We start from the raw sequence: 57,671 nt of genomic DNA on the forward strand, positions 1-57,671 counted from the left end.
GCGTCGACGTCCTCCGGGGTGAGCCCCGCGGCGGCGAGCGCCTTGCGGATCACCCGCTGCTGCGAGGGGCCGTTCGGGGCGGTCAGGCCGTTGGAGGCGCCGTCCTGGTTGACCGCGCTGCCCCGGATCACCGCGAGCACCCGGTGGCCCTTGCGCTGGGCCTCCGAGAGACGCTCCAGGACGACGACGCCCGCGCCCTCGGCCCAGCCCGTGCCGTCGGCCGAGTCCGCGTACGACTTGCAGCGGCCGTCGGCCGCGAGGCCGCGCTGGCGGGAGAAGTCGACGAACGTGTGCGGGGTGGCCATGACGGTGGCGCCGCCCGCCAGGGCCATCGAGCACTCGCCGCGCCGCAGGGCCTGCGCGGCGAGGTGGATGGCGACCAGGGAGGAGGAGCAGGCCGTGTCGACGGTCACGGCCGGGCCCTCGAAGCCGAACACGTAGGAGATGCGGCCGGAGGCGACGCTGCCGGCGCCGCCCGTTCCGGCGTAACCCTCCAGTTCCGGCGGCAGGTTCCCGCCGAAGAAGTAGTCGACGCCCATGATGCCGTTGAAGACGCCGACGTCCGCGCCTTTCAGCGAGAGCGGGTCGATACCGGCCTGTTCCAGTGCTTCCCACGAGGTTTCCAGCAGCAGTCGCTGCTGGGGGTCCATCGCGAGGGCCTCACGGGGTGAGACACCGAAGAACTCGGCGTCGAACAGGCCGGCATCGCGCAGGAATCCGCCCTGGCGGGCATAGGTGGTGCCCGCCTTGTCGGGGTCGTCGTCGAACAGCGCGTCCAGGTCCCAGCCGCGGTCGGCGGGGAAGTCGGACACGGCGTCGCGGCCCTCGGCGACCAGGCGCCACAGCTCCTCCGGCGTCGTCACGCCGCCCGGCAGCCGGCATGCCATACCGACGATCGCGACCGGCTCGTCCGCGTTCCGCCGGACCTGCCGGCGCAGGTCGTGCAGTTCGGTCGTGACACGCTTGAGGTACTTGAGGAGTTCCTGCTCTGTGGCCATCTTCCATTCCTCACCGAGGGTTTGACGGTCCGCGAAAACGTGACGGTCAGACGATTCCGAGTTCGTCGTTGATGAAGTCGAGGACCTCATCGGCGGAGGCGGATTCCAGTTGTTCCGCCACGGCGGACCCCTGTGCTTCCTCGTCCGCTCCGTTGCACTTCGCGACCAGGCCCTGGAGGCGAAGCACGATGTCGGCCTTCTTGGACTCGTCGGAAAGCAGTCCGGCGATCAGTGACTCGATGTCTTCGATCTTTTCGTGCACCAGCGACAGGGCGTCGTGGGATGTGCCCAGTTCCGCGTGGAGGTGGCGGGCCAGAGCGAGCGGGTTCGGGTAGTCGAACACGACCGTGGCGGCGAGCTTGAGGCCGGTGGTCTCCCGGAGCCGGTTGCGCAGTTCCACGGAGGTGAGCGAGTCGAACCCGGCGTCCTTGAACGCCGTCTCGGGGCCGACGTGCTCCGCCCCGGCGTGACCGAGGACGGTGGCGACATGGCCGCGGACGAGGTCCAGGAGCAGGGCCTCCTGCTCGGCCGGGTCGAGCCCGGCGAGCCGGCGGGTGAGTCCGCCGGTGTGGTCGCCGGCCGTGGCGCGGACCGGCTGGCGGCCGGTGCGGACCAGGCCGCGCAGCAGGGGCTGCACGGGGCGGCCCGCCGCCGCGTCGGCACGCAGGGCCCGCAGGTCCAGCTTGATGGGGACGAGGAGGGCTTCGCCGGTGTCCAGGGCGGCGTCGAGGAGACGCATGCCCTCGGCGGGGCCGATGGGCAGGACGCCGCCGCGGCTCATCCGGGCCTGGTCGGCCGCGCCCAGGTGGGCCGTCATGCCGCTGGTCTGCTCCCACAGGCCCCAGGCCAGCGAGGTGGCGGGCAGTCCGGCCGCCCGGCGCTGGTGGGCGACCGCGTCGAGGTAGGCGTTGGCCGCCGCGTAGTTGCCCTGGCCGGCCGAGCCGAACAGGCCGGACGCGGAGGAGAAGACGGCGAAGACCGTCAGGTCCAGGGTGCGGGTCAGCTCGTCCAGGTGCCGTACGGCGCTGACCTTGGGGGCGAACACCCCGGCGAGGCGTTCGGGGGTGAGGGCGCTGATCACGCCGTCGTCCAGGGTTCCGGCCGTGTGCACCACACCGGTGAGCGGATGCTCCGCCGGGACGGACTCCAGCAGCCGCGCCACCGCCGTCCGGTCGGACACGTCGCAGGCCACGAGGGACACGGACTCGGCACCCAGCTCCGACAACCCGGCCGCCAGCTCCGCGGCCCCCTCCGCCTCCCCGCCCCGCCTGCTGGCCAGGACGAGATGCCGCACCCCGTGCCGCTCCACCAGATGCCGCGCCACCAGCGCACCCAGCGAACCGGTACCACCCGTCACCAGCACCGTGCCCCCGGCACGGAACTCCACCGTCGACTCGCTCTCCGCCGCCCGCACCAGACGCGGCACCGACAGCGCCGCACCGCGGACCGCGAGCTGGGCCTCGCCGGTGGCGAGGACGGGGGCGACGAGGTCGTCGGCGGGGGCGTCGGTGGCCGGGTCGAGGTCGAGGAGGACGATCCGGCCGGGGTTCTCGGCCTGGGCCGCCCGGACCAGACCCCAGACCGCGGCTCCGGCCGCGTCGGTCAGTGCTGCGGCGCCGCCCGCGGGCACCGCGCCCCGGGTCACCACCAGCAGCCGCGCGTCCTCGAACTCCTCGTCGGCGAGCCACGCCTGGACGACCTCCAGGGCGGCGGCGGTCCGGGCGAGGGCCTCCTCGTCGCCGTCCGCGGAGCCCGCCAGCTCCAGGACGGCGGCCTCGGGGACGTCGCCCTTCAGCGCGGTCACCTCGGCGGCGGTGGCGACCCGCGGCCACACGGCTGCCGGCTCCGTCGTCCCGGCGGGTGCGGGGAGTTCGGTCCAGGCGACGCCGAACAGGGCGTCGCGGCCCTCGTCGGCGGTCGCGGCGGCGTCGAGCTGCTCGACGTCCACCGGGCGGAAGGTCACCGAGTCGACGCTGAGGACGAGTCCGCCGTTGTCGTCGGCCGCGACCAGGGACAGCACGTCGGTGCCGCGCGGTGCGATCCGCACCCGCAGGGAGGCGGCGCCGGCCGCGTGCAGGACCAGTCCGTTCCAGGCGAACGGCAGGACGTTGTGGCCGTCGTCGGGCTGGGCGAAGGCGTCCGTGTGCAGAGCCGCGTCCAGCAGGGCGGGGTGGAGGCCGAAGCGGGCCGCTTCGTCGCGCTGCTCGTCCGGCAGGGCGACCTCGGCGAAGATCTCCTCGCCCCGCCGCCACACCGCGCGCAGGCCCTGGAAGGCGGGGCCGTACGCGTAGCCGTGGCCGAGCAGGGTCTCGTAGAAGGAGTCGATGTCGAGGTCGACGGGTTCGGCGCCGGCCGGGGGCCAGACCGTGGTGTCGAAGGCGGGGGTGTCCGCGGCCGACGCGGTCAGGGTGCCGGTGGCGTGGCGGGTCCAGGTGTCGGTGCCGATCTCGCCGGCGGTGTTCTCGCGGGCCGAGTAGATCGACACGGTCCGCAGGCCGTCCGCGTCCGGTCCGCCGACGGCGACCTGGACCCGGACGCCGCCCTGTGCGGGGACGACGAGGGGGGCCTCGATGACGAGTTCGTCCAGTGTTCCGCAGCCGGCCTCGTCACCGGCGCGGACGGCGAGTTCGACCAGTCCGGTGCCGGGTACCAGGACGACTCCGCCTACGGCGTGGTCGGCCAGCCAGGGGTGGGTGCGCAGGGAGAGCCGGGAGGTGCACAGGAGGCCGCCGGTCTCGGGTACCTCCACCACGGCGCCGAGCAGCGGGTGGTCGGCCGTGCTCTGGCCGAGCGCGACCGCGTCGGTGGCGGGGGTCGTGCGCAGCCAGTAGTGCTGGTACTCGAAGGCGTACGTCGGCAGGTCCACCCGGGCCTCGGTGGCGCGCTCGGGGAGGACGGCCGCCCAGTCGACCCGCGCGCCGCGGACGAACAGTTCGGCGACGGACAGCAGGAGCGTCTGGGCTTCGCCGCGGTCGTCGCGCAGGGCCGGGACGCTGACCGCGTCCTCGCCGGCCGACTCCGCGATCGCGCCGGCCAGCGCGCCGCCGGGGCCGAGCTCCAGGAAGACGGAGCCGCCCGTGGCGCTGATCCCCTCCGCGAAGCGGACCGGTCGGCGGACGTGGTCGACCCAGTAGGCGGGGTCCGTCAGCCGGCCCGGCTCGGCCAGCCGGCCCGTCACGTTGGACACCACGGGGAGGGTCGGCTCGTTCCAGGTCAGGCCGGACAGGGCCGCGGTGAACTCGGCCAGCATCGGTTCCATCAGCGCCGAGTGGAAGGCGTGGGAGACGGTGAGCCGCTTGGTCCGGCGGCCCTGCTCGCGCAGTTTCTCCACCACGGCCGTGACGGCGCCCTCGTCGCCCGAGAGGACCACCGAGCCGGGTGCGTTGACCGCCGCGAGGTCGACGCCCGCGCCGAGGTACTCCTCGATCTCCGCCTCGGTGGCGGCGACGGCGACCATCGCGCCGCCCGGTGCCAGGGCCTGCATCAGCCGTCCGCGCGCGGCGACCAGGGCCGCCGCGTCCGTCAGCGACAGCACTCCGGCGACGTGGGCGGCGACGACCTCGCCGATGGAGTGTCCGGCCACGATGTCCGGCCGTACGCCCCAGGACTCGACGAGCCGGAACAGCGCCGTCTCCACCGCGAACAGTCCGGCCTGGGTGAACACCGTCTGGTCGAGCAGGCCGCCGCCGGCGTTGCCGACGTCGCCGAAGACGACGTCCTTGACGGGGTGGTCCGCCCAGCCGGACAGCCGCGCGTCGAGTGCGGCGCACGCCTCGTCCAGCGCGTCGGCGAACACCGGGTAGCGGTCGTACAGTTCGCGGCCCATGCCCAGGCGCTGCGAGCCCTGGCCGGGGAAGACGAACACCGTGCCGCCGGTGCTCTCCGAGCCGGTGACCACGATCGGCGACGATTCTCCCGCGGCCAGCGCGGCCAGTCCGGTCACCGCCTCCTCGCGTGAGCCGGCGACGACCACGGCCCGTTCGGACAGCATGGCCCGCCGGGCGACGAGCGCGCCCGCGACGGCCGTCGGCGAGGCGTCGGTCCGGTCGATGAACTCGGCCAGCCGGCCCGCCTGTCCGGCGAGCGCGGCGGTGCCGCGCGCCGACACCACCACCGGCAGCACACCGTCGGCCGGGGCCACCGGCGTCGCGGCCGGCTCCTCGGGGGCCTGCTCCAGGATGACGTGGGCGTTGGTGCCACTGACGCCGAACGCGGAGACACCGGCGCGGCGCGGACGGTCGGCCTGCGGCCAGGGCCGGGCCTCGGTGAGGACCTCCACCGCACCGGTCGACCAGTCGACCTCGGTCGACGGCTGGTCGACGTGGAGGGTGGGGGGCAGCACCGCGTGCCGCAGCGCCTCCACGGTCTTGATGACACCGGCGACACCGGCGGCGGCCTGGGCGTGCCCGATGTTGGACTTCACCGAGCCGATCCACAGCGGCTCCTCGCGGTCCTGGCCGTAGGTGGCGAGCAGGGCCTGCGCCTCGATCGGGTCGCCGAGGACGGTGCCCGTGCCGTGCGCCTCGACGGCGTCCACCTCGGACACCGACAGACCCGCGCTGGCCAGCGCCTTGCGGATCACCCGCTGCTGGGACGGGCCGTTGGGGGCGGTCAGGCCGTTGGAGGCGCCGTCCTGGTTGACCGCGCTGCCCCGGACGACCGCGAGCACCTGGTGGCCCTTGCGGCGGGCCTCCGAGAGGCGTTCCAGGACGATGACGCCCGCGCCCTCGGCCCAGCCGGTGCCGTCGGCGGACGAGGAGAAGGCCTTGCACCGGCCGTCGGGCGAGAGGGCCTGCTGCCGGGAGAACTCCACGAACGTGTACGGGTTGGCGAGGATGGTCGCACCGCCGGCGAGCGCCATGGTGCACTCGCCGTTGCGCAGGGCCTGCGCGGCGAGGTGGATGGCGACCAGGGAGGAGGAGCAGGCCGTGTCCACGGTCACCGCGGGGCCTTCGAGGCCGAAGACGTACGACACCCGGCCGGAGGCCACGCTGCCGGCGGAGCCGGTCGCCGTGAACCCGGCGAGTTCCGGCGGCAGTTCGCCGCCGAAGCCGTAGCCCTGGGTCATCACACCGGAGAACACGCCGACGTCCGTGCCCTTCAGCGCGAGAGGGTCGATGCCCGCCCGCTCCAGCGCCTCCCAGGAGGTCTCCAGCAGCAGCCGCTGCTGCGGGTCCATGGCCAGCGCCTCACGCGGCGAGATCCCGAAGAAGCCCGGGTCGAAGAGACCGGCGTCGTAGAGGAAGCCGCCCTGGTCCACGTACGACGTGCCGACGCGTCCGGGGTCGGAGTCGAACAGGCCCTCCAGGTCCCAGCCGCGGTCGGACGGGAAGCCGGACATCGCGTCCCGGCCCTCGGAGACCAGTTCCCAGAGGCCCTCGGGGCTGGTGACCCCGCCGGGCAGCCGGCAGGCCATGCCGACGATCGCGATCGGCTCGCCGGGGTCGGCCGTGGCGACGGCCGGTGCCGGGGTGGCCGGGGCGGCGGTGACGTGGCCGAAGTGACCGTGCAGGTGGCGGGCGAGGGCCAGGGGGGTCGGGTAGTCGAAGACGACGGTCGTGGGCAGGCTCAGGCCGGTGGCCTCACGGATGCGGTTGCGCAGCTCGACGGAGGTGAGGGAGTCGAACCCGGCGTCCTTGAACGCCTTCTCGGCCCGGACCTGGTCGGCGCCGGCGTGGCCGAGGACGGTGGCGACCTGGCCGCGGACGACGTCCAGCAGCAGCGCTTCCTGCTCGGCCGGGTCGAGTCCGGCGAGCCGGTCGGCCAGTCCGCCGCCGCCACCGGCCGCGGCGGCCGTCCGGGCGGCCTGCCGGGTGACCCGGATCAGGCCGCGCATCAGGGGCTGCACGGTGCCGCCGGAGGCGGCGTCGGCGCGGGCGGCCCGCAGGTCCAGCTTGATCGGGACGACGAGGGCCTGGTCGGCGCCGAGGGCCGTGTCGAAGAGGGCCAGGCCCTCGGCGGGGGTGAGGGCGCGGACGCCGCCGCGGCCCATGCGGGCCTGGTCGGTCTCGCTGAGGTGCGCCGTCAGACCGGTGCTCTGCTCCCACAGGCCCCAGGCCAGGGACACGGCCGGCAGACCGGCGGCGCGGCGGCGGGCCATCAGGCCGTCGAGGTAGGCGTTGGCCGCCGCGTAGTTGCCCTGGCCGGCCGAGCCGAACAGGCCGGCGCCGGAGGAGTAGACGGCGAAGACCGTCAGGTCCAGGTCGCGGGTCAGCTCGTCCAGGTGGGCGGCGGCGTTCGCCTTCGGGCCGAAGACACCGGCCATGCGTTCGGGGGTGAGGGCGCTGATCACGCCGTCGTCCAGGGTTCCGGCCGTGTGCACCACACCGGTGAGCGGATGCTCCGCCGGGACGGACTCCAGCAGCCGCGCCACCGCCGTCCGGTCGGACACGTCGCAGGCCACGAGGGACACGGACTCGGCACCCAGCTCCGACAACCCGGCCGCCAGCTCCGCGGCCCCCTCCGCCTCCCCGCCCCGCCTGCTGGCCAGGACGAGATGCCGCACCCCGTGCCGCTCCACCAGATGCCGCGCCACCAGCGCACCCAGCGAACCGGTACCACCCGTCACCAGCACCGTGCCCCCGGCACGGAACTCCACCGTCGGCCCGTCCTCCGCCGCCCGCACCAGACGCGGCACCGACAGCGCCGCACCGCGCACGGCGACCTGTGGTTCGCCGGCGGCCAGGACCGTGGCGAGCAGCGGCTCGACGGCGGTGCCGTAGGCGATGTCCAGGTCGGTGTCGGTGTCGATGAGGACGATCCGGCCGGGGTTCTCGGCCTGGGCCGCCCGGACCAGACCCCAGACCGCGGCTCCGGCCGGGTCCGTCACGGCGCTGTCACCGCCGGCGGGCACGGCCCCCCGGGTCAGCACCACCAGCCGGGACTCCTCCAGGCTGGGTGCGGCGAACCACGCCTGGAGCATGGCCAGCACCCGCTCGGTCCCGGACAGGGCGCCGTCGGCGGTGCCGTCGGCGGTGCCGTCGGCGGTGCCGTCGGCGGTGACCGCCTCGACCACGGCGACCAGGGGGCCGGTGGCGGCGCCGGCGAGGATCTCGACCTCGTCCGCGTGGAACAGCGGCACCCACTGCGGCGCCTGCTCCGTCTCGGCGGCGGGCGCGGGCAGTTCCGTCCAGTCGACGCGGTACAGGGAGTGGCCGCTGTCGCCGGTGACCGCCGTCAGCTGGTCGGCGGAGACCGGCAGGAAGCCCAGGGCGTCCATGGTGAGGACGAGACCGCCGGCCTCGTCGGCCGCTTCCAGCGCGAGCCGGCCGGATCCGGACGGAGCGAGCCGCACCCGGAGCGTGGTCGCGCCGGTGGCGTGCAGCGTCAGCCCCTGCCATTCGGCGGGCTGCCACAGCCGCTGCCCGCTGCCGTCCTGGTCGGCCGTGGCCGCGTGCCGCAGCCCGGACTGCACGGCGGCGTCGAGCAGCGCGGGGTGGATGCCGAACCGCTCGGCGCCCGCGCGCTGCTCCTCGGGCAGGGCGACCTCGGCGAAGACCTCGTCACCGCGCCGCCACAGCGCCCGTACGCCCCGGAAGGCGGGGCCGAAGGGGTGGCCGAGGCGGAGCAGGTCGGCGTACAGCTCGTCGGCGTCGGCCGGGCGGGCGCCGGTGGGCGGCCACACGGTCAGGTCGGCACTCGATCCGGGGGTGGTGAGCGGGGCGGGCGACAGCCGTCCGGTGGCGTGCCGGGTCCAGGCGGCGCTCTCGGCGGCCTCTCCGGCCGCGTAGACGTCGACGGTGCGCGCACCCGTATCGTCGGGGCCGCCGACGGCGACCTGGACGCGTATGCCGCCTTCCTCGGGCAGTACCAGCGGTGTCTCGACGGTCAGCTCGTCCAGACCGGCGGTGCCGGCCTCGTCGCCGGCGCGCAGGGCCAGTTCGACGAGGACGGTGGCCGGGACGACGACCGCTCCGCCGACGACATGGTCGGCGAGCCAGGGGTGGGTGCGCGGGGAGAGGCGGGAGGTGAAGACCAGCCCGTCGGACTGGGGCAGCGGGACGACCGCGCCCAGCAGGGGGTGGTCGGCGGCGGCCTGTCCGAGCGAGGCCGCGTCGGCCGCGGGGGCGGTCTTCAGCCAGTAGTGGCGGTGGTCGAAGGCGTACGTGGGAAGGTCCACGTGGGTGTCCCCGGCGCCCTCGGGCAGTACGCCGGTCCAGTCGACGGCGACTCCCTGGACGAACACCTCGGCCATCGACGTCAACAGCCTTCGCAGTCCGCCTTCTTCGCGACGCAGCGAGCCGGTGGCCACCGCGTCCGCGCGCGTCTCGTCGACGATCTCGTTGATCGGCTGGACGAGGACGGGGTGGGCGCTGGACTCGATGAAGACCGTGTGGCCCTCGGCCAGGAGGGTGGCGACGGCCGGGCCGAAACGGACCTGGCCGCGCAGGTTGCGGTACCAGTAGCCGCCGTCGAGCACGCCCGCCTCGCGGACCCATTCGCTGGTGACCGTGGAGAAGAACGGCACGAGCGGGGCCTGGCTGCGGATGTCCGCGAACTCGTGCGCCAACGCCTCCTCGATGGCCTCGACATGGCGGGTGTGGGAGGCGTAGTCCACCGCGACGCGGCGGACCCGTACGCCGTCGGCCTCCAGTGCCGCCAGCGCCTCGTCCAGCGCCTCGGCGTCACCCGCGATCACCGCGGACGACGGACTGTTGACGGCGGCGACCTCGACGCGCCCGTCCCAGGCGGTGATCCGGTCGGCCGCCTCGGCCTCGGACAACGCCACCGACGCCATACCGCCCCGGCCCGCCAGCTGCCCGGCGATCACCTGGCTGCGGACGGCCACGATCCGCGCCGCGTCCTCCAGGGACAGCGCACCGGCCACACACGCGGCCGCGATCTCACCCTGCGAGTGACCCACCACCGCGTCCGGTACGACGCCCACGGATGCCCAGAGAGCGGCCACGCCGATCATCACCGCGAAGCTCGCCGGCTGCACCACGTCGACCCGGCCCATCAGGTCGGCGTCACCACGCAGGACGGCCTTCAGGTCCCATTCCACCCACGGCTCCAGGGCCCGGGCGCACTCCTCGATCCGCTCCGCGAACACGGGCGAGGACTCCAGCAGCTCCCGGCCCATCCCCAGCCACTGCGAACCCTGACCGGGGAACACCAGCACCGTCCGCCCGGACGCACCCGAGGCACCGCTCACCAGACCGGCGGCCGACTCACCCCGGGCCAGCGCGGCCAGCCCCGCCACCGCCTCGTCCCGCGAGCCGGCGACGACCACGGCCCGTTCGGACAGCGCCGCCCGGCGCGTCACCAGGGAGCCCGCGATCTCCGCGAGCGACACCCCCGTGTCGCCGACGAAGGCCGCCAGCCGCTCCGCCTGACCCGCCAGCGCCCCTTCCGAGGCCGCCGACACCACCAGCGGCACGGGGCCGTCGACCGGGGCCGCCGGCTCCGCGGCGGGCTCCTCGGGGGCCTGCTCCAGGATGAGGTGGGCGTTGGTGCCGCTGATGCCGAAGGAGGAGACACCCGCGCGGCGCGGGCGGCCGGACTCCGGCCACTGCCGTTCCTCGGTCAGCAGCTCGACGGAACCGGCGGACCAGTCGACCTGCGGGGTCGGCTCGGTGACGTTCAGGGTCGGGGGCAGGACGCCGTGCCGCAGCGCCTCCACCATCTTGATCACACCGGCGACACCGGCGGCGGCCTGCGTGTGCCCGATGTTGGACTTCAACGAGCCGAGCCACAGGGGGGCTTCACGGTCGCGTCCGTAGGTGGCGAGGAGGGCCTGTGCCTCGATCGGGTCGCCCAGTGCCGTACCCGTGCCGTGCGCCTCCACCGCGTCCACGTCCGAGGCGGCCAGCCCGGCCGCCGCCAGCGCCCGGCGGATCACCCGCTGCTGCGAGGGGCCGTTGGGAGCCGTCAGGCCGTTGGACGCGCCGTCCTGGTTGACCGCGCTGCCCCGGACCACCGCCAGCACCTGGTGCCCGTTGCGGCGGGCCTCCGACAGGCGCTCCAGGACGACGATGCCGACGCCCTCGGACAGGATGGTGCCGTCGGCGCCCGCCGAGAATGCCTTGACCTTGCCGTCGGCGGCGAGACCCCGCTGGCGGGACATGCCGAGCACGCCGATGGGCGAGCCCATCACGGCGACACCGCCGGCCAGGGCGAGGGAGCACTCGCCGCTCCGCAGCGCCTGGGCCGCGAGGTGCATGGCGACCAGGGAGGAGGAGCAGGCGGTGTCCACGGTCACCGCGGGACCCTCGAAGCCGAACACGTACGACACCCGGCCCGAGGCCACGCTGCCCGCGGTCGCGGTGGTGACGTAGCCCTCCAGCTCGGGAGGCATGTTGCTGAGGGACTCCAGGTAGTCGTGGATGGAGACACCGGAGAAGACACCGATGTTCGCGCCCCGGGTGGCGTTCGGGTCGATGCCGGCGTTCTCCAGGGCCTCCCAGGTCGCCTCCAGCAGCAGCCGCTGCTGCGGGTCCATCGCCAGGGCCTCGCGGGGCGAGATCCCGAAGAACTCGGCGTCGAACTCCGCGGCGCTGTGCAGGAATCCGCTCTTGTGGACGTAGGAGGTGCCGGCCTTGTCGGGGTCGGCGTCGAACAGCTCGTCCAGGTTCCAGCCGCGGTCGTCGGGGAACTCCGTGATGCCGTCGCGGCGTTCGCTCACGAGCCGCCACAGGCCGGCCGGGTCGGTGACGCCGCCGGGCAGCCGGCAGGCCATGCCGACGATCGCGATCGGCTCGTCCGGGTCGGTCGCCACCACGGTGGGGGCGGCGGCGCCGGCCGCGCTCTCGCCGAGTTCCTCCCGCAGGTGGCGGGCGAGTGCCACCGGGGTGGGGTAGTCGAAGATGAGCGTGGCGGGCAGCTTGACGCCGGTGGCCGCGGAGAGCCGGTTGCGCAATTCGATCGCGGTGAGCGAGTCGAAGCCGATGTCGCCGAAACCGCGGGTGCCCTGGGCGAGTTCGGGTCCGCTGAAGCCCAGGACGGCGGTGGCCTCGGCCTGGATGATGCCGAGCAGGACGGCTTCCTGCTCGGTCTCGGGCAGTCCGGCGAGGCGGCGCAGGAGCCCGCTGCCGTCGCCGGCCGCGGCCCGCGCGGAGCGCCGGCCGGCCCGGACCAGGCCGCGCAGCAGATGCGGCACGGTGCTGCCGGAGGCGGCGTCGGAGCGCAGGGCGCGCAGGTCCAGCTTGATCGGTACCAGCAGGGACCGGTCGGCGTGCAGCCCGGTGTCGAGGAGGGCGAGACCCTCGTCGGGGGTGAGGGCGAGGACACCGCCGCGGCTCATACGGGCCTGGTCGGTCTCGCTGAGGTGGGCGGTGAGGCCGGTGCTCTGCTCCCACAGGCCCCAGGCGAGGGAGACGCCGGGCAGGCCGGCCGCGCGGCGGTGGGCCATCAGGGCGTCCAGGTAGGCGTTGGCCGCCGCGTAGTTGCCCTGGCCCGCGGAGCCCAGCAGGGCGGCGGCGGAGGAGAAGACCACGAACGAGCGGAGTGCGGGCGCGAGTTCGCGGGTCAGTTCGTCCAGGTGCCGTACGGCGGTGGCCTTGGGGGCGAAGACCCCGGCGATGCGTTCCTCGGTCAGCGCGCTGATCACACCGTCGTCGAGGACGCCGGCGAGGTGCACCAGGCCGGTCAGCGGGTGCTCGGCCGGTACGGCACGCAGCAGCTCGGCGACCGCGTCCCGGTCGGAGACATCGCAGGCGACGACGGAGACGGCCGCTCCGAGGGAGGTGAGTTCGGCGCTCAGCGCGGCGCCGACGGCGTCGGGGCCGCGGCGGCCGGCCAGCACCAGATGGCGTACCCCGTGCCGTTCGACCAGGTGCCGGGCGACGAGCGAGCCGAGCGAGCCGGTGCCTCCGGTGATCAGGACGGTGCCGGCGGTGTCGAACGCGGCGGCGCGCTCGGTGCCGCCGGGCTCGGTGGCGGGCTCTTCGGTGCCGGCGGGCTCGGCGCGGACCAGGCGGGGCGCGGACAGGGCGGTGCCCCGCAGGGCGAGTTGCGGTTCGCCCGCGGCGAGGAGCTGGGCGAGGACCGGGCCGGCACCGGTGGCGGCGGCCGGGTCGAGGTCGACCAGGATCACCCGGTCGGGGTTCTCCGCCTGGGCGGCGCGGACCAGGCCCCAGACGGCGGCGCCGGCCGGGTCGGTGACCGCGGCGTCGCCGCCCGCGGCGACCGCGCCCCGGGTGGCCACGACCAGCCGGGCGGCTTCGAGTCCGGGCGCGGCCAGCCATGCCTGGAGCACGCGCAGGGCGCGGGCGGTCAGGGTCTGGGCGTCGGTGCCGTCGCTGTACGCGTCCAGGACGGCCGCGCCGGGGGCGCTCTCGCGGGCGGCGAGCGCGGTCACGTCGGCGGCGTCGGCGACGGGCACCCAGGTGGGCGCGGCCGTGACGTCCTCGGGTGCGGGCAGCTGCACCCAGTCGACGGCGAACAGGACGTCCTTGCTGCCGCCGGCCGCGGCGCCGAGCTGTTCGGCGGAGACCGGCAGGGACACCAGGGAGTCCATGGTCAGGACGAGGGCGCCGGTCTCGTCGGCGGCCTGGAAGGACAGGGCGTCGGGGCCGGCGGGCGCGACCCGTACGCGCAGGGCGGTGGCGCCTTCGGCGTGCAGGACGAGCCCGTTCCAGGCGAACGGCAGGACGTTGCGGTCGTCGTCCGGGTTGGCGAAGGCGTTGGTGTGCAGGGCGGCGTCGAGCAGGGCCGGGTGGATGGCGAACTTGTCGGCCTTCTCCCGGTGGTCCGGCGGCAGGGACGCCTCGGCGAAGAGTTCCTCACCGCGCCGCCACACTCCGCGCAGCCCCTGGAAGGCGGGGCCGTACGCGTAGCCGCGGGCGACGAGGGCGGTGTAGAAGTCGTCGATGCCGACGGGTTCGGCGCCGGGCGGCGGCCAGGCGGCGTAGTCGACGGCGGGTGTCGTGAACTGTGCGGGCGTGCCGGAGAGCAGGCCGGTGGCGTGCCGGGTCCACTCGCCCTGGCCGTCGTCGCCGGCGTTCTCGCGCAGCGAGTACACGTCCACGGTGCGGGAGCCGTTCGGGCTCGCGCCGCCGACGGCGACCTGGACGCGGACGCCGCCCTGTTCGGGCAGGACCAGGGGCGCCTCGATGACGAGTTCTTCGAGGGTGCCGCAGCCGAACTCGTCGCCGGCGCGGACCGCGAGGTCGACGTAGACGGTGCCGGGGACGATGACGACGCCCTGCATGGCGTGGTCGGCCAGCCAGGGGTGGGTGCGCAGGGAGAGGCGGGAGGTGAAGACCAGGCCGTCGGTCTGGGGCAGCGGGACGACCGCGCCGAGCAGCGGGTGCTCGCTGCCGGTCACGCCGAGGGAGGCGGCGTCGCCGCCGCTCGCGGTCAGCTGGATCCAGTAGTGGCGGCGGTCGAAGGCGTACGTCGGCAGGTCGACGTGGGCGGTGCGGGCGGCCTCGGGCAGGATGCCCTGCCAGTCGACGGCGACCCCGCCCGCGAAGACCTCCGCGACGGAGGTGATCAGGCGGCGCAGTCCGCCGTCGTCGCGGCGCAGGGAGCCGGTGACCACGGCGTCGGCGACGTCGGCGATCTCGCTGATGGGCTGCACGAGGACGGGGTGGGCGCTGGATTCGACGAAGACGGTGTGGCCCTCGGCGAGGAGGGTGGCGACGGCCGGGCCGAAGCGCACCTGCCGGCGCAGGTTGCGGTACCAGTAGTCGCCGTCCAGGACGCCGGCGTCGCGGACCCACTCGCCGGTGACGGTGGACAGGAAGGGGATGGCGGGGGCCGCGCCGCGGATGTCGGCGAAGGCCTCGGTCAGCGCCTCCTGCACGGTCTGGACGTGGCGGCTGTGCGAGGCGTAGTCGACGGCGATGCGCCGCACGCGCACCCCCTGGTCCTCCAGGGTGTCCAGGACCTCGTCGAGGGCTTCGGCGTCGCCGGCGATCACCACCGAGGAGGGGCCGTTGACGGCGGCCACCTCGACCCGGCCGGCCCACCGCTCCAGTCGGGCGGTGACGTCCTCCTCGGTCAGCGCGACGGACGCCATGCCGCCGAGCCCGGCGAGCCGGCCGCGGATGACCTGGCTGCGGACGGCGACGATACGGGCCGCGTCGTCCAGCGACAGGGCGCCGGCCACGCAGGCGGCGGCGATCTCGCCCTGCGAGTGGCCGACCACCGCGTCCGGTACGACGCCCACGGACGCCCAGACGGCGGCCAGGCCGACCGCGACGGCGAAGCTCGCGGGCTGGACGACGTCCACGCGGGTCAGCAGGTCGGCGTCGGCCTCGCCGCGCAGTACGGTTTCGAGGTCCCAGTCGACCCAGCGTTCCAGGGCCCGGGCGCACTCCTCGACGCGGGCGGCGAACACCGGGGAGGACTCCAGCAGTTCCCGGCCCATGCCGATCCACTGGGTGCCCTGCCCCGGGAAGACCAGGACGGTCTTGCCGGCGCCGGCCGCGGTGGCGACGCCCTGGACGGTGCCGGCGGCCTGCTCGTCGCGGGCGAGGGCGGTGAGCGCGGCCAGGGCCTCGTCCCGGGTCTCGGCGACCACCACGGCGCGCTCGCCCAGCACCGCGCGCCGGGTGGCGAGGGTGCCGGCGATGTCCGCGAGAGGGGTGTCCGCGGCGCTCTCCAGGAAGGCGGCGAGGCGGTCGGCCTGGCCGGCGAGGGAGGTGGCGGAGGCCGCCGACAGCACGAGGGGCAGCACCCCGGCCGGGGCCGTGGGCGTCGCTTCGGGCGTGTCGTCCTCGGGGGCCTGTTCCAGGATCAGGTGGGCGTTGGTGCCGCTGGCGCCGAACGAGGACACGCCGGCGCGGCGCGGGCGGTCGGTCTCGGGCCACTGCTGTGCCTCGGTGAGCAGCTCCACCGCACCGGCCGACCAGTCGACCTGGGGGGTGGGGGTGTCGATGTGCCGGGTGGCCGGCATCAGGCCGTGGCGCAGCGCCTGGACCATGTTGATGACGCCGGCGACGCCGGAGGCGGCCTGGGTGTGGCCGATGACGGACTTGACGGAGCCCAGTCGCAGCGGCTGTCCTGCGGGGCGGTCCTGGCCGTAGGTGGCGAGAATGGCCTGGGCCTCGATGGGGTCGCCGAGGACGGTGCCGGTGCCGTGGCCCTCCACCATGTCGACGTCGGCGGTGGTCAGTCCGGCGCCGGCCAGGGCCTTGCGGATGACGCGCTGCTGGGAGGGGCCGTTGGGTGCGGTGAGGCCGTTGGAGGCGCCGTCCTGGTTGACGGCCGAGCCGCGGATGACGGCCAGCACGCGGTGGCCGCGCTCGCGGGCCTGCGACAGGGTTTCGAGCAGGACGACGCCGACGCCCTCGGCCCAGCTGGAGCCGTCGGCCGCGGCGGCGTAGGACTTGCAGCGGCCGTCGAAGGCGAGGCCGCGCTGGCGGGCGAAGCCGACGAAGCCGCCGGGGGTGGACATCACGGTGGAGCCGCCGGCGAGCGCCATGGAGCACTCGCCGCGGCGCAGCGCCTGCATGGCGAGGTGGATGGCGACCAGGGAGGAGGAGCACATGGTGTCGACGGTGACCGCCGGCCCTTCCAGGCCGAGGGTGTAGGCGACGCGGCCGGAGGCGACACCGCCCGCGGTGCCCAGGGCCCGCTCCAGGCTGAGGAAGCCCTCGTGGCCGCTGAGGTCGGGGGCGTAGTCCTGGTGGACGATGCCGGCGAAGACACCCGTGTCGCTGCCGCGCACGGAGTGCGGGTCGATGCCGGCGCGTTCCAGGGTCTCCCAGGACACTTCGAGCAGCTGGCGCTGCTGCGGGTCCATGGCGAGGGCCTCGCGGGGCGAGATGCCGAAGAACGCGGCGTCGAACTCGCCCGCGTCGTGCAGGAAGGCGCCCTCGCGGACGTAGGTCGTGCCGGGGTTGTCCGGGTCGGGGTGGTAGAGGCCCTCCAGGTCCCAGCCGCGGTCCTCCGGGAACGTCGTGTAGACGTCGGTGCCGTCGGTCACCACGCGCCACAGGTCCTCGGGGGTGCGGATGCCCCCCGCGTACCGGCAGGCCATGGAGACGATGGCGATGGGCTCGGCAGCGACCGCCGCGAGTTTGCTGTTCTCCTGCTGCAGGCGCGCGTTCTCCTTGAGGGAGGCGCGCAGCGCGTTGACGATCTGGTCGTCCGGGCCCGACATATCCGTCCTCCGTGGTGCGTCCGCTGTCATGGGGTCAGCTCGTCCTGCCCAGAGCACGCTGCACGAGATCGGCAACGTCCATGGCGTCGATCAGGGTCTCGTCGTCCTCGTCCGGGGCCGCCGCTTCGGGCGCTTGCGACGCCGGAGCGTCCTCGGTGTCCACGAGGCCGAGCAGGGTGTCCAGGACGCCGGCTTCCCTGAACCGGGCGAGGGGGACGGTGGCGAGGGCTCGCCTGATGTCGTCCTCCCGCCCGTCGAGCCCGTCGTCGGCGTCCCGCAGCAGCTCGGAGCGCAGGTAGCCGACGAGGGCGTCCGGCGTGGGGTAGTCGAAGATGAGCGTGGCGGGCAGCCGCAGACCGGTCGCCACGTGCAGGCTGTTGCGCAGGTTGACGGCCGCGAGCGAGTCGAAGCCGACCTCCTGGAAGGCCTGCAGGGGTCCTATGCTCTCGGCGCCGCTGTGTCCGAGGACGGTGGCGGCGTGTCCGCACACCAGCCGGAGCAGGATGCGGTTCTGCTCGGCCTCGGGGACGTCGCGCAGGGAGTCCACGAGACCGGCGGTGGTGTCGCCGTTCTCGGTGTCCGGCTGGGTGGCCCGCAGGGCGGCCTGCGCTTCGGGCAGGTCGGCGAAGAGCGGGCTGGGCCGCACCGAGGTGAACGCCGGGATGAAGGCGTCCCAGTCCATGTCGACCACCGTGACGGCCTTCTCCTGGGCCTGGACGGCCTGTTCGAAGGCGGTGACGGCGATCTGCGGGACCATCGGCAGGACACCGCGCCGGCGCAGCTGGGTGAGGGTGTCCTCGTCCATGCCGACGCCGATCTCGTCCAGGGCGCCCCAGGCGATCGCGGTGGCCGGGTGGCCCTGGCCGCGGCGCCATTCCACGAGGGCGTCGAGCACGGCGTTGGCCGCGCCGGACGGGCCCTGTCCGCCACCGCCCCAGACACCGGCGATCGAGGAGAACACGACGAACGCGTCGAGCGGGGTGTCCGCGAACCGCTCGGCGAGCCAGCGGGCCGTGTCCACCTTGGCCTCGAACACCTCGGTGAGTTCGGGTACGCCGGTGTCGTCCACGGAGGTGGTCCGGGCGATGTCGGCGGTGTGTACGACGGCGGTGAGCGGCTGGTCGGCGGGGGTCTCGTCGAGGAGGGCCCCGATCGCGGTCCGGTCGGTGTCGGCGCAGGCCACGATGGTCGTGCCGGTGTCGAGGGCGGTCACTTCGGCGGTGAGCCGGGTGAGCGCGTCCTCGGGGGCGGCGGCCGTGGTGGTGATGAGGAGCCGCTGGGCGCCGGACCGGGCGAGCCAGAGGGTGGCGTGCCGGCCGAGGCCCTCGGCGCCGCCGGTCACCAGGACGGTGCCGCGGGGCTGCCAGCCGGAGCCGGCGGCCGGGTCGGGGGCGGTCTTGCGCAGCAGCCTGCGGGTGTGCACACCGGACCTGCGCACGGCCAGCTGGTCGTCGTCGCCGGGGGCGTCGAGCGCGGCGAGCAGATGGCGGACGGCACGGGCGTCGATGGTGGCGGGCAGGTCGATCAGCCCGCCCCAGCGGTCGCCGCGTTCCAGGGCGGCGGCCCGGCCGATGCCCCAGACGGCCGCCTGGGCCGGGGAGGTGACGGTGTCCTGGACGCCGGCGCTGACGGCGCCCCGGGTCAGGGACCACAGCGGCTGGGTGGCACCGGCGTCGCCGAGCGCCTGCACCAGCGCGAGCGTGGCCGCGGTCAGCGGGACGGGGTCCTGCGCGCCGCCCTCGCCGCCCGGGTCGGCCGGGTCGAGCGCGAGCAGCGACAGCACGCCGGCCAGTTCGTGTTCGGCGAGGACGGCCGGGAGGCGTGCGCCGAGCCGGTCGCGGGTGGCGTCGGCCGCCGCGACCTCCAGCGGGACGATGTCGAGGCCCTGCGCGGTGAGTTCCCGCAGCAGCACGTCCGTCGGGGAGCCGTCCTGCCCGTCCGCCGGTACGACGGCCAGCCAGGTGCCGCCGGGGACGCCGGCGCCTTCCTGGTCGAGCGGTCGCCAGGTGACGTGGTAGCGCAGCTTCTCGGCCGCCGACCGTTCCCGCCGCCGGCCGCGCCAGTCGGCCAGCACGGGGACGACGGTGCGCAGCGCGTCGCGCTGGTCGGCGGCGGCCAGGTCGAGCAGGCGGGCGAGGGAGTCGGCGTCGGCCTGTTCGACCGCGGTCCAGAAGTCGGTCTCGGCGCCCTCGGCGGCGGGGGCGTCGTCCGTGGTGGTCTCCGCCTCCCGCAGCCAGAAGTGCTGCCGGTCGAAGGCGTACGTCGGCAGGTCCACCCGGGCGTCGCGGGCCTCGGCGGGCAGCATGCCCGTCCAGTCCACGGCGACGCCCTTGACGAACAGCTCCGCCATCGACGCCAGCAGTCGTCGCGGGCCGCCCTCGTCGCGGCGCAGCGAGCCGGCGGCGACGGCCCGGAGCCGGATGTTGTCGTCCGCGGCCTCGTCGAAGATCTCGTTCACGGGCTGGACGAGCACCGGGTGCGCGCTGGATTCGACGAACACCGTGTGGCCCTCGGCGAGGAGGGTGGCGACGGCCGGACCGAAGCGGACCTGACCACGCAGGTTGCGGTACCAGTAGCCGCCGTCCAGCACGCCCGCCTCCCGCACCCACGCACCGGTCACCGTCGAGAAGAACGGCACCACCGGAGCCTGGCTGCGGATGTCGGCGAAGGCCTTGGCCAACGCCCCCTCGATCGCCTCGACATGCCGGGTGTGGGAGGCGTAGTCCACCGCGACCCGGCGGACGCGTACGCCGTCGGCCTCCAGTGCCGCCAGCGCCTCGTCCAGCGCCTCCGCATCCCCCGCGACCACGACCGACGACGGTCCGTTGACCGCCGCGAGCTCGACGCGCCCTGCCCACGGGGCGATCCGTGCGAGCGCGTCCGTCTCCGCGAGCATCACCGAGGCCATGCCGCCCCGCCCGGCCAGTTCACCGGCGATCACCTGGCTGCGGACGGCCACGATCCGCGCCGCGTCCTCCAGGGACAGCGCCCCGGCGACACAGGCGGCCGCGATCTCGCCCTGCGAGTGGCCGACCACCGCGTCCGGTACGACGCCCACGGACGCCCAGACGGCGGACAGGCCGACGTTGACGGCGAAGCTCGCCGGCTGCACGACGTCCACCCGGTCCAGCAGGTCGACGTCACCGCGCAGGACGGCCTTCAGGTCCCACTCCACCCAGGGCTCCAGGGCCCGGGCGCACTCCTCGATCCGCTCCGCGAACACGGGCGAGGACTCCAGCAGTTCCCGGCCCATCCCCAGCCACTGCGAACCCTGACCGGGGAAGACCAGCACGGTCCTGCCGGGGCCGCCGGAGCCGGCGACGGTTCCGGTGACGACGAGGGGGCTGCTCTCGCCGCGGGCCAGCGCGCCCAGTCCGGTCAGTGCCTCCTCGCGGGAACCGGCGACGAGCACGGCCCGTTCGGAGAGCAGGGCCCGCCGGGAGACGAGCGCGCCCGCGATCTCGGCCGGTGCCGCGCCGAGGTCCGTGACCGTTGCCGCGAGGCGTCCGGCCTGGGCGGCGAGGGAGGCGGTGCTGCGGGCCGAGACCACCAGCGGTACGACGCCGTCGGGGACCGTCGGCCGGGTGACCGGCTCGGTCTCGGGTGCCTCCTCCAGGATGACGTGCGCGTTGGTGCCGCTCGCGCCGAACGAGGAGACGGCGGCCCGGCGCGGCCTGCCGTCGCGGACCCACTCCCGGGGTTCGGTGAGCAGTTCGACCGCGCCCGCCGACCAGTCCGCCTGGGCGGTGGGCTCGGTGACGTTGAGGGTGGCGGGCAGGATGCCGTGCCGCATCGCCTCCACCATCTTGATCACACCGGCGACACCGGCGGCGGCCTGGGTGTGCCCGATGTTGGACTTCACCGAGCCGAGCCACAGCGGCTTGTCGGCGTCGCGGTCCTGGCCGTAGGTGGCCAGCAGGGCCTGGATCTCGATCGGGTCGCCGAGGACGGTGCCGGTGCCGTGGCCCTCCACGGCGTCCACGTCGGCGGGGGTCAGCCCGGCCGCGGCCAGCGCGCCGCGGATCACGCGCTGCTGGGAGGGGCCGTTCGGGGCGGTCAGGCCGTTGGAGGCGCCGTCCTGGTTGATCGCGCTGCCGCGCAGGACCGCCAGCACGCGGTGACCGTTGCGCTGTGCCTCCGACAGCCGCTCCAGCAGGACCACGCCGACGCCCTCGGCCCAGCCGGTGCCGTCGGCGGTGGCGGAGTAGGCCTTGCAGCGGCCGTCGGCGGACAGGCCGCGCTGCCGGGAGAACTCCAGGAAGGCGTCGGGGCTGGCCATGACGGTGGCGCCGCCGGCGAGGGCGAGGGAGCACTCGCCGCTCCGCAGCGCCTGGGCCGCGAGGTGCATGGCGACCAGGGAGGAGGAGCAGGCGGTGTCCACGGTCACCGCGGGACCCTCGAAGCCGAACACGTACGACACCCGGCCCGAGGCCACGCTGGCGGCCGTACCGGTCATGGTGTAGCCCTGGACGTCCTCGGGCACCTGGCGCAGCCGGGTCACGTAGTCGTGGTGGACGATGCCGGTGAACACGCCGATGTCCTGGCCGCGGGTGGACAGGGGGTCGATGCCGGCCCGTTCCATGGCCTCCCAGGAGGTCTCCAGCAGCAGCCGCTGCTGCGGGTCCATGGCCAGGGCCTCGCGGGGCGAGATGCCGAAGAGTCCGGCGTCGAACCGGCCGGCGTCGTGCAGGAAGCCGCCGGCCCGGGTGTAGCTGGTGCCGGGGTGGGCCGGGTCGGGGTGGTAGAGCTTGTCGATGTCCCAGTCGCGGTCGGCGGGGAAGCCGGAGATGGCGTCGCGCCGGTCCATGACGAGCTGCCAGAGTTCCTCGGGGCTGGTGACACCGCCGGGCAGCCTGCTGCTCATGGCGATGATGGCGATCGGCTCGTCCGGGTCCGCGGTGCCGCGCCGGGTGACGGCGGGGATCTCCGGGCGGGTGCCGAGGAGTTCGCCGCGCAGGTGGTCGGCGAGCAGGGCCGGGGTCGGGTGGTCGAAGACCAGGCTGCTGGGCAGGCTGACGCCGGTGAAGTCGTGCAGCCGGTTGCGGAGTTTGACGGCGGTGAGCGAGTCGAAGCCGAGGTTCTTGAACGGCTGTCCCTCGTCGAAGCCGTCGGTGTCGCGGTGTCCGAGGACGACCGCGGCGCTCTCCCGGACCAGGTCCAGCAGGATCCGGCGCTGTTCGGCGTCGGCGAGACCGGCCAGCCGGACGGCCAGTTCGTTGCCGTCGCCGGCCGGTTCCCGGCGGATGACCCGCCGGGCGGGGGCGGGAGCGAGGGCGGAGGCCGGGGACGGGGCGCGGTCGGCGGTCGTACGGCCGGCCCCGGGTGCCGTGGGCCGGCCGGTGGTGGCCGGTGTCCCGGAACCGGCGTCGGCGGCCTCGGTGGATTCGGCGTCGGGGACGGCGGCGACGGTTCCGCCGGCCGTGTGCGTCAGCGGGCCGAGCAGGGCCACGGGGCGGCCGGCCGGGTCGGCCAGCTCCACCAGGTGTCCGCCGTCGGCGTCCGGGGTGACGCGCACCCACAGTTCGGTGGCGCCCACCGCGTACACGGCGAGGGCGGCACAGCCGGCCAGGGAGCCGTTGTCCGCGCCGGGGTGCGCGGCCTCGGCGGCGACCCGCAGGGCCATGTCGAGCAGGACGGGGTGGAGGGTGAACGCCTCCGCCTCGGCGTCGAGTCCGGCCGGCAGCGCGATGTCGGCGAGGATCCGGCCGTCCTTCCGCCACACGCCGCGCACCCCGGCCAGGGCGTGGTCCTCGCCCGGCTCCTCGGGCCGGCCGAGCGGGTCGAAGGCGTGCCGCGGGACGCCGGGCACCAGCGTGGCACGGGCGTGCCGGAGCCATGGCTCGCCGTCCCGTCCGGCCGGCCGGCTGTGCACGGCGGCGCCGCGCACTCCGTCGGGTCCGGGTGCGTCCACGAAGACGCGCAGCTGGACGTCGCCGTGCGCGGGGACGACGAGGGGCGCGTCGAGGGTGATGCCCTCGACGGTGCCGCCGCCGGCCTCGTCGCCGGCCCGGACCAGCAGTTCCAGCAGTACGGCGGCCGGTACGGTCACCTCGTCGCCGGTGCGCGTGCCGGGGAGCAGCCCGGGGCTGCGCCCGGAGAGCCGGCCGGTGAGGACGACGCCGGTGCCGCCGTGCTCGCCGGGGACCTCCACGACGCCGCCCAGCAGCGGATGGCCGGCGGACCGGGCGCCGAGCGCCTCGGCGTCGGAGGCCGCGCCGCCCTCCACCCAGTACCGCTGGTGCTGGAAGGCGTAGGTGGGCAGGTCGGGGCCGACGGCCGGCGCCGGGCGGCCGAGGACGGCGGTCCAGTCGACCGGTACGCCTCGCACATGGAGTTCGGCGAGCGCGGTGCGGACGGCGGTGTCCTCGGCGGTGTCGCGGCGCAGCGTGCTGACGCAGCCGCGGGTGTCCGGGCCGAGGGTGCCGAGGGCCATGGCGCTGAGGACTCCGCCGGGACCCAGTTCGAGGTGGGTGGCCGCGCCCTGGTCGCGCAGGGCGGTGACGGCGTCGGCGAACCGCACGGCGTGCCGGGCCTGGTCGACCCAGTATTCGGGGGTGGCGAGCAGTCCGTCCTCGGCGAGCGCGCCGGTGAGCGTGGAGACGACGGGCACGGTCCCGGACCGGTAGCGGAGCCGGGCGGCGACGGCGCGCAGCTCGTCGAGCATCGGTTCCATCAGGGCGGAGTGGAAGGCGTGGCTGACGGACAGCCGCCGGGTCCGGTGGCCGTCCTGGGCGAGGCGCCCGGCGACGGCGAGTACGGCGTCCTCGGCGCCGGACAGGACCAGTGCCCGCGGGCCGTTGACCGCCGCGATCCCGACGGTGCCCGGGTGCTCGGCGAGCAGCGGTGCCACCTCGGCCTCGGTCGCCTCGACGGCGATCATGGCTCCGCCCTCGGGCAGGGCCTGCATCAGCCGGCCGCGGGCCGCGACCAGTTCGCCGGCGTCGGCCAGGTCCAGGACGCCGGCGGCGTGGGCGGCGGCGATCTCGCCGACCGAGTGGCCCGCGAGCAGGTCGGGCCGTACGCCCCAGGAGGCGAACAGCCGGAACAGCGCGGTCTCCAGGGCGAACAGCGCGGCCTGGGTGTAGAGGGTCTGGTCGAGCAGGGCGGCCCGGTCGGTGCCGGGCTCGGCGAAGACCACCTCGCGCAGGGGGTGGGCGAGGTCGTGCAGGTGTCGTTCCACGGCGGCGCAGGCGGCGTCGAAGGCGTCGCGGAACACCGGGTGGGCGGCGGCGAGTTCTCGGCCCATGCCGGCCCACTGGCTGCCCTGTCCGGTGAACAGGAAGGCGAGTTTGCCGTCGGCGGGGGTGCCGGTGACGGTGTCCGCGTCGGCGGTGCCGTCGGCGAGAGCGCGCAGGGACGCGGCCAGTCCCTCCCGGCCGGCGGCCAGGACGACCGCGCGGTGGTCGAGGTGGGCGCGGGCGGTACCGAGCGCGTGGGCCGTCGCCCCGAGCGGCGTGCCGGCGCGGTCCGTCACCCAGTCCGCGAGCCGGGCGGCCTGGCCGCGCAGTCCGGCGGCGGTGCGCGCGGAGACGGGGAACAGGACGAGACCGTCCTGGGCGGCGTCCGGCGATTCCTGCGCGGCACCTGCGTCCGCGGTTTCCCGCGCGGCACCGGCGTCCGCCGTTCCCAGCGCGGTGCCGCCCGCGGGCAGTTCGAGGGGGGTCTGCTCCAGGACCAGGTGGGCGTTGGTGCCGCCGATGCCGAAGGCGGAGACGCCGGCGCGGCGCGGGCGGCCGGTCTCCGGCCAGGGCTGCGCCTCGGTGAGCACCCGCACCGCGCCCGCCGACCAGTCCACGTGACCGGAGGGCCGGTCCACGTGCAGGGTGCGGGGCAGGAGGCCGTGCCGCATCGCCATGACCATCTTGATGACGCCGGCGACACCGGCGGCGGCCTGGGTGTGCCCGAGGTTGGACTTCACCGAGCCGATCCACAGCGGCTCCTCGCGGTCCTGCCCGTAGGTGGCGAGGAGGGCCTGCGCCTCGATCGGGTCGCCGAGGACCGTGCCCGTGCCGTGCGCCTCGACCGCGTCGACCTCGGACACCGACAGTCCGGCGTTCGCGAGGGCCTTGCGGATCACCCGCTGCTGGGACGGGCCGTTGGGGGCGGTCAGGCCGTTGGACGCGCCGTCCTGGTTGACCGCGCTGCCCCGGATCACCGCGAGGACCTGGTGGCCCCGCCGTTCGGCCTCCGAGAGCCGCTCGACCAGCAGCACGCCCACGCCCTCGGACCATCCGGTGCCGTCCGCGCCGTCGGCGAACGCCTTGCACCGTCCGTCGGGGGCCAGACCGCGCTGCCGGGAGAACTCGACGAACGTCTCGACGTTGCCCATGACCATCACGCCGCCGGCGAGCGCCATGGAGCACTCCCCGTTACGCAGTGCCTGGGCCGCCAGGTGCAGGGCGACCAGGGAGGAGGAGCAGGCGGTGTCGATCGTGACGGCCGGGCCCTCGAAGCCGAAGTGGTAGGCGACGCGGCCCGACACGACGCTGCCGGAGCCGCCGGTGAGACGGAAGCCCTCGGCGTCGGCCGAGTGGTGCATCCGTACGGTGTAGTCGTGGCTGTTGACGCCGACGAACACCCCGATGTCCCGGCCGCCCAGCCCGGTGGGGTCGATCGCGGCGCGTTCGAACGCCTCCCAGGACGTCTCCAGCAGCAGCCGCTGCTGCGGGTCCATGGCGAGGGCCTCGTTCGGGGAGATGCCGAAGAAGGCGGCGTCGAAACCGGGCGCGTCGTCCAGGAACGCGCCGTGCCGCACATAGGTCGTGCCGGCGTTGTCGGGGTCGGCGTCGTAGAGCCGGTCGATGTCCCAGCCCCGGTCGTCGGGGAACTCGGTGACGGCGTCGACCTCGTCGGCGACGACCCGCCACAGGTCCTCGGGGCTGTGCACCCCGGCGGGGAAGCGGCAGGCCATCGCGACGATCGCGATCGGGTCGTCCGCCGCGGCGGGTCCGGCGGCGGGCGCCGGGCCGGCGGTCGCGGTGGCGGTGTCGCCGACGAGCCGGGCCCGCAGGTGCTCGGCGAGCGCGGTCGGCTTCGGGTAGTCGAAGACGACGGCCGACGGCAGCGTGAGACCGGTGGCGGTCGCCAGCCGGTTGCGCAGTTCCACCGCGGTCAGCGAGTCGAATCCGGCGTCCTTGAAGGCCCGGTCGGCGCGGACCGCGTCGGCGGTGCCGTGGCCGAGGACGTCGGCGGCGTTGCGCCGCACGAGGTCCAGCAGCAGCGCGCTCTGGGCCGCCGGGTCCAGCGCGCCGACACGGTCGCGCAGGCCGCCGTGGTCCGTGGTGCCGGCGGCGCGGGCCAGTGACCGGGGCGCGGGCGCGAGGCCCCGCAGCAGGGGCGCGACGGGCGCGGTGCGGGCCGCCGCGCGGAGGGCGGGCAGGTCCAGTTTGGCGGCCACCAGGGCGGCGGGCAGTCCGCTGCCGGGGCGCAGGGCGAGGTCCAGCAGCGCCATGCCCTCGGCCGCGGACAGCGCGGCCATGCCGAGCCGCCGGTTGCGGTGCAGGTCGGTGGCGCCGAGGTGCCGGGTCATGCCGCTGGCCCGCTCCCAGTAGCCCCACGCGAGCGAGATGCCGGGCAGTCCCTGTTCGCGGCGGTGCCGGGCGAGTGCGTCCAGTGCGGCGTTGGCGGCGGCGTAGTTGGCCTGGCCGGGGTTGCCGAACACGTTGGCGGCCGAGGAGAACAGGACGAACGCCGCGAGGTCGCGGTCCCGTGTCAGCTCGTGCAGCAGCAGGGCCGCGTCCAGTTTGGGCCGCAGCACGGTGTCGAGGCGGTCCGGGGTGAGCGCGGTGACCACGCCGTCGTCCAGGACACCGGCGGTGTGCAGGACGGCGGTCAGCGGGTGGGCGGCGGGCACCGCGTCCAGGACGGCGGCGAGCCGCTCCCGGTCGGCGGTGTCGCAGGCGACGAGGGTGACGGTGGCGCCCAGCTCGGTCAGCTCCTCGGACAGCGTGACCGCGCCGTCCGCCGCGGGACCGCGCCGGCTGATCAGGAGCAGATGGCGGACACCGTGCCGGGTGACCAGGTGCCGGGCGGTCAGCGCGCCGAGTGTGCCGGTGCCGCCGGTGATCAGCACGGTCCCGTCCGGATCGAGTGCCCGGCCGGGCCGCGCGGCACCACTCTCCCCCGCCGGCCCGTCGGTCCGGGCCAGCCGGGGCACCTCGGCACCCGCGGCCCCGACGCGTATCACCGGTTCGCCGCAGGCGAGCAGGCCGGGCAGGACGGCGCGGACCGCCGCGTCGAGGTCCTGCCGGTCGTCCGGGCCGTCGTCCTGCCCGTCGTTGTCGGGGCCGTCGAAGTCGACGAGCACGACACGGTCGGGGTGCTCGGACTGCGCCGAGCGCAGCAGTCCCCGGACGGCGGCCGTGGCGAGGCCCGTGCCGTCCGCGCGCGTGGCCACGACCAGCCGGGTGCGCTCCAGGGCGGGTTCGGCCAGCCACGCCTGGAGGACGGCGAGCGCGGCGGCGAGCGCGGTCCGCGGATCGGTGATCGCGGGGTCGACCGTGTACAGCAGGGCGTCCGCGTCCGCCGCTCGGGCGGTGACGTCTTCGGCGGTCCGTACGCTGACGGCGGTCGGCGTGGCGTCGCCGGCCGGCAGCGGCAGCCCCGTCCAGTCGACGTGGAACAGCGCGTCCTGGGTGAGGGCCTCGGCGAGCCCGGCGCGCGCCGGGTCGAACGGCTCCGCCAGCACCGCGCCGACGGCCAGCACGGGCCGCCCGGCCGGGTCGGTCAGCTCGAACCGGGTGCCCTCCGCCGCCGTCTCGACCGACCGCACGGTGACGGTGGTCGCGCCGGACGCGTGCAGGCTGACACCGCGCCAGGTGACCGCGAGGCTCCCGGCGGGCAGCGTCGTCCGCACGGCCGCGTCGAGCAGCGTGGGGTGCACGCCGTATCGGTCGGCGTCCCCGGCGAACTCCCCGAGGGCCACCTCGGCAGCGGGCCCGCCGGCCGGCCGGTCGTCGCCCGCGGACGGCTCGGCGGGTGCGAGCCTGCCGTGCGCGTGCCGCGTCCAGGCGGCGTCCAGCGCGGAGTCGTCCGCGCGCGAGTACACCTCGATCGTGCGCCGCCCGGTGTCGTCGGGCTCGCCGACCACGGTCTGCACGCCCCGGCCGCCGCGTACCGGAAGGACCACGGGCCGGTCGACGGTCAGCTCCTCCACCACCGGCGCACCGGCCTCGTCGCCGAGCCGGACGGCCAGTTCGACCAGAGCCGCGTTCGGCACCAGGACCGCGTCGTCCCCGACGAGATGTTCGGCCAGCCACGGCTGCGAGTGCAGCGACCAGCGCGAGGTCGTCAGGAATCCCCCCGAGGGCAGTGCCACCACGGCGCCGAGCAGGGGATGGTCGGCACCGGTCTGCCCGAGCGAGGCGGCGTCGGCCGCGGGGGCGGTCTTCAGCCAGTAGTGGCGGTGGTCGAAGGCGTACGTGGGAAGCTCCACCTGTGCGGCATCGGCGCCCTCGGGCAGGACGCCCGTCCAGTCGACCGCCACACCCCGGACGAACACCTCGGCCATCGACGTCAACAGCCGTCGCAGCCCGCCCTCCTCACGACGCAGCGAGCCACCGACGACCGCCTCGGACTCCGCCTCGTCGACGATCTCGTTGATCGGCTGGACGAGCACCGGATGCGCGCTGGACTCGATGAAGACCGTGTGCCCCTCGGCCAGAAGGGTGGCGACGGCCGGGCCGAAACGGACCTGACCACGCAGGTTGCGGTACCAGTAACCACCATCGAGCACGCCCGCCTCACGCACCCACTCACCGGTCACCGTCGAGAAGAACGGCACCACCGGAGCCTGACTACGGATCTCCGTGAACGCCTCCGCCAACGCCCCCTCGATCGCCTCCACATGACGCGTGTGGGAGGCGTAGTCCACCGCGACCCGACGCACCCGTACGCCGTCGGCCTCCAGCGCCGCCAACGCCTCGTCCAACGCCTCCGCATCACCCGCGACCACGACCGACGACGGCCCGTTGACCGCGGCGACCTCGACGCGCCCCTCCCAGGCGGCGATCCGCTCGGCCGCCTCGGCCTCGGACAACGCCACCGACGCCATACCACCCCGGCCCGCCAACTCACCGGCGATCACCTGGCTGCGGACGGCCACGATCCGCGCCGCGTCCTCCAGGGACAGCGCCCCGGCGACACAGGCGGCCGCGATCTCGCCCTGCGAGTGGCCGACCACCGCGTCCGGTACGACGCCCACGGACGCCCAGAGAGCGGCCACGCCGATCATCACCGCGAAGCTCGCCGGCTGCACCACGTCGACCCGGCCCATCAGGTCGGCGTCACCACGCAGGACGGCCTTCAGGTCCCACTCCACCCAGGGCTCCAGGGCCCGGGCGCACTCCTCGATCCGCTCCGCGAACACGGGCGAGGACTCCAGCAGCTCCCGGCCCATCCCCAGCCACTGCGAACCCTGACCGGGGAAGACCAGCACCGTCCGCCCGGACGCACCCGAGGCGCCGCTCACCAGACCGGCGGCCGACTCACCCCGGGCCAGCGCGGCCAGCCCCGCCACCGCCTCGTCCCGCGAGCCGGCGAGAACCACGGCCCGCTCCGCGAACACCGCCCGACGACCCGACAACGCCCCCGCGACCTCCCCGAGCGACACCTCCGTGTCACCCACGAACGCCGCCAACCGCTCCGCCTGACCCGCCAGCGAACCCACCGACGCCGCCGACACCACCAACGGCAGGACTCCGTCGTGCGGCTCCCGGGGGGCCGTCGGCTCCTGCGGCGCCTGCTCCAGGATCACGTGCGCGTTCGTGCCGCTCACGCCGAACGAGGAGACACCGGCCCGGCGCGGACAGCCTGCGGTCCCCGGCCACGCGCGCGACTCGGTGAGCAGTTCGACTGCGCCGGCCGACCAGTCGACCTGGGAGGAGGGGGCGTCGACGTGCAGCGTGGCCGGGAGTACGCCGTGCCGCATCGCCTGGATCATCTTGATGACGCCGGCGACACCGGCGGCGGCCTGCGTGTGCCCGATGTTCGACTTCAACGAGCCCAGCCACAGCGGGTGTTCACGGTCCTGGCCGTAGGTGGCGAGGAGCGCCTGCGCCTCGATCGGGTCGCCGAGGGTGGTTCCGGTCCCGTGGCCCTCGACCGCGTCGACGTCCGCCGTGGTCAGTCCCGCGTCGGCCAGCGCCTTGCGGATGACGCGCTGCTGGGAGGGGCCGCTCGGGGCCGTGAGGCCGTTGGAGGCGCCGTCCTGGTTGACCGCGCTGCCCCGGACCACCGCGAGGACGCGGTGCCCGTTGCGCCGGGCCTCCGAGAGGCGTTCGAGGACGAGGACTCCGGCGCCCTCGGCCCAGCCGGTGCCGTCGGCCGCGTCCGCGTACGACTTGCAGCGGCCGTCGGAGGCCAGGGCGCGCTGCCGGGAGAACTCGACGAAGGTGCCCGGGGTGGCCATGACGGTGGCGCCGCCGGCCAGGGCCATGGTGCACTCCCCGCGGCGCAGGGCCTGTGCGGCCAGGTGGAGGGCGACCAGGGAGGAGGAGCAGGCGGTGTCCACGGTCACCGCGGGGCCTTCGAGGCCGTACACGTAGGCGATCCGGCCGGAGGCCACGCTGGAGGCGGTGCCGGTGGTCACGAAGCCTTCGAGTTCCGCGGGGACCTCGCCGCCGGAGCCGTACTGCTGGCCCATGACCCCGGCGAACACGCCGACGTCCGTGCCCTTCAGCGTCAGCGGGTCGATGCCCGCCCGCTCCAGCGCCTCCCAGGAGGTTTCGAGGAGCAGCCGCTGCTGGGGGTCCATCGCCAGCGCCTCGCGCGGCGAGATGCCGAAGAAGTCCGCGTCGAACCCGCCGGCGTCCGTCAGGAATCCGCCCCGGTCGACGTAGGACGTGCCGGTCTTCTCCGGGTCCGTGTCGAACAGGCGGTCGAGGTCCCAGCCCCGGTCGGCCGGGAAGGCGGAGACGGCGTCCCGGCCCGCGGCGAGCAACTGCCAGAGCTCGTCGGGGGTGTTGACGTCGCCGGGGAGTCGGCAGGCCATGCCGACGACGGCGATCGGCTCCTGCGGGTCCGCTTCCGCCGCCGGCCGTTCCGGCCGGGCCGGGGTGTCGTCCGGGCCGAGGAGCGCGCGGCGCAGGTGGGCCGCCAGTTCCCGGGGGGTGGGGTGGTCGAAGGTCACGGTGGTGGGCAGCCGGAGCCCGGTGCGCTCGGTCAGCCGGTCGCGCAGGGCGACGACGGCCACCGAGGTCAGGCCGAGGTCGCGGAAGGCGCGGCCGGCCGGGAGGGGGGCGGTGTCGGGGCCGTGGAGGACGCCGGCGGCCTGCTCTCCGACCAGTCGTTCGAGGAGGGCGAGCTGGGCCCGCTCGTCCAGGCCGGTCAGCCGGGTGCGCAGGGCGGCGGTGACGGCTTCGTCGGGGCGGACCTGCGGGGCCGGCGGCTCGGTCAGGGCGCGCAGGAGCGCGGGGACCGGCCGGGACGGGTCGGGCAGGGCCGGGCGGGGCGCGAGGAGGGCCGGGGCCCGGCCGGCGAGGAGCACGTCGAACGCGGCCAGGAGGTCGGCGATGCGGGTCGTGTCGTCGTCGGTGGCCCGGACCAGGGTGGCGGCGGGCCGGCCCCGCAGCCGGCGGGCGTGCGTGACCGCCTCGGTGAGGGCGGCGCGCACGGCACGGTCCGGGTCGCCGGGGGCGCCCAGGGTCGCGGAGCCGTCGGTGACGGTGAGGAACTCCTCCGCCTCGTCGGTGAGTTCGTCGAGTGTGCGGGCCAGGGCGGGGTCGTCGGCGGTGTGCACCACCGCTGTCACGGGGTGGACGTCCGCCAGGGCCGCGCGCAGGTCGGCCGCCTGGGCGGTGACGTCGACGGTGTGGGTGCCGGCGGGCCAGGCGTCCGGGTCGGTGCGGTCGGCCGTGCCGGGTGCGTGGACGAGCAGCAGCCGCGCGGCCCCGTGCACCGCGGCGAGGTGGTGGGCGAGGGCGGCGCCGAAGGGCGTGTCGGTGCCGGTGACGACGACGGTTCCGGGGCGGTCGAGGGCGGCGGCGGGGCGCGGGCGGCCGTCGACCGGGGTGCGCAGCAGCCGGGGTACGAGCAGTTCGCCGCCCCGGACGGCCAGTTGGGGCTCGCCGGAGGCGACGGCGGCGAGGAGTGCCGCCGCGCTCTCCTCCGGTCCGCCGGCGTCGAGGTCGATGACGGCGGGCTCCCCCCGCCCGTCCGCCTGGAGCGACCGTACGGCGGCCCACAGCGCGGCCCCCACGGGGTCGGGGGCGACATCGCCGGCGGGTGTGGCCGCCCGGGTGAGGACCACCGCCTCGGCGGGCGCGTCCTCGCCGGTCAGCCGGTCGGTGAGGAGCCGGGTGACGGTGGCGGGGTCGGCGGAGGCGGACGGCGGCAGCAGGACGGTCAGGCCGGGGTCGGTGCCGGCCGCGGACGCCGGGTCGGGATGGAGTTCCGCGTGCACCCCGGCCGCGCGCAGTGCGTCGGTGAGTCCGGTGCCGTCCTCGCCGATGAGCGCCCACCGCTGCGGGAGTTCGCCGCCGGGGCCGGCCGGGGCGGGGACCCACGTGGGGGTCAGCAGCGTGTCGTGGTGGCCGTCGGCCGTGTGCCGCGGCCAGTACGGCTGGGCGGCGAGCAGCCGGCGGACGATCTTGCCGGAGGGGGTGCGCGGGATGCCGGAGACCTCGTGGATCCGCTCGGGGATCTTGTAGGCGGAGAGCCGGGCGCGGCAGTGGTCGAGCAGGGCGGGCAGGTCCAGGCCCTCGGGTCCGGGGACCAGCCAGGCGACGGGGACCTCGCCGAGGGTGTCGTGGGCGGCTCCGGCGACTCCGGCGTCGGCGACCCCGGGGGCGGTGCGCAGGACCGCTTCGACCTCGTCGGGGTGGATGTTCTCGCCGCCGCGGATGATCAGGTCCTTGAGCCGGCCGCAGACGGTGAAGTATCCGGCCTCGTCCCGGCGGGCCAGGTCGCCGGTGCGGAACCAGCCGTCGCGCAGGGCGGCGCGGGTCGCCTCGGGGCTGTTGTGGTAGCCGACCATGACGTTGGGTCCGCTGACCCAGACCTCGCCCTCCTGTCCGGTGGGCACGTCGCGTCCGGTGTCGGGGTCGACGATGCGGACGTCGACGCCCGGCACGGGCAGGCCGCAGGAGCCCTCGACGCGGGCGCCGTCCGGCGGGTTCATGGTGATCGCGCCACAGGTCTCGGTGGAGCCGTAGGCGTCGACCAGCGGGACGCCGAAGGTCTCCTCGAAGGAGCGGCGCAGCTCGGAGCCGGTGACGGCACCGCCGACGAGCCCGATGCGCAGGTCGGGCAGGGACAGACCGGTGCGGCGGGCGGTGGTGACGAGGTGGTGGTAGGTGGTGGGGACACCGGCGAGGAAGGTGGCCTTCTCGGAGCGGAGCAGGTCCAGCACGTCGTCGGCGGAACTGCCGTCCGTGATGCGGGCGGTGGCCCCGACGGAGGTCACGGACAGCACGCAGGCGATGTGGGACAGGCTGTGGAAGAGCGGCAGCGGCCACACGACCCGGTCGTCCTGGCGCAGGTCCGGGATGGGGACGTAGCTGGCGGCGACCGACCACAGGCAGTTGCGCTGGGTGGACAGCACGCCCTTGGGGCGCCCGGTGGTGCCGGACGTGTAGAACATCCAGGCCACCTCGTCCAGGCTGAGGTCGTCCGGGGCGGGCGTGCCGGGGTCGGTGACGGCGAGGTCGTCGTAGGCGTGGGCGCCCGGCGGGACCGAGGCGGTGCCGGCGATCAGGACGGTCGTGTCCGGGGCGGTGGACGACACCCCCTGCAGAAACGTCACTGCACCGCTTGCCCCGGCGAGCACGAACCTCGCGCCGCTGTCGGCGAGGAGGTACTCCAGCTCGGCGGGCGCGGAGCGCGGGTTCACCGGCACGCCGACGCCTCCGGCGCGCACGACGGCGAGGTAACCCTCCACCATGGCGACGGAGTTGCCCAGGCAGAGCGCCACCCGGTCGCCGCGGCGCAGCCCCAGCCGGACGAGGTGCCCGGCGAGCCGGCGCGTGCGCGCCTCCAGCTCCGCATAGGTGACCGCGCGCCGGTCGTCGGCGAAGGCGACCTTTTCCGGGATGCGGACAGCGTGCTCGTGCAGCGTGACCGCAAGCGGTGTGACCAGGTCGGGACGCACGCCTCGGACTCCTTCCACAGGGCGGCAGCGGTAAGCGGGAGCAGCAGGTCGGGGGCGGTCACCGGACACGGCACAGACGGCTGTACGGCACTGGACAGCCGGCCGTCGTCCGGAACGACGGAAGCAGACATCCCTCCGCCGCGGCGGTGCGCGCGGCGGTCAGGCGCCCGGAAGGGGCGGGAGCGGCCGGTGCCCGCCGCCGGGGCGGCCGGGCTGCCGTTCCCACCGCCCTGGACGGCCGGGAGGCCGGTCCGGGGCGGCCGGAGCGGGCGGGCGGGGCCGGCCCGCGCAACGCTGCGCGGGTGGCCGCCGTACCGCCGGACGTGATCGGAGGTGCGGAAGTGCTACCAGGAGACCGGGAGGCTCTTCAGGCCGAAGACGGATCCGCGGGTGCGCAGCGGGATCTCCTCGGCCGGGGTGGCCGCCTTCAGGTCGGGGAAGGCCCGCAGCAGGGCGCGCAGGCCGGTACGGAGTTCCAGGCGGGCGAGGTTCTGGCCGACGCACTGGTGGATGCCGTGGCCGAACGCCAGGTGTCCGGCGGTGTCACGGTCGAGGTCCAGGTGCGCGGGGCAGCCGTACTTCGCGGGGTCGCGGTTGGCGGCCGGCAGGGACACCGTGACGGTCTCCCCCTTCTTCACCACCTGCCCGTCCAGTTCGACGTCCTCCAGCGCGGTCCGGAAGATCTCGTACTGGTTGACGGTGACATAGCGGAGGATCTCCTCCACCGCCGCGTCGATCCGGGACGGGTCGGCGTGCAGGGCGGCGAGCTGCTCGGGGTGGTGCAGCAGCGCCAGGACGCCGACACTGAGAGCGCTCTCGGTGGTCTCGTAGCCCGCGAACAGCAACAGGGCGACGATGTTGGCGAGTTCCTCGTCGGTCAGCTCGCCGGCGGCCAGGAGCCGGCTGATGATGTCGTCGCCGGGCTGCTTGCGCTTGCGCTCGATGGTCTCCCCGATGAGCGCGCCGACCTGCTGGTAGACCGCCATCGACTCCTCGGCGTCACCGTCCGGGTCGTGGGTGATGGCGGGCGCGTCGGCGTACCGCTCCTTCTCCTCGTACGGCAGGCCGACCAGGTCGGACAGGACCCGCAGGACGAGCGGCTTGGCGAAGGTGGTGAGCAGGTCGGCGGGCGCGCCGTGCTCGCGCATCACCTCGATCTGCTCGGCGGCCACCGACTCGACGTGCGGGGCGAGTTCGGCGATGCTCCGGACGGTGAACTCCCGCGCCAGCATGCGGCGGAACCGGGTGTGGTCCGGCGGGTCCATGTGGATGAACATGCCCGGCAGCGCCGGGAACTGCGGTACGGGAGCGCCGTACTTGGTGACCGGGAAGTGCCCGATCTCCAGGCTGTGGCTGAACCGGGGGTCGCTGAGGACCTCGCGGACGATCCGGTGGCTGGTGGCGATCCAGCCGATGTGGCCGTCCGGGTACGCCATTCTCGCCAGCGGGCGTTCCTCCCGGAGCTTGTCGAAGATCGCGGGAGGGTCGAAGTGATGGGTGCGCGACCAGACTTCTTCAAAGGAGAGCATCTCGCTCATGAAGCACCTTCCCCACAGTGTGTGCGAACGTACCTGCCCGCGAAAATGGTGGTGCCGAAGATCAGAGGGCCAGCTTCCGCAGGGTCTCCCGGGCGTCCGCGAGGGACTTCTCGCCCAGCGGCTTCAGCTGCGCCATGGCGGGCACGATGGCGGCGAAGGTCAGCTCCGCGTGCACGAACTTGAGGTTGTCGGCGAGGCCGATGGCGCTCAGCACGGCCCGCAGGTACGGCTCCTGGTGGTCCCAGCCCTCGCGCGGGGTGCCGGGGGCGTAGGAGCCGCCGCGGCCGGTGACGACGATGACGTTCTTGCCGCTCAGCGCGCCGGACTCGGCACCCGGGGGCAGCATGTGCGCCGGGGTGACCAGCCGGTCGATCCAGGCCTTGACGGACGACGGGATCGTGTAGTTGTACATCGGGATGCCGAGCACGATCGTCGTCGCCTCGCGGACCTCGGCGGTGAGCGCCTCGGTGAGCGCCTGCTCCTCGGGGGTGACACCGTGCAGGTCGCCGGTCGGGTCGAAGAGCCACTCCCGCACCTCGTGCGTGATGTGCGGGATCGGCTCGGCCCCGAGGTCGCGGTAGGTGTAACCGGCGTCGGCGTGGTGCTGCCGCCACTGGGTGGCGAACTCGGCGGTGAGCTGCCGTGTCACGGACTCGCCGGAGCGGATGCTCGCGTCGATGTGCAGAAGATGGGTCATGGCAGGACTCCTGGCAATCTGGTGAAGCTGATCCGACAACCCGCCCGGTCCCTTCCGGCCGGCACTCGCCGACGGGGCGGCACAACACGGTGAGGAGCGCTGTCCCCCTCGGTCGAGGCTACGGGTGGGGACCCCCGCGGCGGCATCCCTCAGGTTGGTAGGGCGGTGGTGGTGGGTGGTGGTGCGGGGCCGTCACCTGCGACGACGACCCCGCGGGCGGGTGGCTACACGGCCTGCCGGGCCATGGAGGGGCGGGCCAGGAAGCCGGGCTCGGTCTCGCCGGGGTAGTCGCCGCGCTCTTCCACCAGGATCCGGTTCCAGGAGCGGGCCAGTTCGACGCGGGAGGTCACGTCGAGCTTGCGGAAGATCTTCTTCAGGTGGAACGCGACCGTGTGCGGGGAGATGTACAGCTGGCTGCCGACCCGGCCGTTGGTGAGGCCCTGGCTGACCAGCTCGGCCACCGCGAACTCGGTGTCGGTGAGCCGGCTCACCCGGGTGCGGCCGCGGGCCGGCCGGCCACCGTGGTCGTCGAGTTCGCGGAGCCGGCTCTGCACCCGCGACAGGTCCCGGGACGATCCCGCGCCCAGGTAGGCGTCGGCCGCGCGCCGGAGCAGGTCGACCGCGCGATCACGCTCCGACTCGCGGGTGGAGCACATCCGGCTCGCGTCCTCCAGGGCGGACGCGCGGGCCCACGGGTCCAGGTGCCGGTCGGACGCGGCCTCCAGGGCGGCCACGTCGCGCTCGTACAGCCCCACGGCGTGCTCGGCCGCCGCCTGGACGCTGCGGAACCCGGGGTTCTCCAGGGCGAGCCGGCTCATCGTGCGCACCGTGCGCCCGGTGAGTTCCTCGTCGCCGAGCCGCTGTCCGGCGCGGACCAGCCAGGGGGCCGCCGCCGGCTGGGACACCAGCAGGTCGCGGGTGAGCACGTCGTCGTGGACGATGCCCTTCAGCAGGTGCGCCACGCTCTCCATGCCGTCGCGCGCCTCCAGCGCCTGCGCGGCGGCCCACACGCACTGGCCCGGCATGAGGTTCTCCTGCCCGAGCAGCGCCGCGTCCCGCAGCCGGTTGGCGTACAGCAGGCCGGTCGTCAGGTCCAGGGAGCGGACGGAGCACACGGCCAGGACCACGTGTCCTCGTGGGGGCAGTCCCCGGTTCCCGGCCTGGCCCGCCAGGCGGAGACCCGCTTCGGCCGCCGCCGTCGCCTCGGTGAGTCTGCCCCCGGCGAGATGGATCTCCGCCTCGCACAGCAGCAGCGCCGCCTGCACCTCGGGGCGCTGCGGTCCGTGCGCGGCGGACGCCTCGCCGATGAGGAGACGTTCGGCGGGCCTGAGGCCGCGGACGCGCGTCAGCAGCGTCGCGTACCAGATACGCGCCTCCAGCGCCGGACGGCCGGCCCGTTCCCCCTGGGTCGGTTCCGTCGCGGCGGCGGCTAACTCCATGCTTTTCCCGAGCCGCCCGTCGAGCCAGAACAGGGCGGATTGTGCGATGGAGCGGCCTGGTTCGGAGGAAGATTCCAGAAGAGTTTGCTCGGTGATGACTGAATATCGCGGGGGCACTACAACCTCTGACTCATAATCGGGTGGCGTTCTGAACTCGTGGGGGTGTCGCTCGAACCCGTCTGCCGTTTGTTCCGGATCATCGATACGCAGCACCTCGCCTCCCCTGTGGCGTACGTGATCCGGCCGCTTCCGGCCGGCGGGGGTGCCCTGCCCCCTGGTACGGCAGCCCGGGTCCCGGCCCGGTGGTGCCGAAAAGCCTCCTGCGTCGACCCGCGTGCGCCGCCCAGCGCGAATACGCACCTCACAGCTTGCGCGTCAGCGCTCGACGAGCCTCGCCCCGCGGACGAACGGTCTATGGGCCCCGTCTCGCCGAAACAGCCGCTGCCTGGCACAACCCGGCACGATGAAGGACATCAAGTAACCCCCCTGGCCTGTGACCCAGTTGTCCGTGTTGCCTACTCGTGTGGTGAACCGCAGTCGCGCACGAACGTCACAAGGCTGGCGAGAATTCACACCTCGCCACCTACTTCTCGATCCCTTCGCACAACCATACGTATTCATTCGGTGAAGTACCACGAATCGCTGTGACGCTCCCGTTAACGCTCCTCGACGACTCCCCGAGAGAACTTCGGGCCGCGGTCACCGTTCACCATTCCCCCACACAAGTCCCACCCCGGTACGCCCGGCAAGGCGGCTCGCCGCTCCGTGCGTCCCGGCAACTAGCCCTGCCCCTGCCGACGCCCTTGTGAACGTGACCAACACCACGGAGCCCCGGCGGAACGGACCGGGCGCGGGAACGTCGGGGTTCGGCCACCGTGGCCTGGAAGCCGCGCGTCAAGTCATCGGCCGGAAAGGGGTATTGACAACCGAGCGGCTCAGCGCACTCGGCCCGCCGCACGCCCGGCCAGCAGGTCCCGCAGCTCCCGGGCGTTGCGCCGGCTCACCGCGAGCACCCGGTCACCGATCCGGACGGTCAGATTCCCGCCGTCCAGGCGGAGTTCCTCGATCCGGCCGAGGGCGACCAGACGGCTGCGATGAATCCGTACGAAGCCGCGCGAGCGCCACTGCTCCTCCAGGGTGGACAGCGGGATCCGCACCAGATGGCTGCCCCGGCCGGTGTGCAGCCGCGCGTAGTCGCCCTGTGCCTCGACATGGGTGATGTCGGCGAGGGGCACGAAGCGGGTCACCCCGCCCAGCTCCACGGGCACCTGGTCGCCGATGGCGGGGGCCTCCGGCGCGGGCGTCGCGGGGCGGGGCCCCTGCCCGGCCCGCACCAGCTCGGCCACCCGTCGTACGGCCTCGGCGAAGCGCTCCTCGCGGAGCGGCTTGAGCAGGTAGTCCACGGCCTTGAGGTCGAAGGCGCGCACGGCGAAGTCCTCGTGGGCGGTGACGAAGACGACCAGCGGCGGAGCGGCGTGACCGGCCAGCTGCGCGGCCAGTTCGAGACCGCCGAGGCCGGGCATGTCGATGTCGAGGAAGACGACGTCGAAGCCCTCCGTGCCGTCCGGGCCCTGCGCCATGGCCCGGCGCAGCCGGCGCAGCGCCTCGGTGGCCCGCAGGGCGGTCACCACCGTGCCGACCCTCGGATCCTCCCCCAGCAGGTACCGCAGCTCGTCGAGCGCGGGTTCCTCGTCGTCCACGGCCAGGACGCGCAACGGCACGCCGGTCACCCTCATGTCGGGCAGCTCCTCTCGTCCTCGGCCGCTCTCCCATGGTGGTGGCGCGAGGCCGCCCCCGTCGAGATCGCGGACGCCGGTGTGTCCCGGCCGTGACCCGGTCATGCTCCCCCTGTCCGCGGAGCGACCGGCACGAGGAGGCCCGATGGCACACCCGAAGCCCGAGGAGTGGGACGCGCACTACGCGAGCGGCGGCCGGTTCCGGCCGCTGGGCGCCGCCGAGCGCCGGCTGCTCGCCGAGCACCTGCCCGCACCGGCCGGCGGGCGCTGTCTGGACGTCGGCTGCGGACTCGGCGAACTCGCCCGCCATCTGGCCGCGTCCGGGTACCGGGTGGACGCCGTCGACTGGTCCGCCGTGGCGCTCGCCGAGGCCCGGCGCTCCACCGGGACGGGGGTGACGTACCGGCGGCTGGACATCGAACGCGACAGCCTCGACACGTTCCCCCTCGCCGCCTACGACGTGATCACCTCCCGGCTGGGCTGGGCGTTCGTGCACGACCGCACCCGGGTGCTCGGCCGGCTGCGGGAGCGGCTGCGTCCCGGCGGTGCGCTCTGCGTGATCACGCCGGTCGCGGACGCCGTACCGGAGCGGAAGCGGGGTGTGGCGCTGGACGAGGAGGAGATCGGGCTGCTGTGCGCGGGCTGGGAGTCCGCCGAGCGCTACGACGCCGACGGGCTGGCCCTGCTGGTCCTGCGCGGCCCGGCCACCGTCCCGCTGGTCTGCGCCGGCAAGGGGCGGCCCGCCCCGCACGCCCTGACCGGCGCCGGTGTCGTCGTCACGGACCCGGCGGGGCGGGTGCTGCTGGGCTGGTCGGTGCGGGGCGTCTGGGAGCTGCCCGGCGGCAAGAACGAGGCGGGCGAGGACTTCGCCGCCGCGGCCGTGCGGGAACTGCGGGAGGAGACGTCCCTGCGGGCCGACCCCGCCGGCGCGCGGGTGCGGGCGATCCTGATGGACCACGTGGACGGCATCCCGCGGGTGACGGCAGCCGTCCAGGTCGGCGCGGTCACCGGCGAACCGGCCGTCACCGAGCCGCGGCTGATCCGCCGCTGGGAGTGGCACGAGGTCGCCGACCTGCCCCGCCTCGCCCAGCCGCTGTTCACGCCGAGCGCGCACGTGCTGGACTCGGTGTGGCCCGGCCTGCTGCCGGGCCTGCCGCCGGTGCACCGGTATCCGGTCGCCGAGGGTTGAGACCTCAGTCCGGCAGCACCAGCCGGGCCGTGTCCCCCGGCCCGACCGGCACCACCCGGTCCCCCAGGCGGATGTCGATGGGCGAGCGGCCGGAGGCCGGTACGGCGATCTCCAGCAGTCCGCTGCGCAGCCGGAGCCGGACGCCCCAGTGGCCGTGGTAGCGGAGGGTGAAGCCGTAGGAGGACAGTTCGGGCAGCGGGACCGGGTCGAGGCCCAGGGCGCCGCCGCGGGTCTCCAGACCGGTCAGCCCTCGCTGGACGAGGTCGAGGGTGCCGGCCATGGCGCCGAGGTGGATGCCCTCGCCGGTGGTGCCGCCCTGCAGGTCGGCGATGTCGCCGCGCAGCGCCTCCTGGACGAAGCTCCAGGCGTCGGCTCGGCGGGCACGGGCCAGGATCCAGCCGTGGACCAGTCCGCTGAGGGTGGAGCCGTGGCTGGTGCGGTGCAGATAGTGGTCCACGGTCGCGGACCAGGTGTGCTCGTCCAGCCGGTGCCCCAGCTGCCGCAGGAGCGCGCACAGTTCGGGCGGCGAGAAGAGATAGCCGAGCATCAGGACGTCGGCCTGCTTGGACGCCCTGTAGCGGTTGACGGTGTCGCCCTCGGCCTCCAGGATCCGGTCCAGGCGGCGGATGTCGTCGTACCGCTCGCGATAGCCGGCCCAGTCCAGCTCGGCGAGGTCGCCGTAGCCGTCGAACTGGCTGATCACCCCTTCGTGGAAGGGGATGTGCAGTCCGCGGGAGACCGCCTCCCAGCGGGCGGGCTCGTCCTCGGCGAGGCAGGCGTACTCGGCGAGTTCGCGGCGGCGCGGCTCGGGCAGGCCGCGCAGCAGCTCCAGGGTGCGGGTGAGCACCCAGGCGGCGGTGACGTTCGTGTACGCGTTGTCGTCCAGGCCCGGCCGGGCCGCGCCGGGGTAGGCGTCGTGGTACTCGTCGGGGCCGACCACGCCGCGGATCCGGTACCGGCCGAGGTGGTCGTCCCAGGCCGCCGAGTCCGCCCAGAAACGGGCGATCTGCAGGAGCATCTCGGCGCCCTCGCCGTGCCGGAAGCCGGTGTCGCCGGTCGCCTCGCAGTACTGCCAGACGTTGTACGCCACGGCCGAGCCGACGTGGTGCTGGAGCCGGGAGTGATCCGGGAGCCAGCGGCCGGAGCGCGGATTGAGGTGCAGCTGCTGGGTCTCCTCCCGGCCGTCGCTGCCGCTCTGCCAGGGGTAGAGCGCGCCCCGCCTGCCGAGTTCGCCGGCCGCGTGGCAGGCGGCGTCCAGCCGGCGGTGGCGGTAGTGCAGCAGGGCGCGGGAGACCTCGGGGAGGTGGAGGTTGAGGTAGGGCAGGACGAAGAGTTCGTCCCAGAAGACATGGCCCCGGTACGCCTCGCCGTGCAGTCCGCGCGCCGGCACGCCGACGTCCAGGTCGGCGGTGTGCGGCGAGAGGGTCTGCAGGACGTGGAACAGGTGGAGGCGCAGGATGCTGCCCGCCTCGCCGGGCACGTCGAGCGCGGTGCGCCGCCACAGCTGTTCCCAGGCCGCGCGGTGCGTCTCCAGCAGTTCCTCGAACCCGGGCGCGGCGCCGACCCGGTCCACGGCCGCGCGCAGCGGGTCGCTGATGGCCGGGTCGCGGGAGGTGTGCAGGGCCACGGTCTTGTCGACGGTGACGGTCGCCTGCGGCGGCAGGCGCAGCCGGAGCCGCTGCACGGCACGGTGGACCTCGTTCGCATGGGTGACCGGCGCCTCGGCGGTCAGCCGGCCGGCCAGCCCCAGCCGGATGTCGGAGGTACGGGTACGGCAGCGCAGCCAGACCGTGCCGGGGGCGGAGGTGCCGACGTGGACGTGGGTGAGGTGCCGGCCGTCCAGGTCCCGGTACCGGGTGACGCCGGCGTTGGTGACGCTCCCGTCGAGCGCGGCCTCCACCTCCAGGTCGAGGGGGTGGCCCTCGGCGGTGAACTCGGTGCGCAGGGCGGCGAGATGGGGGTCGGCCAGATGGACGAGACGCAGCTGCCGGACGAGGAGGGAGCCGTCGTCGAGTCCGTAGCGGGTGCGGCGCTCCAGCAGGCCGGGATCGAGGTGGAGCAGCTGGTGGTGCTCGGTGACGGGCGCGCTGTCCGGACCGAGCCAGCCGCCGCCCGCGGTCCGGAAGCGCAGCGGCAGCCAGTTGGGCAGGTTGACCATGTCCTCGTTCTCGACCCGGCGCCCGGCGACCTCGGAGGTGAGCCGGTTGTAGCAGCCGGCCGCGTAGGTGCCCGGGTAGTGGACGTCGTCCGCGATGCACTCGGGCAGCGCCCCGCGCGTGGCGAAGTAGCCGTTGCCGAGGGTGCACAGGGACTCCCGCAGGCGTTCCTCGGCGGGCCGGTAACCGTCGTACTCCCAGGTGGGCCCGGTCACCGTCACCCCCTGTACGGCGGCGCGGCGAGGATCCGGTCGGGGGTGAGGGGGAGTTCGCGGAAGCGGATGCCGGTGGCGTGGTGGACGGCGTTGCCGATCGCGGCGGCGGTACCGACGATGCCGATCTCCCCGATGCCCTTGCTGCCCATGGGGTTGAGGTGGGTGTCGTGCTCGTCGATCCAGTGGGCCTCGATGTCCGGGACGTCGGCGTGGACGGGCACGTGGTAGGAGGCGAGGTCGGCTTCGGGGAAGTCGCCGAACGCGGCGTCCAGGGTGCTGTGTTCGGTGAGGGCCATGCCGAGCCCCATGACCATGGCGCCGGTGAACTGGGAGCGTGCGGTGCGGGCGTTGAGGATCCGGCCGGCGGCGAAGACGCCGAGCAGCCGGCGGACCCGGATCTCGCCGGTGACGGTGTCGACGGCGACCTCGGCGAAGTGCGCGCCGAACGCGTGCCGCGCGTAGGGGCTGTCGGCGTCGGCCTCGCCGGTGGTGTCCGCGAGGACCGTCGGGCCCTCCTCGGGGTGGGCGGCGAGCCGGGCGCACGCCTCGTGCACGGCCCAGCCCCAGGAGGCGGTGCCGGAGGAGCCCCCGGCCAGCGGGGCCGGGGGCAGGTCGCTGTGGCCGACCTCGGTGCGCACCCGGTCCAGGGGCACGCCGAGGGCGTCCGCGGCGATCTGGGCGAGGACGGTACGGGCTCCGGTGCCGATGTCGGCCGCGTTGACCCGGACGACGAAGGTGCCGTCGGGCCGGGCCTCGGCGCTGGCGGTGGAGGGGGCGACCTGGACCGGGTAGGTGGCGGCGGCCACGCCGGTGCCGAGGAGCAGCGGGCCCTCGCGGCGCACGCCGGGGCGCGGGTCGCGGCCGTCCCAGCCGAAGCGGCGGGCGCCCTCGCGCAGGCATTCCACGACGTGCCGGCTGCTGAACGGCTTGCCGCCGGCCGGCTCGGCCCGCGGTTCGTTGCGCACGCGCAGCTCGACCGGGTCCATGCCGAGCGCGTCGGCGAGTTCGTCCAGGGCGGACTCCAGGGCGTACATGCCGGGTGCCTCGCCGGGGGCGCGCATCCAGGACGGGGTGGGCACGTCCAGCGGCACCACGCGGTGGGTGCTGAGCAGGCTGGGGGTGGCGTACATGACGCGGGAGACCGCGCCGGCGTGTTCCACGAACTCCTTCACCCGGGAGGTCTGGGTGGTCACCTCGTGCAGCAGGGCGGTGAGCCGGCCGTCCGGGTGCGCGCCGAGCCGCAGCCGCTGCACGGTGGGGGCGCGGTGGCCGACCACGGTGGGCAGGTACCGGCGGGGGTAGGCCAGGGTGACGGGCCGGCCGGTGTGCCGGGCGGCGAGCGCGGCGAGGACGACGTCGGGGCGGGGGGTGCCCTTGGCGCCGAAGCCGCCGCCGACGTGCTCGGCGACGACGGTGATCCGCTCCTCGGGCAGCCGGAACATTCCGGCGAGCACGGACCGCACGGTGGTGCCGCCCTGGCTGGAGGTGTAGACGGTGAGCCGGTCCCCGTCCCAGTGGGCGGTGGTCGCGTGCGGCTCCATGGGGTGATTGTGCAGCGGCGGCACCCGGTAGGTGACGTCGAGGCGGACCTCGGCCGCGGCGAAGGCGGCCTTCGGGTCGCCGAGCTCGACCCGGCCCGGCTGGCCGTTCACGTCCTCCGGCTCGTAGGCGTCCGGGTGGCCCTCGGCGGGGCCGGTGTCGTGGGGCTTGGTGTCGTAGGCGACCCGGACGGCCCGGGCGGCGGCGCGGGCGGTCTCCAGGGTCTCGGCGACGACCAGGGCGACGCACCAGCCCCGGTGGGGCACGTCCGGGCTCCGGAGCACGGCGAGCGTGCCGTCCTCGGGGGCGGCCAGTCCGGCGGCGTCCGAGGGGGTGAGGACGGCGAGGACGCCGGGCAGGGCGAGCGCGGCCGAGGTGTCGACGCCGGTGACGCGGCCGCGCGCGACCGCGGCGGGCACGGGCCAGGCGTGGACGCGGCCGGGCAGGTCGTACTCGGCGGCGTACCGGGCGGCGCCGGTGACTTTCTGGCGCCCTTCACGGCGTTCGGCGGGGGCGCCCAGGGCAGCGCCGGTCGTGCCGGTCATGGGGTCCTCCTGTGACGGCTCAGGCCGTTGCGGGTGCCGGGGCGAGACGGTTCAGGACGTCCAGGGCGAGATTGCGGGCGAGGGGCACCTTGTAGGCGTTGTCCCGCAACGGCTCGGCGTGGGTGAGTTCCAGTGCCACGGCCCCTTCGAAGGCGGCGGGGGTGGCGGGGGCGCCCAGCAGGGCCAGCTCGGTGTGCCGGGCCCGCCAGGGACGGTGGGCGAGGCCGCCGTAGGCGACGCCCACCCGGTCGACGGTTCCGTCCACGACCCGCAGGACCACGGCGACGGAGGCGAGGGCGAAGGCGTACGAGGCCCGGTCCCGGGCCTTGCGGTAGGCGGAGGGGACACCGGCCGTGGCGGCCGGGAGCAGCACGCCGGTGACGAGTTCGCCGGGGCGGATCCAGGTGTCCCGCTCGGGGTGCTCGCCGGGCAGCCGGTGGAAGTCGGCGACCGCGAGGCGCCGGGTGCCGTCGGGGCCGTACAGCTCGACGTGGGCGTCCAGGGCGGCGAGGGCGACGGCCATGTCGGAGGGATGGGTGGCGATGCACTGGTCGGAGTGGCCGAGGACGGCGTGATCGCGGTGGACGCCGTCGCGGGCGCCGCAGCCGCTGCCGGGCACTCGTTTGTTGCAGGGTTTGTCCAGGTCCTGGAAGTAGGCGCAACGGGTGCGCTGGAGCAGGTTGCCGCCGGTGGTGGCGGCGTTGCGGAGCTGGGCGGAGGCGCCCGAGAGGAGCGCCTGGGAGAGGGCCGGGTAGCGGTCGCGGACGCGTGGGTCGGCGGCGAGGTCGCTGTTGCGGACGGTGGCGCCGACGCGCAGGGAGCCGTCGGACAGCTCCTGGACGGTGTCGAGCGGCAGCCGCCCGATGTCGATGAGCGTGCCGGGCCGCTCCACGCCGAGTTTCAGCAGGTCGACCAGGTTGGTGCCACCGGCCAGGTAGCGGGCGCCGGGGTGGGCGGCGTACGCCTCGACGGCCTCCTCGACGCTGCCGGGCCTGAGGTATCCGAAGCCGTTCACGGGATCACGTCCTCGATCGCCTCGACGATGCGGGGGTAGGCGCCGCAGCGGCACAGGTTGCCGCTCATGCGCTCGCGGATCTCCGTCCGGTCCAGCGGGACGGGCCGGCCGGAGGGGGCCGCGGGATCGGTGACGTGGGAGGGGTGGCCGGCCGCGGCCTCGGCGAGCATGCCCACGGCGGAGCAGAGCTGGCCGGGGGTGCAGTAGCCGCACTGGAAGGCGTCACGGTCCAGGAAGGCCCGCTGGAGGGGGTGCGGCTCCTCGCCGTCGCCGCCCAGGCCCTCGACGGTGGTGATCTCGCTGCCGTCGAGGGCGACCGCGAGCAGCAGACAGCTGTTCAGGCGGCGGCCGTCGACCAGCACGGTGCAGGCACCGCACTGGCCGTGGTCGCAGCCCTTCTTGGACCCGGTGAGGTCCAGCTCCTCACGGAGCAGGTCGAGCAGGACGCGCCGGTGGTCGACGCGCAGGGTGTGGGGTTTGCCGTTGACCCGGAGGGTGACCTCGGAGTGCTGGCCGGGCCTGGGTGCGCTGGTCATGGCGGGGCTGACCTTCCGGACGGACGGGGCTGCCGTCCCCTCCGCGTATCCAGGTCAGACCGGCTCACACGTCCGCGGGCCCTCCGTTCGGATCACGGGTAGTTCTTCAGGTCGGCCACGTTGCTGCCGGCGTTGGACGGTCCTCCGGTGTTGTTGACGACGTGGCTGATGGTGCCGGTGCCGCCGAGGGAGACGGTCACCATGCTGGTGAAGCGCACATTGGGGTTGTTCGGCGCCTCGATGGCGTGCGCCGCGACCACGCTCGGGTTGACGTTGAAGTAGCAGTAGCTGCCGAGACCGTACGCCTGGTGGCTGGTGACGGAGTCGGCGACCTTGTAGGCGGCGTAGCCCTGGGTGGAGCCGTTCGTCCAGGCCGACTGGTTCGGCGGGTCGTACGGCATCTCGTTCTGGTAGAAGTACGTCCGGCCGCCGTTGCCGTTCCATATGGTCTGGTACTTCTGGTAGTGCTCGACGAACAGGCCGTACATGGTCACGTCGTCGCCGTTGACGATCAGCCCGGTGTCCGCGGTGTTGCTGGTCCAGCCGACGCCGCTGCCGTGGTCGGCGCGCCAGATCCACATGTGGTCGCCGATGACGTCGTCGCTGTTGACGACGAGGCTGGTGGCCGCCTTGCCGACACCGGCGCCGCCGACGCGGAAGTACACGTCGTGCAGGGAGGTCGGGTCGGCCGCGTGGGAGGCTGTGGAGCCAGCCGGCCCGACCTCGACCAGGGTCTTCGAGCTGGTGGTGCCGGCGTCGAAGAGCAGGCCCGCGATCTTGACGCCGTCGACGTCGGCGACGGACATCGCGGTGATGCCGTTGTCCGGGACGAAGGTGGCGAGGCCGAGGCCGAGGACGACGGTGTCCGGGCGGGTCACCTTCAGGGTCTGGTCGAGGTGGTAGACACCCGGGGTGACGAGCAGGTTCTGTCCGGCGGCGAGGGCCGCGTTGATCTGTGCGGCGGTGGCGCCGGGCTTGACGACGTAGAACTGGCTCAGTGGCAGCGAGGCGCCGGCCGGGCTGCCGCTCGCCCAGCTGGTGCCCGTGGAGTCGGTGCGGGTGGACGGCACGAACACCTGGTACTTCCCGGCGCCGTCGACGTACAGGAACGGCTTCTCGCGGGTGACCGGGCTCTGCGCGACGGTGGTGTGCGGCGGGTTGGGGAAGGTGGTGCCCGGGACGCCCTGGCTGCCGACGAAGACCATGTTCCAGTTCGCGCCGGCCCAGCTGCCCAGCTGGGAGTTGCGGGTCAGCCACTGCTGCTGGCTGCCCGAGTTCACCTGCCCGTCGATCTTGCTGTCGGCGAGGTAGCCGCCGGAGGACCAGCCGCCGTCGTCGAGGGCGAGGTTGCCGCGCAGGTGCATGCGCCGGTATGCCGCCGCCTGCGAGACCGCCCAGCGGTCGCCGCCGTTCTTCGGGGTGACGGACAGGTTCTCGGCGCCGCGCCAGAAGTTCTGGGTGGCGTTGCCCTGGAACCAGTCGGCCTCCGCGTGCACCGCTCCGTTGACGTTGACGGCGTCCGGGGTCAGGCCGAGGCCGAGGACCTGGGTGTAGAAGCCGACGTTGACGTCGGCGCTGTAGGTGCCGGGCTTGAACAGCACGGCGTAGCGCTGGGAGCCGAACTGGTTGGTCTCCTGCTGCTTGAAGATCGAGTCCAGCCTGCTCTGGATGGTGGCGGAGGACATCGACGGGTCGAACAGGAGCACGTTCGGGCCGAGGTCGGGGTCGTCGGAGTTCTGGGACACGGGGGTCACCTGGAAGCGCTGGGCGGCGGTGCCGTTACAGGTGTACTGGACGAACTGCACGCCGTCGGCGGTGGATGCGGCGGGGTCGTCCAGGCACTTGCCGCTGTTGCGGTTGACGAAGTGGAAGGCGCCGCCGCCCTCGTCCACGGGCAGCCACTGCTGGTTGGCGCCGCCGCCGTAGCTCCACAGGTGGACAACGGCGTTGTCGGCGGTGGAGACGTCGGAGACGTCGACGACCTGGTTGGTGTCGTTGCGGTTGCCGATCCGCACGTAGCCGTCGCTCGTAGCGGTGAGACTCCACTGCTGGGCGGTGGTGCCGTTGCAGGTGTACTGCTGCACGGCGGTGCCGTTCGCGGTGCCGGCCGCCTTGGCGTCCAGGCACTTGCCGCTCGCGGCGTTCACGACGGTCGCGAAACCGGTGGGCAGGGCGGCGGACGCCGCGTGGGCGGCGGGCGCGGGGGCCGCCGTGAGCAGGGCGGCGGCAAGGGACAGGGCGGCGAGGGAGCCCGCCGCGGGGAGGGGTCTGGCCATGTATGCGGGTGGCCTTTCACGTGGGGGGTGGGCGCGGGCCCCACGGCTCCGGGGCCAAGGGCCGTTGCGGACTGCGAGGCTTTGTTTAAGGCGTGAAGCTAAAGGTCCGGACCACTGGCGTCAAGAGGCTGGCGCGGGAAACGGGGCGAGAGGGCGGACGCCCGCGGATGCCGCACGCCCGGGGACGCCGGACACCCGCGGATGCCGGACACCCACGGATGCCCCATACCCGCGGATGCCGGATGCCGGATGCCGGGCGCCCCCGAGCGGCCCTCACCCCGCCGTCGGTACCCCGGCCTGCGCCGGCCCGTGTGCCGTGTCGGCCCGCTGGGTGAACTGCGTGCGGTGCAGCTCGGCGTACCGGCCGGCCGCCGCCAGCAGTTCCTCGTGGGTGCCCCGCTCCACGATGCGGCCGGATTCCACGACCAGGATCTGGTCGGCGGCGCGGACCGTGGACAGGCGGTGGGCGATGACCACGGCGGTGCGGCCCTCCAGGGCCTCGGCGAGCGCCTCCTGGACGGCGGCCTCGGAGGTGTTGTCCAGATGGGCGGTGGCCTCGTCCAGGATGACCACCCGCTGGCGGGCCAGCAGCAGCCGGGCGATGGTCATGCGCTGGCGCTCCCCGCCGGACAGCCGGTAGCCGCGCTCGCCGACGACCGTGTCCAGACCGTCGGGCAGGGACCGCACGACGTCGCCGAGCCGGGCGCGGCCGAGCACGTCCCACAGCTCGTCCTCGGTGGCGCCGGGCCGGGCCAGCAGCAGATTGGCGCGGACCGTGTCGTGGAAGAGATGGCCGTCCTGGGTGACCATGCCGAGCGTGGCCCGCAGGGACGCGGCGGTCAGGTCCCGGACGTCGACCCCGCCGATCCGGACCGCGCCCGAGTCGACGTCGTACAGGCGCGGCAGCAGCTGGGCGATGGTCGACTTGCCCGCGCCGGAGGAACCGACCAGGGCGACGGTCTCGCCGGGGCCGGCGCGGAAGGAGATGCCGTGCAGGACCTCGGAGCCGCCCCGGTTGTCGAGCGCGGCGACCTCCTCCAGCGAGGCGAGGGAGACCTGGTCGGCGGCGGGGTAGGCGAAGCGGACGTCCTCGAACTCGACGGCCACCGGGCCCTCGGGGACCTCCCGGGCGTCCGGCTTCTCCTCGATGAGCGGCTTCAGGTCCAGCACCTCGAAGACCCGCTCGAAGCTGACGATCGCGCTCATCACCTCGACCCGCGCCCCGGCGAGCGTGGTCAGCGGGGCGTACAGCCGGGTCAGCAGCAGGGCCAGGGAGACCACCGCGCCGGGCTCCAGGGTGCCGCGCAGCGCGAACCAGCCGCCCAGGCCGTAGACGAGGGCCAGGGCGAGGGCGGAGACGAGGGTGAGGGAGGTGATGAAGACGGACTGGGCCGTGGCGGTGCGCACGCCGATGTCGCGGACCTGGGCGGCCCGGGACGCGAACTCCGCCGATTCCTCCTCCGGCCGGCCGAACAGCTTGACCAGGGTGGCGCCGGGCGCGGAGAACCGCTCGGTCATCCGGGTGCCCATGGCCGCGTTCAGCGCCGCCGCCTCCCGCTGCATCCGGGCCATCCGGCTGCCCATCCGGCGGGCGGGCAGCACGAACACCGGCAGCAGCACCAGCGCGAGCAGGGTGATCTGCCAGGACAGGGTCAGCATCACCGCGAGCGTGAGCACCAGGGTGACCAGGTTGCTGACGACGCCGGAGAGGGTGTTGGCGAAGGCCCGCTGGGCGCCGATCACGTCGTTGTTGAGACGGCTGACGAGCGCGCCCGTACGCGTACGTGTGAAGAACGCGACAGGCATGCGCTGCACATGATCGAACACAGCCGTTCTGAGGTCGAGGATGAGTCCCTCCCCGAGCGTCGACGACAGGCGCCGGCCGACGATGCCGAGCCCCGCCTCCGCGAGCGCCACCAGCGCGATGAGCAGGGAGAGCCGGACGACCGTGCCGGAGTCGTGCCCCGCCACGATCGCGTCGACGACGCGGCCGGCGAGCACGGGGGTCGCGACGGCGAGCAGCGCGGTCACCACCCCGAGCAGCACGAACCGGACGATGCCGGCGCGGTGCGGGCGGGCGAAGGCGGCGATGCGGCGCAGCGTGGCGCGGGCGAAGGGGCGGCGGTCGGACTGCGCGTTCATGACGCTGTGCAGCTGCGTCCAGGCGGTGGTTTCCATGCTCATGCTGAAGAACGTAGAACCTCGAGGTTCGTTGAGGTCAAGGTCCGAGCTTTTTCACCCGCGCCGGCGTCCCGCCGCCCGAAGGTCCCGATGACCCCACGCCGTAAGCCGCCGTCCGTGATTCCGCCACCCGCCGTTGGGACGGTGCGGAGAGCCTGTGCCGATGTGACTGCCGTCCCCCTCCCCCCGCTCCCGCGGGGACGCCTCCCGCGACGACTCCCCCGCCGCGTCCCCGTCCGCCAGGTGCTGTGCCTGGTCCCGCTCGTGCTCGTCGCCGTGGCCGCCGTACGGCACCGCTCGGTCCTCGCCGACGGCTTCGGCCAGCTGCGCACCGCCTCCTGGCCGTGGCTGGTCGCGGCGGCCGGGGCCACCTGTCTGACCTGGGTGGCCGCCGCCTTCACCCGGCAGGGCGCGGTGCTGCAGCCGCTGCCCAAGGGGCGGCTGCTGGCCACCCAGTTCGCGGCGGGGGCGGCGAACCATCTGCTGCCGACCGGGCTCGGCGCGGGCGCCGTGAACCTGCGCTTCATGACCGTGTGCGGGGTGCCGCCGGCCCGTTCCACGGCCGCGCTCGCCCTGTATCTGCTGGCGGAGTGCGTGGGCCGGCTCGGGCTGCTGGCCGCGCTGCTGCTCGCCTTCCCGGACACGCTGCGGCTCGGTGCCCTGCTGCCCGACGGCTCGGCGCTCCCGCTGCTGCTGGGCGCCGCCGGGCTGCTGCTCGTCGTGGGGGCCGTGGCGGCGCTCGTACGGCCGCTGCGCACCCGGGTGGCCGCCTTCGTGCGGGATGCCCTGGGCGAGGCGCGGTCGGTGCACGCGCGGCCGGCCCGGGCCCTGGCGCTGTGGGGCGGCTCGCTGGCCTTCCCCGCGCTCCAGGCGGCCGGGCTGGCGGCGGTCGGGCAGGCGCTGCGGCTGCCGGTGCCGGCCGCGCACATGGCGCTGGCCTACCTCGCCGCGACGGTCGCGGTGGCCGTGGTCCCCACGCCGGGCGGACTCGGCTCCGTGGAGGCGGCGCTGATCGTGGCGCTGATCGCGGTGGGCGGTCCGGCGGCGGTGGCCACGGCCGTGGTGCTGGCCTACCGGGTCATCACCGTGTGGGTGCCGCTGGTGCCGGGGGCGCTGACGCTGGGAGCGCTGCTGCGGCTGAAGGTCATCTGACGCTCACCGCGGCCTCGTCCGGGGCGGGCCGGAGGGTTCTGCGGTAGGCCCGGGGGGTCACTCCGAGGGCCGCGTGCAGATGCTGGCGCAGGGAGACTCCGGTGCCGAATCCGGCGCGCTCCGCGACCACGTCGACGGGCCAGTCGGTGGTTTCGAGCAGATGCCGGGCGAGGTCGACGCGCTGCCGGACGAGCCACCGGCCGGGGCTGGTGCCGGTCTCCGGGTCGTCCGGGTGCCCCGGCCCGTGCCCGGCCGGGGCGAGATCCTGGTGCGGGTGCATGGGGCGGGAGTGAACCCGGCGGACCGGAAGACCCGTCGGCGGGGCGGCTTCGGCGGCACGCCGCCCTTCCGGCCCGGCTTCGACGTCGTCGGGGTGGTCGAGCCCGACCACACGGGGCTGCGGGAGATCGCCTCCCTGGTCGAGGACGGGCGCCTACGGGTGATCGCCGACCGCGTCTTCCCTCTCGAAGAGGCCGCCGCCGCCCACACCCTGGGCGAGACGAACCGCACCACCGGCAAGATCGTCCTCTCGGTCCTCCCCCGACCGGCCCGCCACTGGGAAGCTACCGGCACGTCACTGTCCCGGCCCGAGTCGAGGGCCCGCAGCAGGAGGTTGCCGTATGCCGGTGCGGATCGAGCGTCAGGAGTACGTCACCACGGTCGTCCTCTCCCGGCCGGAGGCACGCAACGCGGTCGACGGTCCCACGGCGGCCGGACTCGCGGCCGCCTTCCGGGCGTTCGAGGCGGACGACGACGCCCGCGTGGCGGTCCTGTGGGGCGAGGGAGGCACCTTCTGCGCGGGCGCGGATCTCAAGGCGATCGGCACGGAGCGCGGCAACCGGGTGGCGGAGGACGGCGACGGGCCGATGGGGCCCACCCGGATGCGGCTGTCCAAGCCGGTGATCGCGGCGGTGGCCGGGCACGCGGTCGCGGGCGGCCTGGAACTCGCCCTCTGGTGCGATCTGCGGGTCGCGGAGGAGGACGCGGTGTTCGGGGTGTTCTGCCGCCGCTGGGGCGTGCCGCTGATCGACGGCGGCACGGTCCGGCTGCCCCGGCTGATCGGCACCGGCCGTGCCCTGGACATGGTCCTCACCGGCCGCGCGGTGCCGGCCCGCGAGGCACACGCGATGGGGCTCGCCGACCGGGTGGTGCCGGCCGGCACCGCCCGCGCCGAGGCGGAGGCGCTCGCGGCGGCCATCGCCCGTTTCCCGCAGGGCTGCCTGCGCAGCGACCGGGCGTCGGTCCTGGACCAGGAGGGGCTGGACGAGGAGACGGCGCTGCGCGGCGAACTCCGGTACGGCAGGGGGGTGCTGGCCGAGAGCAGGGCGGGCGCCGCCCGGTTCACCGCCGGATCGGGACGGCACGGCTCCTTCACGGACCTGTGAACCGCACGCGTCCACGGACCACCGCGTCAGACGCGTTCACGGACCGCCACACCCCACCCGTGCACGAACCGCCACACCGCACCCGTGCACGAACCGCCACGTCTCACCGTTTCACGGACTCCCCGTCAGCCCCGTCCACGGACTCCGCGTCAGACCCCTCTGTGCTTCTCCTCATCGGACCGGTCCGCGGATCTCCGCGTCAGACCCCTCGGCGGATCTCCGCATCAGTGTCGCGAGGCGGACGGAACGGCTCCCTCACCGCTCTCCGGGCCTCCGCTCCCCGGTCGTACGGCATCGGCACAAGCGGTGGCACGGCGTCGGCACGACCGCTCAGGTGGTGCTCACCCGTACCTCCCCGCCCTCGGGGTCGACGCGGTCGTGCCAGCGGGCCGTGAGGGTGAGGGTGCGCTCCGGCAGGGCGGTGCCGAGGCCGAGCCGCTCGCGGTGCAGGAGGCGGCCGTCCTGGCGGACGTACAGGACGGGTCGGGGCAGGGGGGTGCCGGTGCGCAGGAAGTGAGGTGCGGGCGGGGCCGCCGGGGCACGGCGGTGCGGGACGACAGGGTGCGGGACGACACGGTTCGGGGCGATCCAGCGCAGCGGTGCGTCCACGACGACGGGCACCCCGGGGTCCGGCCAGGGCGCGCCCGCCAGGAAGTCCAGGACCGCGCCGGCCGTCCGGGCGCCCTCGCGGGCCGCCGTGCCGGCGGGCTCCACGGCGTGCAGGAGGTTGCCCGCGGCGAAGACACCGGGGCGCGAGGTGTGCCCGGTGCCGCCGACGGCGGGGCCGCGGGTGCCGGGGTCCAGGACGAGGCCGCCGCGCCGGGCCAGTTCGTGGTCGGGGACGAAGTCGCCGGTGAAGACCACGGTGTCACAGGGCAGTACGGCCGTACGGCCGTCCCGGTGACGGACGCGGACACCGGACAGCCGTCCGTGACCGAGGAGTTCGGTGACGGTGGTGCCGGTGAGCAGCGGCACGCGGTCGCGGAGCCGGGCGGCCCGGGCGCGGGCCCGGCCCGTCTGGGCGCGCGGGTGTTCCGTGACGAGGGCGACGACCTCGGCGCCGGCCGCGCGCAGGGTGCCGGCCGCCGCATAGGAGACGTCCGCGGCGCCGGCCACCACCGCGCGGGTGCCGATGTGCTGCCCGAAGAGGTGGACGGCCTGCTGGAGTTCGCCGGTGGTGTACACGCCGGCGGGCCGGGTGCCGGGGACCAGCCGGGCGGTGCGCGGGCGTTCGCGGGCGCCGGTGGCGAGCACGACCGCCCGTGCCGCGAGCGTCTCCGGGCCGCCGGGGCCGACGGCGGTGAGCACCGCGCCGGCCGGCGCCCAGTCCAGTGCCGTCACGCCGGTCCTCAAGCCGGCGCCGGCCCGCTCGGCGGCCTCCGTGAGCAGGCGGGCACAGCGGGGGCCGGTGAGCGGATGCGTCCAGGTGCCGAAGCCGCCGTGCGCGCAGTGCCGGGGCACGCCGCCGGGCTCTGCCTCGCGTTCCAGCACCTCCACGCGCCCGGCGCCGGCGGCGGCCAGTCGCGCCGCGGCGGCGAGCCCGGCGGGACCGGCGCCCACGACGAGGACGTCGACGTGCCGCGGGGCCGTGTCCGCGCCCGTCACACCCGGCCCCTCTCGAACAGCTCGCGCACCGCGGCGCCGCAGTAGAACCCCTGGCAGCGGCCGGCCCGGGCGCGGGTACGGCGGCGCAGCCCGTCCAGGCTGCGCGGCGGGATCGTGCCGGCGAGGGCGTCGCGGATCTCGCCGCGGGAGACGCGCTCGCAGTGGCAGACGAGGGTGCCGTACTCGGGGTCGGCGGCGATGAGGTCGGCCCGCTGGTAGGGGCGGGGGAAGGACTCGCCGAGGTTGGGCATGGTCACCGGCTCCGGCTCCGTCACCGGTCCGAGGTCGAGGCCGGTACCGGCCAGCAGGGCGGTGACATGGGCGGCGATGGCCAGGGACGCGGTCAGGCCGGTGGAGCGGATGCCGCCGACGGTGACGTACGCCTGTTCCGCGTGGGCGGTGATCCGGTAGTCCTCGTGCCCGGTGGCCGCGCGCAGCCCGGCGTAGACGGCGGTGACCTCCTCGTCGAGCAGGGCGGGCAGGATCCGCCGGCCCTGGTCGCGCAGCCCGGCCAGTCCGTCGGCGGTGGATCCGGTGGCCCGCTTGTCGTGCAGGTCCTCGGCGGTGGGGCCCAGCAGGACGTTGCCGTAGACGGTGGGGGCGACCAGGACACCCTTGCCGAGGGCGGTCGGCACGGGCAGCAGGATGTGCCGGACGAGGGAGCGGGCGAGCTTGTCGTGGACGAGGAGCTGGCCGCGGCGCGGGGTGACGGTGAAGTCCTCGTGGCCGAGGGCGCGGTCCAGGGTGTCGGCGTGCAGACCGGCCGCGTTGACGAGGTGGCGGGCGTGCAGGGTGCCCCGGCCGGTGATCAGCCGGTGCCCGTCGGACCGCTGCACGTCCCGCACGGCCGTGCCGAGGTGCAGGTCGACTCCGGCGCGGACCGCCTGGGTGGCGTAGGCCAGGGTCGTCGTCCAGGGGCAGATGATGCTCTCGCCGGGCACGTGCAGGGCACCGAGCGCGCCGGGGCCGAGGTGGGGCTCGCGGGCGTACAGCTCGTCGGGGCCGAGCAGCGCGGTGTCGTGGTACGCGTTGCGTTCGGCCTTTTCCGCCAGCCGGGGCAGGTCGGCGAGTTGCTCCTCGTCCCAGGCGACCAGCAGGGCGCCGACCCGTTCGACGGGGATGCCGGTCTCGGCGGCGTAGGCGCCGAGCCGCTCGTAGCCCTCGCGGACCAGCCGGGCCTCCAGGGTGCCGGGGGTCGCGTCGAATCCGGTGTGCAGGATGGCGGTGTTGGCCTTGGAGGTCCCCTGGCCGACGTCGTCCTGGGCCTCGACGAGGGCGACGCGCAGCCGGGGGTGGCGGGCGAGTTCGCGGGCGATGGCGCAGCCGACCACGCCGGCGCCGACGATCGCCACGTCGTACGGCGTCGACGGCAGCGGGCCGTCCGCGGTGACCGTCACGCGCCGAGCAGGGCCGCGACGGCGGTACGGAAGTCCGCGCGTCGTTCGGCGGCCCGGTCGGCCGGGATGCGGGGTTCGTACACGGCGGCGGGTTTCCAGTCGGGCAGGGCGCTCTCCACGTCGAGCGCGGGGTCCGCGCCGAGGCGGGCGAGGGCGGCGGCGCCGAGCGCGGTGGCGTCGGGCAGCGCGGACACCTCGACGGGGCGTTGCAGCAGGTCGGCCTGGGTCTGCATGAGGAGCGCGGAGCGGGTGAGGCCACCGTCGACGCGGAGCGTGTCCAGGGGCGCGCCCAGGTCGGCGGCGGCGGCCTCGGCGAGTTCGGCGACCTGGGCGGCCACGCCTTCGCACAGGGCGCGCACCAGGTGCCCGGCGGTGGTGTCGAGGCCGAGTCCGGTGAGGGAGCCGCGCACGTCGCCCCGCCACCAGGGGGCGGCGAGTCCGGCGAGGGCCGGTACGAAGGTGACTCCGCCGCTGTCGGGGACGGAGCCGCCGACCGGGTCGAGGTCGGCGGCGGAGGAGACGACGCCCAGGTCGGTGAGCCAGCGGACGGCGGAGGCTGCGGTGTACACCTGGCCGTCCAGGCAGTAGCTGGTATGTCCGGCGAGCCGCCAGGCGACGCAGCTGACCAGGCCGGAGCCGCCGCGCCGGGGGCGGTCGCCGGTGGGGGCGAGCAGGAAGGCGCCGGTGCCGTAGGTGCACTTGGCGGCGCCGGGTCCGGTGACGCGCTGGGCGAGCAGGGCGGCCTGCTGGTCGACGATCAGTCCCGTGAGCGGGATCTCGGGGCCGAACGCCGTGGTCGTGCCCGCCGGCCGGGCCGCGTCGGTGACCTCGGGCAGGCGCTCGTCGGACAGGCCGTAGAGATCGAGGGCGCGCGGGGACCACTCGGCGCGGTCCAGGTCCAGGAGCTGGGTGCGGCCGGCGGTGGCGGCGTCGGT

At 74.8% G+C, this 57,671-nt stretch carries 19 protein-coding genes and 2 pseudogenes (1 of these 21 running past the window's edge); 4 read left to right on the plus strand and 17 right to left on the minus strand.

Annotated features, from left to right (window positions below; genetic code table 11):
* The 7 genes from ACZ7KF_RS07525 to ACZ7KF_RS07555 form a co-directional block, all read right to left on the minus strand.
* The coding region (locus tag ACZ7KF_RS07525; RefSeq protein ID WP_471070044.1) for a beta-ketoacyl synthase N-terminal-like domain-containing protein at window positions 1-998 on the minus strand (998 nt) is incomplete at its 3' end.
* A gap of 46 nt (window positions 999-1,044) precedes the next feature.
* Window positions 1,045-17,049, minus strand: coding sequence for a type I polyketide synthase (locus ACZ7KF_RS07530; RefSeq protein ID WP_471070046.1), 16,005 nt, complete (start codon window positions 17,047-17,049; stop codon window positions 1,045-1,047).
* Window positions 17,050-17,083: 34 nt separating this feature from the next.
* The gene (locus tag ACZ7KF_RS07535) at window positions 17,084-34,135 is read right to left on the minus strand and encodes a type I polyketide synthase (protein WP_471070048.1); all 17,052 of its coding nucleotides are present in this window, start codon (window positions 34,133-34,135) and stop codon (window positions 17,084-17,086) included.
* A 344-nt stretch (window positions 34,136-34,479) separates the two neighbouring features.
* Window positions 34,480-35,673, minus strand: coding sequence for a cytochrome P450 (locus ACZ7KF_RS07540; protein ID WP_471070050.1), 1,194 nt, complete (start codon window positions 35,671-35,673; stop codon window positions 34,480-34,482).
* A 61-nt stretch (window positions 35,674-35,734) separates the two neighbouring features.
* Window positions 35,735-36,370, minus strand: a complete 636-nt coding sequence (locus tag ACZ7KF_RS07545) for an FMN-dependent NADH-azoreductase (protein ID WP_471070052.1) — start codon at window positions 36,368-36,370, stop codon at window positions 35,735-35,737.
* A gap of 224 nt (window positions 36,371-36,594) precedes the next feature.
* Window positions 36,595-37,809: a helix-turn-helix transcriptional regulator gene (locus ACZ7KF_RS07550; RefSeq protein ID WP_471070053.1), complete on the minus strand. Its 1,215-nt coding sequence runs from the start codon at window positions 37,807-37,809 to the stop codon at window positions 36,595-36,597.
* Between the two features lie 935 nt (window positions 37,810-38,744).
* Window positions 38,745-39,545: a LytR/AlgR family response regulator transcription factor gene (locus ACZ7KF_RS07555; RefSeq protein ID WP_471070055.1), complete on the minus strand. Its 801-nt coding sequence runs from the start codon at window positions 39,543-39,545 to the stop codon at window positions 38,745-38,747.
* A 145-nt stretch (window positions 39,546-39,690) separates the two neighbouring features.
* Here ACZ7KF_RS07555 and ACZ7KF_RS07560 point away from each other — a divergent pair, with 145 nt between their 5' ends.
* Window positions 39,691-40,734 (plus strand): bifunctional class I SAM-dependent methyltransferase/NUDIX hydrolase, encoded by a 1,044-nt coding sequence (locus ACZ7KF_RS07560; RefSeq protein WP_471070057.1) that lies wholly within the window; start codon window positions 39,691-39,693, stop codon window positions 40,732-40,734.
* Window positions 40,735-40,738: 4 nt separating this feature from the next.
* Here the strand turns inward: ACZ7KF_RS07560 and ACZ7KF_RS07565 are convergent, their stop codons facing one another.
* From ACZ7KF_RS07565 to ACZ7KF_RS07590, 6 genes are all read right to left on the minus strand, one after another.
* Entirely contained in the window at window positions 40,739-43,111 is a 2,373-nt protein-coding gene (locus ACZ7KF_RS07565) for a glycoside hydrolase family 65 protein (protein ID WP_471070059.1), read from the minus strand.
* On the minus strand, window positions 43,108-45,189 hold the full coding sequence (locus ACZ7KF_RS07570) for a xanthine dehydrogenase family protein molybdopterin-binding subunit (protein WP_471070061.1): 2,082 nt from the start codon (window positions 45,187-45,189) through the stop codon (window positions 43,108-43,110). Before ACZ7KF_RS07570 ends, ACZ7KF_RS07565 begins: the two co-directional genes overlap by 4 nt.
* A 19-nt stretch (window positions 45,190-45,208) precedes the next feature.
* On the minus strand, window positions 45,209-46,204 hold the full coding sequence (locus tag ACZ7KF_RS07575; protein ID WP_471070063.1) for an FAD binding domain-containing protein: 996 nt from the start codon (window positions 46,202-46,204) through the stop codon (window positions 45,209-45,211).
* A complete protein-coding gene (locus ACZ7KF_RS07580; RefSeq protein WP_471070065.1) occupies window positions 46,201-46,740 on the minus strand; it encodes a 2Fe-2S iron-sulfur cluster-binding protein in 540 nt (179 codons plus the stop codon). Before ACZ7KF_RS07580 ends, ACZ7KF_RS07575 begins: the two co-directional genes overlap by 4 nt.
* Before the next feature lie 92 nt (window positions 46,741-46,832).
* Window positions 46,833-49,016, minus strand: coding sequence for an RICIN domain-containing protein (locus ACZ7KF_RS07585; RefSeq protein WP_471070067.1), 2,184 nt, complete (start codon window positions 49,014-49,016; stop codon window positions 46,833-46,835).
* A 273-nt stretch (window positions 49,017-49,289) separates the two neighbouring features.
* The gene (locus tag ACZ7KF_RS07590; protein ID WP_471070069.1) at window positions 49,290-51,200 is read right to left on the minus strand and encodes an ABC transporter ATP-binding protein; all 1,911 of its coding nucleotides are present in this window, start codon (window positions 51,198-51,200) and stop codon (window positions 49,290-49,292) included.
* 162 nt (window positions 51,201-51,362) lie between these two features.
* Between ACZ7KF_RS07590 and ACZ7KF_RS07595 the strand changes: the two genes are divergently transcribed.
* Window positions 51,363-52,349: a lysylphosphatidylglycerol synthase transmembrane domain-containing protein gene (locus tag ACZ7KF_RS07595; RefSeq protein ID WP_471070071.1), complete on the plus strand. Its 987-nt coding sequence runs from the start codon at window positions 51,363-51,365 to the stop codon at window positions 52,347-52,349.
* Here ACZ7KF_RS07595 and ACZ7KF_RS07600 read toward each other — a convergent pair.
* Window positions 52,342-52,569 (minus strand): annotated as a pseudogene (locus ACZ7KF_RS07600) (helix-turn-helix domain-containing protein); the annotation flags it as partial. The gene ACZ7KF_RS07595 and the pseudogene ACZ7KF_RS07600 sit on opposite strands and share 8 nt — an antisense overlap.
* On the opposite strand from ACZ7KF_RS07600, the pseudogene ACZ7KF_RS07605 reads away from it, so the two are divergent.
* Window positions 52,510-52,866 (plus strand): annotated as a pseudogene (locus ACZ7KF_RS07605) (zinc-binding dehydrogenase); the annotation flags it as partial. The pseudogenes ACZ7KF_RS07600 and ACZ7KF_RS07605 overlap by 60 nt on opposite strands.
* Before the next feature lie 103 nt (window positions 52,867-52,969).
* Window positions 52,970-53,734, plus strand: coding sequence for a crotonase/enoyl-CoA hydratase family protein (locus tag ACZ7KF_RS07610; protein WP_471070073.1), 765 nt, complete (start codon window positions 52,970-52,972; stop codon window positions 53,732-53,734).
* Between the two features lie 330 nt (window positions 53,735-54,064).
* On the opposite strand, the gene ACZ7KF_RS07615 is transcribed toward ACZ7KF_RS07610, so the two are convergent.
* The 3 genes in view from ACZ7KF_RS07615 to ACZ7KF_RS07625 are tightly spaced (each overlapping or abutting the next) and all read right to left on the minus strand, a layout consistent with a single transcriptional unit that may run on beyond the window.
* Window positions 54,065-55,339 carry an NAD(P)/FAD-dependent oxidoreductase gene (locus tag ACZ7KF_RS07615; RefSeq protein ID WP_471070075.1) on the minus strand — a complete coding sequence of 425 codons (1,275 nt, stop codon included), beginning with the start codon at window positions 55,337-55,339 and terminating at the stop codon, window positions 54,065-54,067.
* A complete protein-coding gene (locus ACZ7KF_RS07620; protein WP_471070076.1) occupies window positions 55,336-56,736 on the minus strand; it encodes an FAD-dependent oxidoreductase in 1,401 nt (466 codons plus the stop codon). The genes ACZ7KF_RS07615 and ACZ7KF_RS07620 overlap by 4 nt, the downstream gene beginning before the upstream one ends.
* Window positions 56,733-57,671, minus strand: the 3' portion of a protein-coding gene (locus tag ACZ7KF_RS07625) for an FGGY family carbohydrate kinase (protein ID WP_471070078.1). It continues 492 nt past the right edge of the window; the window shows 939 of its 1,431 coding nt (coding positions 493-1,431); its start codon lies off the right edge, out of view — the gene reads right to left on this strand; its stop codon occupies window positions 56,733-56,735. Before ACZ7KF_RS07625 ends, ACZ7KF_RS07620 begins: the two co-directional genes overlap by 4 nt.

Source organism: Streptomyces sp. NPDC038200 (assembly GCF_055600785.1).

Coding starts and splice junctions, on each gene's coding strand:
- ACZ7KF_RS07530 (WP_471070046.1), bottom strand. CDS start 17,049: ATGTCGGGCCCGGACGACCAGATCGTCAACGCGCTGCGCGCCTCCCTC.
- ACZ7KF_RS07540 (WP_471070050.1), bottom strand. CDS start 35,673: ATGAGCGAGATGCTCTCCTTTGAAGAAGTCTGGTCGCGCACCCATCAC.
- ACZ7KF_RS07545 (WP_471070052.1), bottom strand. CDS start 36,370: ATGACCCATCTTCTGCACATCGACGCGAGCATCCGCTCCGGCGAGTCC.
- ACZ7KF_RS07550 (WP_471070053.1), bottom strand. CDS start 37,809: ATGGAGTTAGCCGCCGCCGCGACGGAACCGACCCAGGGGGAACGGGCC.
- ACZ7KF_RS07555 (WP_471070055.1), bottom strand. CDS start 39,545: ATGAGGGTGACCGGCGTGCCGTTGCGCGTCCTGGCCGTGGACGACGAG.
- ACZ7KF_RS07560 (WP_471070057.1), top strand. CDS start 39,691: ATGGCACACCCGAAGCCCGAGGAGTGGGACGCGCACTACGCGAGCGGC.
- ACZ7KF_RS07570 (WP_471070061.1), bottom strand. CDS start 45,189: ATGACCGGCACGACCGGCGCTGCCCTGGGCGCCCCCGCCGAACGCCGT.
- ACZ7KF_RS07580 (WP_471070065.1), bottom strand. CDS start 46,740: ATGACCAGCGCACCCAGGCCCGGCCAGCACTCCGAGGTCACCCTCCGG.
- ACZ7KF_RS07585 (WP_471070067.1), bottom strand. CDS start 49,016: ATGGCCAGACCCCTCCCCGCGGCGGGCTCCCTCGCCGCCCTGTCCCTT.
- ACZ7KF_RS07590 (WP_471070069.1), bottom strand. CDS start 51,200: ATGAGCATGGAAACCACCGCCTGGACGCAGCTGCACAGCGTCATGAAC.
- ACZ7KF_RS07610 (WP_471070073.1), top strand. CDS start 52,970: ATGCCGGTGCGGATCGAGCGTCAGGAGTACGTCACCACGGTCGTCCTC.